The sequence below is a fragment of the Pseudoalteromonas sp. S554 genome (assembly GCF_005930865.1).
GTDB lineage: Bacteria > Pseudomonadota > Gammaproteobacteria > Enterobacterales > Alteromonadaceae > Pseudoalteromonas > Pseudoalteromonas marina.
The window spans coordinates 1-57,671 of the sequence record NZ_PNDV01000063.1; the positions used below are offsets into that span (position 1 = coordinate 1).

Below are 57,671 nucleotides of genomic sequence, written 5' to 3' on the forward strand. Positions count from 1 at the left end.
TTATTTTGAAATAACCGGCGTAAAACAAAGTCTTTCTAGGTTGGGTATATCTAGGCATGTTAGCCTCCTCAAAGTGATGAGGAGGTGTCCACTAAAACGGGTGAGGAGCAAGAGCCGCCTTGCCAGCTTGTTACTTTGGGGGCTTCTTCACTTAAAGGAAAGTCTAACTTTGCAATAATACGGTAGCCACGTTTTCTTATTGTTTCTATGTATTGGGGTGCACTTGCTTTATCGCCAAGAGCTTTACGTAACTGTGTGATTGTTTTATGTAACGGATTATCACCTACTTCAATATTTTTCCAACAGTGGTTAAGTAGTTCGTCACTGCTAACAAGCTCCCCTTTTTTTGAGCATAAATAGATCAAAACATCCATGGCTTTTGGTTCTAGCTGCTTGTTTTTACCAGCATGTTGAATGCTGTTTGATAGGGGGCTTACCTGCCAATCGCCTAAATAAAATGGGCTGAGGTTCATAGTGACTCATTGTTGTTTTTGCTGATCTAAATATGTATCGGCTTGTTAAGCTGTAACTTGATAGTACAGAAAAAATGGCAAACCAGTATGGCTTTTAGTCAGTGGTGTTGAGTTATTTTAACGCCAGCCCTTGGCTAGACCAGCGTTGTATTTACAGTTATAGGTCGTTTTTATTTATGGTAACAACACGTTGCGGGAAAGGAATTTCGATATTGGCGTCGTTAATGGCTTTGTACACTCCACCGTTTATAGCTAACTTTGTTTCTATAATTTTCGTGGTGGGTACCCAGTATCGGTAGCTAAGGGTAACACCGCTATCGGCAAAGCGCTCAATGCCTATTTGCGAGTGCGGGTTTTGAGCAACTAACTCGTGTGCGTTGAGTACCTCTTCAATAAGATTAATTGCGGTATCAGCACATGCGCTATAGGCAATATCTATTTCACCCTTAACTAACGAGTAACTAAATGAGTTATGAATTATTTCGCCCATTATATGTTTGTTAGGAATGGTGATTTCTACTTTTTCTTCATCTATTAAAATGGTGTAGCCAAGCTCTATTGTTTTAACTTGACCGCTTACATTTTTAACTTCAATGGTATCGCCAACTACAAAAGGGCGTGTAGCGATAATGGCAAGGCCAGCACCATAATTAGACAGCATGCCCTGTAGTGCTAGACCTGCACCCAAAGAAGCTGCACCTATTGCCGCCACAAAGGGAGTAACACTTATCCCTATCTTGCCAAGCGCTATAATAATAACCATAACAATAAGCAGTACTTTTACAACACTACTAACAAAGTTTGTAAGCGTAATATCCACATTATGGCGAGTCATTAAATTGGCGACTATTTTAGATAGTTTTTGTGCTATCCAAAGGCCAATCAACAATATAAAAACAGCCCCTACAATTTGCATGCTGTAGGTAACTAAATACTCAGTGAGCATATTGTAATACTTTTCAAACTGTTCGATTTCAGAACTGATCATTATGGGCTCTTAACTCGTGTAATTAAATTTTTGTAAACTATAGCAAACTGTTTACTAAAAAAGGATAGAGGAGTGGGACTATTATGGCCGTTAGCAATGCGCTGAGCGCCATAGCTACTGATGAAAATGCACCTATTTTAGGGTGTTCAGCAAGAGCCGCTGCTGTCCCAATAGCGTGGCAGGCCGTCCCCATAGCAACCCCTTGGGATTCATGACTGCCTATTTTTACTAATTTAAACAGCATGAAACCAAATAATGCCCCTAATAAGCCAATAAAAATAACTATAGCGGCGGCCAAAGAGCTGATCCCCCCCAACGAATCTGTAACAATTAACGAAATAGGCGTAGTGACGCTAAGTGCCGCCACAGAGGCACTTAACTTAGAAGGAACCTTAAAAAATACACTTAATAAAAAAGCCACAAAAGTTGCATTTACAATACCTAAACTGCAAGTACCTAGTATGAGTAATAGATTTTTACGTACGTGAATAAACTGCTGATACAAAGGTAGCGCTAATGCGACAATGGCGGGCTCTAAAAGCCAGCTTAGTAGCTGGCTATGATAAGCAAACTTGGAGTAAGGCAGGTTTAAGTTAATCAATAACAAAGCAATAACGGCAATACTTAAAAAAACAGGGTTTGTAATTGACTTTAAAGCACTGCTTTTCATGCGTACGTTAAACGCCCTAAGCAGTAAAAACAAAGCAATAATTATAGGTACACACAACCACCAAATGTCAGGCTTTAATTCAGTCATTGTTTTTTCTGCTTTTGAAAAAAACCATCACTGAGCTAACTAGTAATAATGTACTTGCTGGCACAATAAAAATAACAGACATTAAAAAAGGCCAATTAGATTTTATAAGGTTTAGGTGTTCAATAAAGCCAACGCCAGCGGGAATAAAAAAAATAGGCATAACATTTAAAATTGGAGAGGCACAAGGCTTTAGGTGTTGCTCTTTTACTATGCCTGCTAGCAGCAACACCAATAAAATAACCATAGCGAGTAAAGGTGCAGGAAAGCTGCCTCCTGTATAATACATAATAAGTTTAGCGCAGGCTAAACAAAGCAAAATGATTGCGCTACTTAATAGGTATTTCATCATTATTACTCAATTTAATAGGGTGCATTTAGTTTAACAATCAAAAACAGTGTGTACATTGTGCCTTAGTATTACCGATATTAATGCATTACCACCGTTTGGCGTTGTTGTATTTTATATCGGATTTACCTTTTGCTTTTGCAATGGCTTTTTTTGTATTTGGGTTTGTTAGTAAACGAATTTGACTCCAGGTTTCTTTTGCGAGTATTTTTCGTTGCCGTGACTTGTAGCTTAATTGAGTAATACGTTTAATGGCAGCTAGGGTATCGGGTGAGCGTTCAAGCAATGTACTCAGCAGTGTTTGGGTTGCAAGTTCGGTGTTGTTTGTTAGTTGTGTGACCAGTCCAAGCTCGTTTGCTTGCTCTGCAGTTATAGGGTTTGCATGGCTTGCAAGTAAAAGTGCTTGGTCGCGTTTAACAAGTCCGCCCATCATTACATTTGCCCCCATGTCAGGGCAAAGCCCCCAGCGAGCTTCCATTATGGCTAGCTTGGCGTCATTGTGTACAATTCTGTAATCTGCTCCTAACGCTATTTGTAACCCTCCTCCTAAGCAGTTGCCATTAATCTGTGCAATAACAGGTACGCTTAACGACTGCCAGCCCAGTACTACTTTTTGCGCTAAGTTTTGGTTGCCGGGTAACCACTTAAACAGTAATTTTATGATATTTAAAGGTGAGGCCATAACTGCGGCAATATCAAGCCCTGAACAAAAATGATCGCCATCCCCCTTTATAACTACCGCACGAATAGTACGATCCTTTTTTATATTTTTAATCGTGTTATTTAACGACATAAACATGGCAAAGTTTAATGCGTTTTGTTTATCAGCTCGACTCAAGGTAACCGTTGCAATACCGTCTTGCTTTTCTAGTTTTATCATTATTAACTCCTCTGACCTGTTGCTTGAGCTTATGCGGTTAGAAAGGTGAAGTAAAGTGATGTAGTTTTTAAAATAGATTGAATTTATTTGTAAATGAGCAGTCTGAATTACTTGGTTTTATTTTGATAATTAACAAAGTGTGGTTTGAGGTTAAAAAAGTCAGGTTTTTAAACGCTTTTTTATCAAATAGCTAATCAGATTTGATAACATACCGCCAATTATTAAGGTTAAGGTTACGCAACTATGTCGGGTCCACGTTTATTTACAATCGAAGAAGCAACACATCAAGCTTATGATATTTTTTTAGAGTTAGCACCGAGTAACTTAAGTGATGATGACGTTGAAAACTTTAATGAGTACCGAGAAGATCTTGGCTTTATTGAAGAAGATGAACCGGACGACCAGTGGCAAGATTTTGTTGCGCTTGAAATTGAGCCAGAACACTTTATTCAAGTGCTAGTGGGTTTAGAGTTTGATAATGAAGATGTGCTATTTGCAAAAATTTTAATTAGCCGTGATAAAGACGCCCCGTTTTGCCATATTTTATGGAAAGAAAGTGAATAAGCCCTGCTGTTTGTTTATTTTTGATTAAGTGGCGAGATAGAATTTTGCGTAAGTATTTATTTTTAATTTTTATTTTAATTAGTGGCTCTTGCTGGGCTGTTGATCCATTTGAAGATTTTCATGAGTATGGGCAGCTTTCTGACGAAGAAATTCATGATTTACACAAAGGCGAAATGCTTTACGGCGATACTGAGTTTGGGTTTATTTTGTCTCGGGGAAATATCAATTCAACCAGCTTTAAGCTCAAAGGTAACCTTTACCAAGATTTTGAAAAGTGGCGAAACCAATTCAAAATTGACTCCCTTTATAAGCGCGACGAAAATGACGACACTGGAGACAGCGATGTAACTGCAAACCGTGTGTTTGTATCTGCACAAGGTAACTACAAAGTAGGCGTTAAAAATTCATCGTTTTTTATTTATGGCGATTACGAGGAAGATCAGTTTAGTGGCCTTAAATTTAAAAGCACCATTGCAACAGGGTATGGTGCGCGTGTTTATCAGGGCACTAAGAACAAAGTAGATATTGATATCGGGCCTGGTTTGTACCGTTCGGTAGCTGATGAAGACTCAACGGTGAGTGAAAGCGAAGAAAGTAAAACCGGTTACTTACTTCGTGTTGCTATGCAATGGGAGCGACTGGTTTCAAAACGCACACGTTTTAATCAAGATGTGAGTATAGAGCAGTCATTGTCAGGGTTAAATTCACGATTAAAGTCTGAAACTGCGCTGATTAGTCAGGTTATAGGGGCGGTGTCTCTTAAGTTTGCTTATATGTATCGTTATAATTCAAAACCAGAAGATGATAAACTTAAGTTTGATTCTGAGCTCAGTGCTACTTTAGTGTATAGCTTTTAAGTATTTATTTAATTAGAGAATTTTATGTATCAGCATAAACAGTATGCGGTGTTTATCTTTTTTGTTTTGACCTGGATTGGTGGCTTTGTTGCTTTAGCATGGAATTTAATTGGGGCAGATTGGCCGTTAATTATTTTTGCAGGTGTATTGGTACTGGTGGGCTTTTTGTTTCATGGCTTAACAGTTAAAGTAAACGATAAAACAATTAGCTGGGGATTTGGCCCTGGTGTGGCAGGCCAGCAAATTACGCTTAGCGATATTTCTGAGGCGAAAGCAGTTCAAAACTCTTACAGGCATGGTATTGGTATTCGTATAACGCACGATGGGTGGGTTTATACTGTGTCTGGATTTAGTGCTGTTCAGCTAACGCTTAACGATGGCACCTTGTATAGAGTGGGTACAAACGACCAACAAGGGTTACTAGACGCACTAAAAAAACAAAACGTACCAGTGGCACAGCCTAAAAAGCAACAAAGTGACTCCAAGGTGGTTAAACGTAATAATATGATATAAAAAAGCGCCTTAGGCGCTTTTTTATAAAAGGTTTTATTAGTGGTCGTGACCACAACCACCTTCGCCATGTACATGGCCATGGGTAAGCTCATCAGCTGTTGCATCTCGTACTTCAAGTATTTCAACATCGAAGTTTAGTGTAATACCTGCAAGCGGGTTATTGCCATCAACAATGACCTCTTCATCTTGAATATCAATAATCATTACTGATTGGTCGCCATCATCTGTTGATGCGCGAAATTGCATACCCACTTCAATTTCCATACCATCGAACATCGACTTTGGTACAGCTTGCATTAGGTTGTCATGGCGTTCACCGTAACCATCTTCAGGTTCTACTTTTACGCTTAGCGTGTCACCAGGTTGCTTACCTAGTAGTGCGTTTTCAAGGCCTGAAATTAGATAACCAGTACCCACAATAAAATGTAGCGGCTCACCACCGAACGAGTTATCAATGCTGTTACCATCATTATCCATCACTGAATAATGCATTTTTACCACTTTGTTTGCCGCAACGATCATAGTCATTCCTATTTATTCATCATCTAAAGAGTAGGGCAGAGGCAGAATGTTTAGCTCTACCTGAGGCGCGTGTTTTGCACGAAGTACTTGCGTTGTTTCAGTATCGTTTGGCAACACAACAAGGCCAGTTAAGATCTTTGTTTTTTCATCAAAGCTTTGCGCAATAAGCTTACCAGCACGACGCCAGTTTTCACCCAGTTGTACTTCAAGTTCGGGTTCGTCCAGCATGCTTTCGCTTTGGCCTGATACGATATACATGGCTCGCTTATTTTTACCAAGGTACTTCATGCGGGCTACAGTTTCTTGCCCTGTATAGCAGCCTTTTTTAAAGCTGATTCCACCAATGGCTTGTAAATTAACCATTTGCGGCACATATTCACCAATTGCATCACTGCTCAGCTGTGGCTCGCCAGCTAAAATTGCTGCTTGCTGCCATGGTGCATCGTTATCAAGCGTTAAAACGCTATCCGGGATTGCAAACTGACTGTCAACCATAAGCAACACTCGGTTATCAGCCAGCTTCAATGCTTTACCGTTATCAAAGTCACACGCTATTATATTGTCGTCAAAAGCAATACCCAGCTCTGTTAAAATCGTAGATAAGTCATCACCAATAAGGCCAATTAACCGGTTTGAAGACGCACTTATGTCTACTTTTGCAAATACTGCGTATTTCTTTAGCTCAACTAACGATTGCTCTACCTCAGCACTACTGCCAGATAAGTAGTAACTGTCTTGGTGAGAAAATAGCTTAAATACGCCCCAAAGTTTTCCTTTGGCGCTACAGTGGCCGGTCCATAAAAAATTGCTGTTGGTTAGTTTATTTAGATCTTGAGTAATTTGCCCGTGCAGATAAGATAATTTATCAGCACCTGTAAGGCTAATAAGTTGGTGAGATAACGGACATGCGTAAACGCTAGACATAAAAACCTTCTTTGCAATACAAATGAAGTGACATAATAACGCAGTTGCTACGTATGGTACAGACAAGCACCCGCAGGGGTGTATTTATTTTATAGTTGATTAATAGCTGCTAAACCGGCTTGTGTTTGTTAAACTCGAGTCAATTCAGTATGAGGTTTAAAATGGTTGAAATTCATAGTAAAGCACGTATTCGTTGGGCTTGTCGTCGTGGTATGTTAGAGCTAGATGTTTTGTTTATGCCGTTTGTAGAAGAAGCATACGATTCTTTAAATGCAGAGCAACAAGCTATTTTTCAGCGCTTGTTAACACAAGAAGATCCTGATCTATTTGCATGGTTTATGGGCCATGAAAAATGCAAAGACGAGCAGCTAAATAGTATGGTACAACTCATATTAAACAGAGTTCGTGTATAGGTTCACTGTAAAAAATAATAAAGCAGACCACAAACCCATTGTGGTCTTTTTTTGTGTGCTTATTTTAATAATGTGTTTATTTTTAAGCTCTTTTTTGGCAATCCTAATATGTATTTTTGCCAACCTGATAACCGGGGTTTTAGTCTGGCGTAAAGTAAAAGCCTGCCAACCGCAAATGGGCGTGATTATTTTAGAGCCTAGTTTGTTTAGATTCGAAAATGACGTACATAAAATAGAAGGGCAAATAGGTCCAAAAAGCAAAGTGTTTATGGGCAGTGTTTGGCTATTTATAAAAGGATTTAATAACAACCATTGGCTTATTATTTCAGCCAATGGTGTTGATAAGCAAAGCTATGCCCGATTAAAACGAGCTGTTTTGAGTGCGGTTAATGGCGCTCAGGGGTCAAAATAGTGGGGGTTGGGTTTTCGTTTTGCTCAGGGTAATCAATTGTGTAATGAAGCCCTCTACTTTCTTTTCTTTGCATTGCACTTCTAATAATTAACTCTGCTACTTGCACTAAATTACGTAGCTCAAGTAAGTTGTTACTTACTCTAAAGTTAGCATAATAGTCGTGTATTTCTTGTTGCAGCAACTCAACCCGATGTAGTGCGCGCTCTAAACGCTTAGTTGAACGAACAATACCGACATAATCCCACATAAATAGGCGTAGCTCATGCCAATTATGCGTAATGACTATTTCTTCGTCCGAGTTAGTTACACGGCTTTCATCCCATTGCGGCAAGGTCATGGGTTCTGGTGCATGTTCAATTTTACTTAAAATATCTTTCGCTGCAGCATGGGCAAACACAATGCACTCTAATAATGAGTTACTTGCCATTCTGTTTGCACCGTGCAGGCCGGTGTAAGCTACTTCACCAACTGCATACAGATTATCTAAATCTGTTTTACCATTAAAGTCAGTCATTACACCACCGCAAGTGTAGTGTGCGGCAGGGACAACCGGAATCGCTTCTTTTGTAATATCTAACCCAACACTCAAGCATTTTGCATAAATGGTAGGGAAGTGCTCAATAATAAATTCTTTATCTTTATGGCTAATATCTAAGTAAACGCAATTAGCACCTAAGCGCTTCATTTCAAAATCGATTGCGCGAGCGACTATATCACGAGGGGCTAGCTCTTCACGTTCATCAAAATCTTTCATAAAGCGAGTGCCATCGGGGCGTTTTAAATACGCGCCCTCACCGCGCATTGCCTCGGTAATTAGAAAGTTTTGTAATTCAGGGTGGTATAAGCTGGTGGGATGGAATTGATTAAATTCCATATTAGCCACTTTACAGCCAGCTCGCCAAGCCATAGCAATACCGTCACCGCTTGATACATCAGGATTAGATGTATATAAGTACACCTTGCTTGCTCCACCGGTCGCAAGTGCTACAAATTTAGCCGATATAGTTTCGACTTTTTTAGCTTTTTTGTTCCACACATACATACCCTCAACGTGTGTTCCTGCTTTGCCAGTATTTTTATCAGTAATTAAATCAATTGCATTGTATTGCTCAAGTAGAGTGATGTTTTTATGTAATTTCACTTGGCTTATTAATGTTGTTTGAACGGCTTTACCAGTCGCATCGGCGGCATGCAAAATTCGACGATGGCTATGACCGCCTTCTCGCGTTAAGTGAAAACGCTCTTTGCCTTTGCTATCAAATTCCATGTCAAAAGGCACACCTTGGTCAATTAGCCATTGAAGGCAATCGTGTGCATTACTTGCTGTATAGTGAACAGCTTCACGGTCACATAGGCCGCCGCCAGCATCTAAAGTATCTTCAACATGCGATTCAATACTGTCATTTTTTTTATCAAATACTGCGGCTATACCACCTTGTGCATAAAGTGTAGAGCCTTCGGTAAGCGCGCCTTTACTAATAACGGTAACGTTACAATAGTTAGCTAGTGATAAGGCAAGAGATAAGCCAGCCGCGCCGCTTCCGATAATTGCGATATCTGCGATGTGATGTTTATTTTGGTTCATGTCAGGGGTACTTTGCGGTTACAATGCTTAAATAAAGCAGTATTTGTTTTTAATATGTGTAGTTGTATCATATTTGTCATACCACTATGTAGTGATTTTAATGGCTTAGCGCCGTTATTTATGAACTATTTTATATAAAAATAATATTAAGCAGAACTTTTTATTCATGTCGCGGTCAGAGTATTTGTGAACAATGGCGATAATATGAATAACAAGCAAAAACCAGACATAGGAGTACCGGCTCGAATGAGCGAGCAGGAATTGGATTTAGTGCTAGTAAGAAGAGTGCAGCAGGGCGATAAAAATGCCTTCAATCTATTAGTAAAGAAGTATCAAAACAAAATTGCAGGTTTGATCTCTCGTTATGTATCAAATCAAGGCGATATTGCTGATGTAGCGCAAGAAGCTTTTATAAAAGCTTACCGTGCACTTCCCAACTTTAGAGGCGACAGTGCTTTCTATACTTGGTTATACCGTATTGCCGTTAATTGTGCTAAAAATTATTTAGTTGCTCAGGGGCGTAAGCCGCCAGCTAATGATATTGACGCTGAAGAAGCTGAATTTTATGATTGTGGTGACTCGATGCGTTCAAACGCATCACCTGAAAACCTTTTATTAAGTGAAGAGGTTCGCGCTGTAATTTTTAATACAATTGATAGTTTGCCTGAAGACCTTAAAACCGCAATAACTCTCAGAGAAATTGAGGGTATGAGCTATGAAGAAATAGCTGTGGTAATGGATTGCCCTGTAGGCACAGTACGTTCGCGTATATTTCGTGCCCGTGAAGCAATTGATAACAAATTAAACCCATTAATAGGCGAGTCTTAGTATGACAAAAGCACACCTTAACAAGTTAGATAACGAATCGTTATCTGCATTACTTGATGGCGAGCAGCACCTAGCTGATGCAAAAATTGCAGAGCAAGATGTTTCTACGTTTGGTCGTTATGCGTTAATTGGTGATGCAATGCGTGCTCAAAAAAATAACCACGACATCCATATTAATATTAGCGAACGCGTTGCTCTAGCACTTGAAAGCGAGCCTGTATATGCTGACTTTACCCAGTCGAAAGCGCAGTCTAAAGTGGACGATAAGCCAGAACAGAATAACGTAGTGGCATTTAATTGGCGTAAGCCTGTTGCTCAGCTTGCAATTGCCGCAAGTGTGGCAATGTTTGCGATTGTGGGAGTAAGCACGTTACCGCAAAGTGATCCACAGCAAAATGAAATCCCATTACTGCAAACAACACCGTTAACAGGTATGGCGTCACCAGTAAGCTACTCATCTGCGCCCGCTCTTGAAAACGCAGAGCAAGGTTTACGTGAGTTGCAACAACAGCGTATTGGCGCGTTAGTATTAGAGCATCAACGTCAAGCACGTGTTGCTAACTCTCTTCAAACAGCGCAAAATGAAACAAAAGCGCAAGAGGAAAAAAACTAATTAAATGAAAGTAATCACTTTTGTTCTGTCGTTGGTATTGAGCTTTACTGCAGTTGCCAACGACACAAATCCTGCCAAAACGTTATTATTAGAAATGGCTAATGCTGTTCATAATCGTAACTTTGATGCCTCGTTTGTGGTTGTTAAAGGTAAATCAATGGAACCCTATCGATGGGTGCACGCCAAACAAGGTGAAACTGAACTCGAACACTTAAGTTTGCTCAATGGCGCAGGCCTTGAAATGATTAGAGTCAACGACCAGGTAACTTACTTTGAACCTCAGTCTGAACCTTATTCACTAAAAACAGACTCTATTGCAGGGCCTATCCCAGAAGTACTTTTTAAAGACATACAACGCTTAAGTGAGCACTACGATTTTGTACTTGGCGGAAAAGGGCGTATTGCTGGGCGTGCTGCACAACTTGTACGTATAGAGTCAAAAGATGAGCACAAATATAACTACTGGATTTGGCTTGATATGGAATCGGCGCTGCTATTAAAAGCTGCTTATGTAAACCATCAAGGAGAAGCTCTTGAGCAGCTTCAGTTAACCCATATTAGTGTGACTGAACAACCAGCTCCTATGCTATTAGAAGTGTTAAATCGAAATTTTCCTACACCCTTACCTGAAAGCGAGTTGGAAGGAGTTGATAATTCGTCAACTAACTGGAAAATAAGCTGGTTACCTGCCGGTTTTGAGCTACTCAAATCGGACAGACACAAGCTAGATTTGAATAATGAGCTTACGGATTACTATCTATATTCAGATGGGTTTGTTGAAGTGTCGGTATTTATTCAGCGACCACTACCTGGTAAACGTTTAAGTGGTGCACTCACCTCTGGCGCTACAACGGTTTATGTGCATAATGGCGGTAATTTTGATGTATCGGTTGTTGGTAATGTGCCAAGCCTAACTGCAAAGGCAATAGCCGAATCTGTTACGCGCGCTTTATAAACGATTCGTAAGGATTGTTATGATTGAACAAACCCTCACTGTTGTGGCCCTTAGTGGTCACACGGCTCATTTAGAAGCCGAGCAAAAGCAAGCTTGCGCTGGCTGCAACGGTCGTTGCGGCTCCCAAGTATTTAGTAAATTATTTGGCACTGCAAAAAAAACACTCCCTTATAAATTTGAGTCCCCTGTCGAAATAGGCCAGAAGATCACTTTATCCCTTGATGATAGCCATATGGTAAAACACGCATTTGCTGTGTATATGCTGCCGCTTTTTTTAAGTCTTGTTTTTGCACTTGCTACGTCTGAGTTATTAATAATGGGCGAAGTGTGGCAAATATTTGCAGCTGTTATGGGCGGTGTTTTGGGGTTTTATATTGCAAGAACACGTGTTAAATCGCTCAGGCACGATATAAAAGTAGTAAAAATTCACCCAATTAGCATCCCTTTAACTCAAATAGATGGTGATTGACGCCAATTAAATGTAAAATTGGCGTTTTATACCCAAGTAACTTGGAAATACAGGAAGCTGTGATTTAAAACAATTTAATAAATGTTAACCAGCATGGTTGCTGTGTGAGCCGTTATTGATTGTTTATATCATTTTTCGTCATTATGTATGTTTTGAATTAATTAAAAAGCATGCTAAAACAAGTATTTGCAAGTCACTTAGGTATCCATATTTAGTCCTTTAAATAAGAAGTATTGAACTCAGTTTATGAAGCATATCCGTAATTTTTCGATAATCGCCCATATTGACCACGGTAAATCGACCCTTTCAGATCGTTTGATTCAAGTTTGTGGCGGTTTAACCGACCGTGAAATGCAAAAACAAGTTTTAGATTCAATGGATATTGAGCGCGAACGTGGTATTACCATCAAAGCGCAAAGTGTAACGTTGAACTACAAAGCAAATGACGGCGAAACATATCAACTTAACTTTATCGATACCCCAGGGCACGTTGACTTCACCTATGAAGTATCGCGTTCTTTAGCTGCATGTGAAGGCGCATTATTAGTTGTTGATGCAGGGCAAGGCGTTGAAGCGCAAACTTTAGCAAACTGTTACACCGCAATTGAAATGGACTTAGAAGTAATTCCTGTATTAAACAAAATCGATTTGCCACAAGCAGATCCATTGCGTGTTGCTGAAGAAATCGAAGAAATTATTGGTATTGATGCTTTAGACGCTGTGCAGTGTAGTGCTAAAACAGGTGTTGGTATTGCCGAAGTACTTGAAATGATCGTCAAAGACATCCCGCCGCCAGTTGGTGAAAAAGATGAGCCTCTACAAGCGCTAATTATTGATTCATGGTTTGACCCATATCAAGGTGTTGTATCGCTTGTGCGCATTAAGCACGGTGAGCTACGCACGGGTGACAAAATTAAAATCATGTCTAACGAGCACATTCATACAGCCGATCAAGTGGGCATATTCACACCTAAGCAAACCAATACAGGTATCTTACGTACCGGTGAAGTAGGCTTTGTTATCGCAGGTATTAAAGAGATTCACGGTGCACCCGTTGGTGATACGATCACACATCAAAGAAACGCAGCACCAGAACGTTTACCTGGCTTTCAGAAAATTAAACCGCAAGTATATGCAGGTATGTTCCCAATTGCGTCTGACGAGTATGAGTCATTCCGTGATGCGCTTAACAAGCTAAGCTTAAACGATGCGTCTTTATTCTTCGAGCCAGAAAACTCAACGGCACTTGGCTTTGGTTTTCGTTGTGGTTTCTTGGGTATGCTCCACATGGAAATTATTCAGGAACGTTTAGAGCGCGAATACGATATTGATTTGATTACAACCGCACCAACGGTAATTTACGAAATCGTAACGAAGGACGATCGCACTTTCCAAATCGATAATCCGTCTGACTTACCCGCAGTAAATGACATTGTAGAAATTCGTGAGCCGATTGTTGAGGCAAATATATTAGTACCGCAAGAGTACTTAGGTAATGTAATTACCCTATGTATTGAAAAGCGCGGTAGCCAAACCAAAATGACTTATCACGGTAAGCAAGTTGCAGTAACGTATGAGTTACCAATGGCTGAAGTGGTAATGGATTTCTTCGATAAGCTTAAATCTACAAGCCGTGGTTTTGCATCGCTAGATTATAATTTTAAGCACTTTCAAACCTCAGACATGGTGCGCGTTGATATTTTAATTAATGGTGAACGTGTTGATGCGCTTGCAATTATTGCTCACAGAGACAGTGCGCAATCGCGTGGTCGTCAGCTTGCTGATGCGCTTAAAGAGCTTATTCCGCGCCAAATGTTTGATATTGCAATTCAAGCAGCGATTGGCCAGCATGTTATTGCGCGTACAACTGTAAAACAGCTACGTAAAAACGTAATTGCCAAATGTTACGGTGGTGATGTGAGTCGTAAGAAAAAGCTACTCAAAAAACAGAAAGATGGTAAAAAACGCATGAAACAAGTAGGTAATGTAGAAGTACCTCAAGAGGCGTTTTTAGCTATTTTGAAAGTTGGCAAATAACAACAAAGGATTATAAATGGCTGGTTACTTTTCAATTTTATTGGTGCTGTTAACCTTAGGCTCAGGCTTAATATGGTTAATAGACCACTTAATGTATGCACCAAAAAGGCAAGAGCGTTTAGCGTTAGCACAAACCTCTGCTGGCGCAAAGTTAGATGATGAAACAGCAGCATTAATTGCACCAGAGCCAGTATTAACTGAAACTGCAAAATCGATTTTTCCGATGATTGCTGCTATTACTATTTTCAGATCGTTTATCTTTGAACCTTTTCAAATTCCGTCAGGTTCAATGATGCCAACACTACTCGTGGGCGATTTTATTTTAGTACAAAAGTATTCATACGGTATAAAAGACCCTGTTTGGCGCACTCAATTAGTTGAGATGGACGAGCCAGAACGTGGTGATATTGTTGTTTTTAAGTTTCCTGGTAATGAAACAATTGACTACATCAAAAGAACAATAGGACTACCTGGCGATAAGGTTGTATACCGCGATAAGCACCTATACATTCAGCCAAAGTGTGCTGAAGGTGAAGTAAGCCGCAGTAACTTACAATGTGGTGAGTACAACAAAATTGACATGGAAGTGAAAGATAGAGGCGAGTTTATGCTAAAAGGCATGGAATCGGTTCGAATAAATGAATCGCTAACAGAAGATGGTCACGATATTTTAATTTACCCTGAGGTTCCAGAGAAAAAAGGTCGCTACTTTAGACAAGCTGGTACTCGCACCGATGAGTGGGTTGTACCCGCAGATCACTATTTTATGATGGGTGACAACCGCGATAATAGTGAAGATGGTCGATTTTGGGGATTTGTACCAAAAGAAAACTTGGTGGGGAAAGCTGTCTTTATATGGATGAGTTTTGAATTTGAGAATGGCCCTGATGATGTTTTACCAGGATGGGTTCCAACTGGTGTTCGCTTTGAACGCCTAGGTAATATTCAGTAACAATGAAAAAAAATGTAACAGAGTTATACAACAAAATCGGCTACGAGTTTTCTGATCAAGGTTTACTTGAACAGGCAATGACGCACCGCAGTCACAAAGGTCAGCATAACGAGCGCTTGGAGTTTTTAGGCGACTCAATTTTGAGCTTTGTTATTGCTAATGCACTTTATGCCAAATTCCCAAAAGCACGTGAAGGCGACTTAAGCCGCATGCGTTCAACACTGGTACGTGGTCAAACACTTGCTGAGTTTGGCGTTGAATTTGGTTTAGGTGATTACTTACGTTTAGGCCCAGGTGAGCTTAAAAGTGGTGGATTCCGCCGCGAATCAACACTTGCCGATGCAGTAGAAGCCATTATTGGTGCCGCGTTTTTAGATTCAGGTATCGAGCGTTGCAGCGAGCTTATTTTATCGTGGTACGAATCACGGTTAGATGCTATTTCACCAGGGCTTAACCAAAAAGATCCGAAGACCCTGCTGCAAGAGCATCTACAAGGTCGCAAACTTCCTTTACCAGGCTACACTGTGGTTGATACAAAGGGCCAAGCGCACAATCAAACATTCACGGTTGAATGTATTGTTGATGGAATGGATAGCATAATTTCTGTTGGTAGCTCACGCCGTAAGGCCGAACAAAAAGCTGCTGAAAAAGCATTGAAGATAATTAAAAATGAATCTTGATACCCTAATACAACCTCATGAAGGTGATGTTGATACATTTTGTGGCATGATTGCCATTGTAGGACGTCCTAACGTAGGTAAATCGACTTTACTCAATGAGATTATTGAGCAAAAAGTCAGTATTACTTCACGTAAGCCGCAAACAACGCGCCACCGTATTATGGGTATTCATACAGAAGGTAAGCATCAAGCCGTTTATGTTGATACGCCGGGACTTCACATAGAAGAAAAGCGCGCAATTAACCGCTTAATGAACCGCGCTGCGTCTAGTTCGATTGGTGACGTAGAGCTGATTATTTTTGTGGTTGAAGGAACACACTGGACTGCTGATGATGAAATGGTACTAAATAAAGTATCGCAAAGCGGTAAGCCAGTGATGTTGGTTATTAATAAAATTGACCAAGTGAAAGACCGTGATTTAGTGCTTCCGCACATGAAGTTATTAGGCGATAAGTTTGACTTTGTGAGCATTATGCCCGTTTCGGCTAAGCAAGGTAAAAATGTTGACCTTATAAAAGACGAAGTAACCAAACGTCTTCCGCCATGTGAGTTTTACTTTCCTGATGACTACGTAACCGATCGTTCGATGCGCTTTATGGCTGCAGAGGTTATCCGTGAAAAGCTAATGCGCTTTATGGGTGAAGAGTTACCTTACTCGGTTACTGTTGAAATAGAGCAGTTTAAGTGGCAAGAAAACGGTGTTTGGCATATCAATGGCTTAATTTTAGTTGAACGTGAAACACAAAAACGCATGGTTATTGGTAACAAAGGCGAAAAGCTAAAAGTAATTGGCCGTGAAGCCCGTAAAGACCTTGAAGAGATGCTTGATAACAAAGTATTTTTAGAGCTTTGGGTAAAAGTTAAGTCTGGTTGGGCTGATGACGAACGCGCACTTAGAAGCCTAGGCTATGGTGAAGACTAAAATAGTAAGTAACCTACTTTATGGATAGTGACTTCTATACCGCATATTTATTACACCGACGTCCTTATAGTGACTCACAAGTAATGCTCGATATGCTAGTAGAAGGCGTTGGCCAGCTTAGAATGATCGCACGAATTAGTGGCCGCCAGGCCACTAAACACAAAGCGCAATTGCAACCCTTTCAACCTCTACTTGTTCACTATAGTGGTAAGTACGATTTAAAATACATTAATAAATTTGAGCTGCACGGCGCACCGCTTTTTCTATCTGGTGACGAGCTTTATTGTGGGTTTTATTTAAACGAGTTAACAAACAGAATAGTGCCTGTTAATGAGCCTATTGAACAAGCTTATGAGCTTTATAAATCTCATTTAGAAAACTTAAACCGTGGCGTCAATTTGCAATCTGTTTTGCGTTCGTACGAATTTCAATTACTAGAATTATTAGGTTACGGTGTTGATTTCAGTTTTGATACCAACGGTGAGCCAATAGATGAAGCGCTTACGTATAGTTATTTCTCTGAACTTGGGTTTGTTATCCAAGAAGATACTCGCTCAGGTTTTAGCGGTGAACAGCTTCAAGCAATAGCAAATCATGACTTTAGCCGAAAAGATGTGTTATATATGGCAAAACAGTTAAGTCGCTATTTACTAAAACCTTTGTTAGGTAATAAGCCATTAAAAAGCCGTGAGTTATTTACGGCCTCTCAATAAACGTAATTTTACAGGTAAAACAATGAAAGATATTCTTTTGGGTGTAAATGTTGATCACATTGCAACGCTTCGCCAAGCACGAGGAACAACTTATCCTGACCCAGCGCATGCAGCAAGCGTTGCAGAGCACGCTGGTGCAGACGGCATTACCATTCATTTACGTGAAGACCGCCGCCACATTCAAGACCGTGACGTGTACGTAATGGCAAAAACAATTCAAACTCGTATGAACCTCGAAACAGCAGTAACCGATGAAATGATTGCTATTGCTTTAGAAGTGAAGCCTGAATATGTTTGTTTAGTGCCGGAAAAACGAGAGGAATTGACCACTGAGGGCGGTTTAGATGTTGCAGCTAATATAGAAAAAATAAAAGCGGCAACTAAAACCCTTACTGATGCAGGGATTAAAGTCTCATTATTTATTGACGCGGATACTGCACAATTAGATGCTGCAAAAGCCTGCGGCGCACCTTATGTAGAAATACACACCGGTGCATACGCAGATGCTACAAACGATAGCGACTTAAGCAAAGAACTTGAACACATTCGTCAAGGTGTACAATACGCAGCAAGTTTAGGCTTAATTGTAAATGCAGGGCATGGTTTAAATTACCATAATGTAAAGCCAATAGCGGCTATGCCAGAAATTTATGAGTTAAATATAGGCCACGCTATTATTGCGCGTGCCGCCATTGATGGCCTAGATAAAGCGGTGCGTGATATGAAGCGCCTAATGATTGAAGCGCGGATTTAACTTCAATTATAAATAGCTGTTTTAACTTAACAATCACATATGAGTGTTAAGGCATAATTGAAAGACGCGCTTAAAGCACGTCTTTTTTGTTTTTACTGTCCATTTTTGCGTCAACCAATAGGTTTTCAAGCTCATCTTGTAGCTCAAAAAGTTCAGGTTCTATATTTTCGAGCACGCACTCATTTTTAAGTGAAGTCTCAATAGTTTCAGCTAACGATTTTAATTTCGGTACACCGGTGTAGCAACACGCACCATGAAATTTATGCACAATACTGAGTACTTGTTCGCAAGCTTCATTATCAATAGCTTTAGTTAGTAAATTAAGCGTTTCTGGTACGCTTAAAAGCAGCATATTAAGCATTTCAAGCGCCAATTCGTTTTTTCCACCAGCCCGTTGTAATGCAAGGGGCCAATCTATTCGGCTACTCTCAAAAGGCGCTGGACTTTGTGGTATTTCATTTTTGTTTTTTTCACGGTTTATTGGCGTTTGTGGGCTGTGGTCGCTAATAATTTGTTTAAGTGTATCTTCATCAATAGGCTTGGTTAAATACCCTTTAAAGCCATCTTTCAGTAGTTGTTCTTTTTCACTATGCAAGGCATGCGCAGTTACTGCAATTATAGGTGTATCTTCATTAAGGGATGACTCTTGGATAAGTTTACATGCGGTTATGCCATCCATTATCGGCATTTGAATGTCCATAAAAATAACATCATACTTATGACTTTTACTTAAACTATAAGCTTGTGAACCATTATGAGCGGTATCAATTACTTCAACCTGTTCATCGAGCAATGTACATATAAGTTTTAAGTTAGCATCGTTATCATCAACAACCAGCACTTTAAGCGGTAATAATTTTTGCTCGCTCTGCTCTATATTATGAACAGGGTGGTCGAGTCTATATGGTGCGGCAAGCACTTCACATAACTTACGATGATTAAGCGGCTTACTTAAGCAAGCATCTGCACCGCTGCCAATAAACGCCTCACGCATATTATGTGAAACGGTATTAAGCATTAAATATAAATAGTCGGTCGAGTCTCTTACCGTTTTTACATAGCCTTTTAATAGTTGCATGTGATCAACCGATGCCATGTGACCAATTAAACAAATATCAAATTTAGTTTGGGTATTTTCTACGGCCGATAAAAAGCTGGCTTCGTTAAAGCATGGCGTTACATTTGCTTGCCACTCAGTCAATAAGGACAGTACAGCATGATGCGTATGCTCGTGCGGCTCAAGGTATAAAATACGCTTACCAATGAGTGACTTACTTGGTAGATCGTTTGTAAATACGTGATTAGGCAGTCTAAAAACACTATTAAATGTAAAACACGTTCCGTTACCAGGTGCTGAGTTTAACGATATTCGACCATTCATCGCTTCAACAATATGTTTGGTGATAATCAGACCGAGGCCTGTACCCCCAAATTTGCGCGTTATGCTTGAATCTGCTTGGCCAAAAGGAGTAAACAATGAATCTTGCTTATCCATTGGTATACCCACACCGGTATCTGTTACTGACACTAAAACAGAGGCACTTTCTTCATCAAGTAAGCGGTAGCTAATATCTACTTTTATAGAACCTTGCTCGGTAAATTTAATTGCGTTACTTAATAAATTAATAAGTACTTGTTTAAAGCGAGTAGGATCGCCAGTCAAGTCGTCAGGGACCTGCGGGTTTATATAAATAGAGAGCTCAAGCTGTTTTTCATGGGCGCTTGGGGCAAGCAATGTCATTACTTCATTTACTGCATCGCGCAATTGAAATTGAATCGATTCAAGTTCCATCGCTCCAGCTTCTAGTTTAGAAAAATCTAAAATATCGCTGATAATAGTCATTAAACTATTAGCCGATAACATGATTGTATCTAGGTAATCTTTTTGATGCTTGTTCAGTGGTGTTTTATAAAGCTGGCGGGTAAATCCCATTACACCATTAAGTGGTGTACGCAACTCGTGACTCATTTTTGCTAAAAAGTCTGACTTAACACGATTGGCATCTTGTGCTTCTTTTTTTGCCATTGTGAGCTGAATATTTTGCGTTTCATATTGTTCAAGCGTTTCACGATAATCACTGGTTGCTTGGTCAATATTTTTTTGCATTTCGTCTTTTTGCATTACCATAGTATCGGCTATGGTATTTAACCCTTCACGAAGAATATCAAATTCACCCAACATGGTATCGGTAAGGCCAGTACTTCTTTTTCCCTCAACGAGTTTGTCGGTTGCAAGTACTAACTTATTTAAAGGGGTCATGAACATGCGGCTAAGTTTAAATGCCATAATTGCCGCTAATACCAAAGATAAAATAATAACAATGCCACTAATAAGTAAGGCGCGTTGTTGGCCTATAACGGCTTTATCTTTGTTTAGCTGTAAAATGACCGTACCTAACGATGTTTGAAAGGCTGAAGCGTCCCATTGAGTATTAGGTGAAGAATGACCAACAATTGGCGTATAGAAAGTAATTATATCTTTTGAGGATTCTATTTTTGTGGCTTTAAGCGATTTAAGAGACGCTTGATTGATTAATTCATCGAATGAGCGGTGGTAATTACTCGTCATCAACAGCTCGTTGTTAGTGTCAAATATAGCAATTGATTTAATAGACGGGGAGTGCCGATTATGTGTAAAACTGATTAAACGATTTAGTAATACTTTATTTTTATCAAGAAGTGGTTGTTCTAAGGCAATAGCTAGAGGCTCTGAAATAGTTGCACCTTGCTGATATAAAATTTCATCAAGCTCAATGTAACGATTTACTGTAAAATAACCACCAAGCAGCAATCCAATGATCACCGTGGGGATCAGGGTCAAAGTTAAAACAGAATCACGTAAGCCTAATTTGGTCATAGTGGGAGCATTATTATCATTATTAGTATGTTTTGAGTATATACGTTTCGATGCCTATTCTCAAAGCTTCACCTACACGTGATTAGTTACGAGTTTTAACCTAAATAAATGTAAGGTAATGCCACATGGCGCAAATTTTTAAAGCGAAAAAAAAACCTCTTCAACAAAAGTCAGTGGTGCTCGATATAACAAATATGGATCACCAAGGCCGTGGCGTAGCAAAATATAACAATAAAGTATGCTTTGTCGCAGGCGCATTACCGGGCGAGAAAGTAAAAGCGACCCTTGTTGATGATAAGGCGCGCTACAGTAGTGCAATTACACACAAAGTGATTAAAGCAAGTGAAGCCAGAGTAGCGCCTTTTTGTGAGCATTATAACCATTGTGGAGGCTGTCAATTACAGCATTTAGATGTAAACCAGCAAGTAGTTGAAAAGCAAGCAGCAGTTGAACAGCTTTTCGAAAAATTTGCCAAGCAAACAAATTTAAACTGGCAAGCTCCATTATTAAGTAGTGCAACGCATTATAGGCGAAGTGCACGGATAGCGGTTATGTTTGATAAGGCCGCTAAAAAAATGCGTATAGGGTACAGAGCGAGTGGTTCAAAAAATATTGTAAGTATTAATAAGTGTGCGGTTTTGACTGACGCCTATGAAACTGTTTTTACACTCTTTGATGAATTAATTAATCACAATAAGCCATTACACAGTATAAGCCACCTACAATTATGCCAAAGTGAAACGCATAACTTTGTTGTCATTCGTCACACTAAAGCAATTAGTGATGAAGTAAAAGCTGTGGTAATAAAAGCCTGTACGCCTTACAAATACTCAGTTATTTGGCAAAGCGAAAGTGATGTAATTGACCATACTAATATTACTATGCCTTACTATTACCTAGATGAATTTAAACTAAAATTTGAGTTTGGTTTGGATAATTTTATTCAAGTTAATGCTCAAGTTAATCAAGCTATGTTAAAACAATCGGTAGATTGGCTTGGTTTAAGTGGTAATGAAAATATATTAGATTTATTTTGTGGTATTGGTAACTTTTCACTTGTGCTGGCAAAACAAGCAAAAACGGTGATTGGTATAGAAGGTGTTGCTTCTGCGGTTGCAATGGCCGCGCAAAATGCGCAAACTAACTCTATCAGTAACGCGCAGTTTCATTGTTTTGATTTAACGCAAAAAATACAAAATGCGCAGTGGTTTAATAAAAACCTAGATGTGTTGGTATTAGACCCTTCACGTACTGGTGCAATGGCTATATTAGAGCAATTACCTTTAAAGCAATTTAAAACAATTTTATACGTCTCTTGCGACCCTGTTACCCTAGCCCGTGACAGCGCTATTATTTCGCAAGCAGGCTTTGAGCTCAACAAAATTGGGCTAATGAATATGTTTCCTCATACTGGGCATATTGAAACTATGGCGTTATTTCAACGGAGGTAAAGCGCATTATGGTAGCGACACGTCAATCACATCAACAAGATGAAACGGGTGATCTTTTTACACGGTTAAAAGCACTCGACCTATCTACAGAAAAGACTCAGTTGCTTAATAAGGCGCAAGCGCTTTGTGTTAAAAGTGATAACCAAGACTGGCAAAATACAGCCATAGAAATGGTGGAAATTTTAGTCGAGTTAAACCTCGATGCTGAGTCGTTAGCTACAGCGTATCTAACACCCTATTTTTTAAATGATGTGGTCTCCCTTGAAACCGTTCAAGAGCAGCTTGGAAGCAATATATCTTTGTTGTTAACAGGGGTTTCTCAAATGGCGACTATTAGTACTTTGTCGCACCAAGGTAAAGGCACTGTTCAAGTCGATAATATTCGTAAAATGTTATTAACCATGGTTGAGGATGTGCGCGCTGTGGTGATTAAACTTGCTGAGCAGGTATGTCATTTACGTAACGTTAAAAATGCAGGTGAAGAAGAGCGTGTTATTGCCGCCAAAGAAACAGCTGACATTTTTGCTCCTTTAGCAAACCGACTTGGTATTGGCCAGTTAAAGTGGGAACTTGAAGATTTATCGTTCAGGTATTTACGCCCAGATACGTATAAAAAAATAGCAAAACAGCTTGATGATAAACGTCTTGCCCGTGAAGCCTATATGGAAGACATGGTAGAACAGGTTAAAAGCCGTTTAAGTGAAGCAGGTATAGAGGCTGAGGTATATGGTCGGCCTAAGCATATCTACAGTATTTACAAAAAAATGGCGCAAAAAAACTACGAGTTTGATCAACTTTTTGACATACGTGCTATGCGTATTGTGGTTGACCGCTTGCAAGATTGCTACGGTGCGCTCGGTATAGTGCATACCAACTGGCGCCATTTGAACAAAGAGTTTGATGACTATGTTGCAACGCCTAAGCAAAATGGCTATCAGTCAATCCATACCGTTGTTTTTGGCCCTGAGGGCAAAACCGTAGAAATACAAATACGCACGCAAGATATGCATCAAGATGCAGAACTAGGTGTAGCCGCTCATTGGATGTACAAAGAAGGGGCTTTACCTGGGCGAGGCTCGGGTTACGAGCAAAAAATTAGCTGGTTACGTAAATTACTGCAATGGCAAGAAGAAGTGGTGGATGGCGGCGATTTAGCTGAAGAACTAAAAAACCAAGTTGTTGAAGACCGTGTATATGTATTTACCCCGCGCGGCGATATTTTTGATCTACCATTAGGGGCCACGCCGCTCGATTTTGCTTACTACATTCATTCTAATGTGGGACACCGTTGTATTGGCGCAAAAGTATTTGGCAAAATAGTGCCGTTTACGCATCAATTAACGACGGGCGATCAGGTCGAAATTCTCACACAAAAACAGCCAAATCCCAGCAGAGATTGGTTAAATCCGTCACTGGGTTATATTAAATCATCTCGTGCACGTGCCAAAATACACCATTGGTTTAAGCAACTTGACCGCGACAAAAACCTAAGTGCGGGTAAAGAAATTCTTGATAACGAGCTGCAAAAGCTTGATTTAACATACAAAGATTTAGCCCCAGCAATCAAGCGATTTAACTTTAAAGAGCTTGATGACTTAATGGTCGCAATTGGAGCAGGCGATGTGCGTCTTAACCAAATGCTTAATTTTGTTACTGACCGTACAGAAGACGAACCTGTTATTCGTTTTAAAGCACCAAGCAAAGTAACGGGCGATAAAAACGGCATAGTGGTTGATGGTGTGGGTAGTTTAATGAGCCACGTTGCTAAATGTTGCCGCCCCGTTCCAGGTGATCAGATCATCGGTTATATCACGCAAGGCCGCGGTATTGGTGTACATCGTGATGATTGTGATTCATTTAATAATTTGAAAACGCAGCACCCAGAGCGTGTTGTTGAAGTTAGTTGGTCTGAAGATATAAATGGATCATACGCGCTCAGTATAAAAATTGAAGCAAGCGACAGATCTGGACTAATTCGTGATATCAGTTCTGTACTGGCTAACGAAAAAGTAAACGTACTTAACATGAATGTAAATACCGTGGGCGCTGACCAGTTAGCAGTATTTACCATGCAAATAGAAGTACATGATTTATCGGGCACTAATCGAGTACTGTCTAAATTGCACCAAATTGAAGGTGTTCACCATGCTAAGCGAGGGCAGTAGCTTTGGCTAACCATTCAGCATTAACAGAATTACTGAATATCATGCAAAGACTAAGAGATCCCAATGGTGGTTGCCCTTGGGATCTCAAACAAGACTTTAAATCAATTGTGCCGCATACACTTGAAGAAGCCTACGAAGTTGCCGACTGTATAGAATCGGGTAATTTAAGTGAGCTTAAAAATGAGCTTGGAGACTTACTGTTTCAAATTGTTTTTTATGCCCAATTAGCTCAAGAGCAAAGCTTGTTTGACTTTAACGACGTAATAGAACAACTAAATGCAAAATTAACACGTCGCCACCCTCATGTTTTTGGCGATAAAAAAGCCCTCAATGATGAGCAGTTGTCAGCTCAGTGGCAAGCTATTAAAGCCCAAGAGCGAAGCGAAAAAGCAATGTCTGAAGAATCACTGTTATGGCAAGATATTCCTGCAAATATGCCAAGCCTTAGCAAGGCTAAAAAAATTCAACAGCGAGTGGCTTCAATGGGATTTGACTGGCCCACCTATCATGGCGCACTTGATAAAGTAAGCGAAGAAGTACTTGAGGTTAAAGAAGCAATAACACAAAACCCCTTATCGGATCACACGGCAGAAGAGCTTGGCGATTTACTGTTTGCCACTGTTAATGTAGCGCGTCACGTTAAACGCGACCCAGAGCAGCTCCTCAGAAATGCAAATGACAAGTTTTCTGCCCGATTTGAAAAGGTACAGGCGTACTTGCAAGCACAAGGTAAAAGCTTAGACACGGCAAGCCTTGAAGAAATGGATAATGCATGGGAAGCAATCAAAAAACATAAATAAAATAGCGCACGTTTTTTAATCGCCCATTCGCTAATTTTAGCTGGATTGCTAAAGCGTGTTTTGGTACAATTTCGCCCCGTCTTGATGATATGCCCATAGCCATTTTTTTGGGTGTTATATTCCTTTTAATTCCTGATATTCTAGGGTTCGCATGAGTACAAAATTTATCTTCGTTACTGGCGGGGTTGTTTCTTCGTTGGGTAAAGGTATTGCAGCAGCATCGTTGGCGGCTATTTTAGAAGCCCGTGGCTTAAATGTTACTATTTTAAAGCTGGATCCTTACATCAACGTTGACCCAGGCACAATGAGCCCAATTCAACACGGTGAAGTATACGTTACAGAAGACGGCGCAGAGACTGATCTTGATTTAGGTCACTACGAACGTTTTATTCGCACCAAAATGACTAGCCGAAATAACTTCACACAAGGCCGCGTATATGAAGACGTATTACGTCGCGAGCGTCGTGGTGAATACTTAGGCGCAACTATTCAGGTTATCCCTCATATCACTAACGATATTAAACAGCGTGTTTACGAAGGCGCTGAAGGCCATGATATAGCAATTGTTGAAATTGGTGGCACAGTAGGTGATATAGAATCACAACCGTTTATCGAAGCAATTCGTCAAATGGGCACAGAGATAGGTCGCGAACGCGCACTCTTTATTCACTTAACGTTAGTGCCTTTCTTAGGCCCTGCAGGCGAAGTGAAAACAAAACCAACACAGCACTCAGTTAAAGAACTTCGCTCTGTTGGTATTCAGCCAGATATTCTAATTTGTCGTTCAGACCGTAAGTTACCTAACAATGAGCGTGCAAAAATTGCATTGTTTACCAATGTAGAAGAAAAAGCGGTAATTTCACTACCTGATGTAGACAGTATTTATAAAATTCCAGCACTGTTAAAATCACAAGAACTAGATAACTTTGTATGTCGTCGTTTTCACTTAGACGCACCTGAAGCTGATTTAGTTGAGTGGGAACAAGTATTGTACCAAGAGTCTAACCCTACGGGTGAAGTAACCATTGGCATGGTTGGTAAATACATTGAACTACCCGATGCATACAAGTCGGTTAACGAAGCTTTAAAACATGCGGGCCTTAAAAACCGTTTAACTATCAACATTGAATATGTTGATTCACAAGATCTAGAAAGCAAAGGTGTAGAGCTGCTTTCTCACCTTGATGCTATTTTAGTTCCAGGCGGTTTTGGTGGTCGTGGTGTTGAAGGTAAAATTTTAGCGGCCAAATACGCACGTGAAAATAAAGTGCCTTACTTAGGTATTTGTTTAGGTATGCAAGTGGCGCTTATTGAGTATGCACGTAATGTTGCAGGCTTAACCGATGCAAACTCTACAGAATTTAATGCTAAATCAGCAGCGCCTGTTGTAGGTTTAATCACTGAGTGGTTAGACGCCGAAGGTAAAGTGGAAGTTCGTGACGAGAAATCAGATCTTGGTGGCACAATGCGCTTAGGCGCTCAAAAATGTCACTTAGCACCAGGCTCTAAGGTACACGAAGTTTACGGTAGCGACGAAATTGTAGAACGTCATCGTCACCGTTATGAAGTTAATAACAACTTTGTAGACCAACTTGAAAAAGCAGGTTTAACATTCTCTGGTTTATCTGAAGATAAAAAACTAGTAGAAATTATTGAAAACAAAGATCACCCTTGGTTTATTGCCGCGCAGTTCCACCCGGAATTCACGTCAACACCACGTGATGGTCACCCGCTATTTGAAGGATTTGTAGCAGCAGCGCATATCCACCAAAAAGCGTCGTCGTAATTTATAAAAAGCCGTGCATATATTGCACGGCTTTTTTGTTTTAAGACTGACTAAACTATGCAAAACATAGTAAAGTAAACAAAACTCACCATTTTGGGAATATAGAGGAAACAAGATGTCAAATATCGTAAAAGTAATTGGTCGCGAAATCATGGACTCGCGTGGTAACCCAACTGTTGAAGCTGATGTACATTTAGCTGATGGCTCATGGGGTCGTGCGGCAGCACCTTCTGGCGCATCTACTGGTACTCGCGAAGCATTAGAGTTACGTGATGGTGACAAAGCGCGTTACTTAGGTAAAGGCGTATTAAACGCGGTTGGTTACATCAATAAAGAAATTGCTGATGCGCTAGCTGGCCAAGACGCACTTAACCAAAGTGCAGTTGATAAAGTAATGCTAGATTTAGACGGCACTGAAAACAAAGAAAAATTAGGTGCAAATGCAATCTTAGCAGTATCACTAGCAACAGCTAAAGCCGCAGCTCAATCTAAAAAAGTAGAGCTATACGAGCACATTGCTGATTTAAACGGCACACCGGGTGTTTATTCAATGCCACTTCCAATGATGAACATCATCAATGGTGGTGAACACGCAGATAACTCTGTAGATATTCAAGAATTTATGATCCAACCTGTTGGCGCTTCAAACTTCCGTGAAGGCTTACGTATGGGCGCAGAAGTTTTCCACAGCCTAGCAAAAGTACTTAAAGCAGATGGTCACTCAACAGCTGTAGGTGATGAAGGTGGCTTTGCGCCAAACCTTGAGTCTAACGAAGCAGCACTTGCAGCAATTAAAGTTGCGGTAGCAAACGCAGGTTACGAGTTAGGTAAAGATATTACGCTTGCAATGGATTGTGCTGCCTCTGAGTTTTACGACAAAGAAGCAAACATCTACGATCTTAAAGGTGAAGGCAAAAAATTCACGTCTGAAGAATTTAACTTCTTTTTGCAAGAGCTTACTCAGCAATACCCAATCGTTTCTATTGAAGATGGCTTAGATGAGTCTGATTGGGATGGATTTGCTCACCAAACTAAATTAATGGGCGATAAAATCCAGTTAGTAGGTGATGATTTATTCGTAACTAACACTAAGATTTTAAAACGTGGTATCGACAACGGTATTGCTAACTCAATCTTAATTAAGTTTAATCAAATCGGCTCACTAACTGAAACGTTAGCAGCTATTAAAATGGCGAAAGACGCTGGCTTTACTGTTGTTATCTCTCACCGTTCTGGTGAAACAGAAGATGCAACAATTGCTGATTTAGCAGTAGGTACTGCGGCAGGTCAAATCAAAACAGGTTCATTAAGTCGTTCTGACCGCGTAGCTAAGTACAACCAATTACTTCGTATTGAAGAGCAATTAGGCGCTAAAGCACCGTACAACGGTTTAAAAGAAGTTAAAGGTCAGTAATTCTTTTTTAGAAACTGATTTTAAATTTTAAGCTATAAAATCCTCGCCAATGCGGGGATTTTTTGTTTAAGCTTTTTGAGTAATTACAACACTAATTAACAAGAATTCTCAATTAATTTGAGGTACTAATTTGGCGGTAATGGTGTTAAAACTTCATAAAAAGTTTTATAGAAAATTTAAGCCTTGTTGTCGACGAGGGTTAATCAAAGCAGAAATTGCTGTTTTAAAATTTCACCTGTAAAACTGGTTTTTAAGTAAAAGCCACGGGGCAGGGTTTTTATTATTTGCCCGTTTGGGCCAATGGCATCTGTCACAATTTTGCTATTAGCGGCTTTTGGACGAATTTGCATTGCATCGCCTAAATGGCCTGATATTTCATCAACCCTACCAAGCGCAATAAGCTCCATTTGCTCTTCCCAGTCGCGCTGTAATAAAGCGTCCTGCTCAGGCGTTGGCTGCCATAAAAAGCCACTGCCAATGGTTCTATTAAACGGTGCTATATCACGCTCGCTTAAAACCGGAAGCCATAAAACGTGGTTAAGCTTTTTACGAACCGCACTAGTGTGCCATGTCATGCCTGTTACGTTTATTAGTGGCGTTACCGATACAAAGGTGGTTTCAAGAGGTTTGCCCTTATAGGAAATAGGCAGCGTTTTGAGTTCAATACCTAAATCCTCAAAGTCTGGAAGGGGTTTAGAACCCGCGGTTGCACCTAAAACGTACTCAATTAATTGACCCGTCCAGCCTTTTTCTCTTAATAAATCATCAGGGGTTTTAAAGTTATATTGCTCGGCAAGTTGCCCAAGCGTAAGGCCTGCAATACTGTTAACTCGTTGGATAAGGTCATTAATTGAATGTGGTTTAGTTGGACGCATAGCACTAATTTGAGTTGAATAAATACCATGCTCATGATAGCAAATCAGCTAAGCCGTGGATATCTTTAGGGTTGTGTGTTTTTTGTTCGGTGGTTGGGTGTGTTAATTTTATACATTGTGAAAGTTGCACCTTATTTGTTAAGTTGCTGACTAGCTTGGTTTTTTTTTGTTAGCGAGTATTACTTGTATCAGTCGTAATAAAAGTTACAGGGATAAATACAACTATATAAACATGTTTATCCACAGAATCTGTGGAGAACATGGCATTTTCGATCTTGTATTGTGGATTTGTTTGCAAAATGAACGTGTTTTTTAAAAGTTATGCACAAACTGTGAGTAACTAGAGCAAAATAATAACTGCAATAGCTTTCATACATTTTTTTAAATCTTTTTACTCGTATCTCAGTATTTTCATCTCTGAGCTGAGTGTAAATTACACTTACCCAGTGGCTCGCTTATAATAGTGTTTGCCGTATTGCGGCTAATGTGGAACAATCATTAAAAATCGACTTACAAATGAGGCACTAAGGTGATTGATGCCGAAGGTTTTCGTGCCAATGTCGGAATTGTAATTTGCAATAATCAGGGACAAGTATTTTGGGCCAGGCGCTACGGTCAGCACTCTTGGCAATTTCCCCAAGGCGGTGTTGATGATGGTGAAACACCAGAACAAACTATGTACCGTGAATTACACGAAGAGGTCGGACTGCGACCAGAAGATGTAGAAATTGTCGCAAGTTCAAAACATTGGTTACGCTATAAATTACCCAAACGATTAATTCGTCGCGACTCAAGTCCGGTGTGTATTGGGCAAAAACAAAAATGGTTTTTACTGAAACTTCGTTGTAAAGACGAAGATGTAAACTTACTTAAAACTCATCACCCAGAATTTGATGACTGGCGTTGGGTGAGCTATTGGTATCCTGTAAGGCAGGTTGTGTCGTTTAAACGGGACGTTTACCGACGTGTAATGAAGGAGTTTGCTCCTTTCGCTATGCCTTTTAATAAAAGAGAACAACATAAAGACCACTGGCGAAGTAAAAGGTAATAACATTATAGTAAAATAAAGGAGCAGGACATGCTGGCAACATTGAGGTCTATTGCTGAGTCTGTATCGCAACAAGCGAATTTAGACACTGCATTAGTGTGCTTTGTGCAAATGGTTAAAGACGCCATGAAAACCCAGTGCTGCTCTATTTATTTTGCTGATTATAGCCAAGACAACTTTGTGCTTATGGCTACCGAAGGGTTAAATCCTGATGCGGTTGGTAAGTTTAGAATTGGCTTTACAGAAGGCTTAGTAGGATTAGTTGCTCAACGCGAAGAGCCCATAAATATTGCCTTTGCTAAATCACACCCGCGCTTTAAGCTCTCTCCTGAGGTAAACGAAGAAGGCTATAATGCTTTTTTGTCGGTGCCTGTGGTACATCAAAAAAAAGTGTTAGGCGTTATTGTTGTTCAACAAAAAATGGCCCGTGTTTTCAGCCAAGATGAAGAATCATTTTTAATAACGCTTTCTGCTCAGCTTGCTTCACAATTGGCACATGCCGAAATTAAAGAAGTACTTCGCCAAGACGAGTCATCTCATCAAACATCCGTTTTAAAAGGTGTATCCAGTGCACCGGGTATAGGTATAGGTACTGCTTTTGTTCTTTTACCAAAGCTTGACTTTAAATCAATTGAGCTTCAAAAAAATAGTGATGTAACTGAGCAGCGGCGGCTATTTACTCAAGCGGTGGCCGCCACACGTAAAGAATTTAACACGCTTTCGATGACGTTAAGTGACTCTATTCCTCAAGAGGCGTTAGCCGTATTTGATGTTTACCAACAGTTATTGGATGCTAAAAGTTTAGGTCACAATGTAGAGGTTCAGTTACTCGAGGGATGGTGTGCAAAAAGCGCGCTTAAAATTGTGATTGAGCGTTTAATTTCGCAATTTAATGCGATGCAAGACCCATACATAAAAGAGCGTGCTGTTGATGTTAAAGACATAGGCTTACGCGTATTGCATCACTTAGTTAATACTGAACACGCAATAAAAGATTACCCCCCAAATACTATTTTGATTGCTAATACATTAACCCCCGCCATGCTTGCTGAAGTACCAAAGGGGCATTTAGCAGGGGTTGTTAGTGTTAATGGCTCTGCCAATAGTCATGCTTCTATTTTGACTCGCGCAATGGGGATCCCTGCTATTTGGGGGATAGAAGACTTACCATTACTTCAATTTGATGGTAAACCAATGATTTTAGATGCATTTGCAGGGCGCTTGTATATCTCACCCTCGCAGATGTTATTAGATGAGTACGCAGACTTACAACATCAAGATAACCTGTTAAATAATCGCTTTTTAGCAGAGCAAGAGTATGAGTCTATTACTTTAGATGGCGAACACGTCAGTTTATTATTAAATGCCGGACTAGAGTTAAAAACAGATCAAAACAACGCTCATGTGTGCGACGGCGTAGGTTTATACCGCACTGAAGCGTGGTTTATGCAAAAAGGCCAGTTTCCTTCTCAGTTAGAGCAAGAAAATTGGTATCGAGAAGTGCTCACTAGTTATTACCCAAATCCCGTTGTAATGCGTACTCTCGATATTGGCGGCGATAAAGTGCTCGACTATTTTAATATAACCGAAGAAAACCCATTTTTAGGTTGGCGCGGTATACGTATTAGTCTTGATCACCCCGAGTTATTTTTGGATCAGCTCAAAGCAATGCTTAAGGCTAATATAGGTTTAGGCAATTTAAAAATAATGCTGCCGATGATCAGCGGCACTGAAGAAGTAGATGAAGCATTAGGGTTATTTGAACAAGCTTATTTTGAACTCAACGAACATTTTCCTGAGCAGCAAATAGATCGCCCCGATATTGGTATTATGCTTGAGGTGCCTTCCAGTGTGTTTATGTTGCCTGAATGGTCTAAAAAAGTAGATTTTTGTTCAGTAGGCAGTAACGATTTAACACAATATTTATTGGCAGTAGATAGAGCCAACGCGCGTGTTGCTGAGCTTTTTAATCCTTATCATCCCGGGGTGCTCAGAGTTTTAAGTAAAATAGCCAGTGAGTGTGAAAATTACGAATTACCCTTTAGTTTATGTGGTGAACTTGGTGGTGACCCAGAAGGGGCCATATTGCTAATAGCAATGGGCTACAGACGATTGAGTATGAACTTATCGTCTTTAAATAAGGTAAAATGGGTGCTTAGGCGTTTGAGCGTTGCCGACATGGAGCAGTTGTTGAGCGAGTGTTTAGCACAATCAACAGCTAAACAGGTCCTGCGTTTAACGCGCAATTTTATGTTAGAACATAATTTAGGTGACCTATTTTATACCCCAAAGTAAAAAGTACTGACTTAATTAATTTTAATACGCAGATGCTATTCGTTTTATAATCCTTTAACATATAAGCCTTCAAAAGGCATTTGAGATAACTATGTATGACTTAGGTTTGTTGGTCGCATGTTGCGCACTACTAGGCTGTATTGTTGGTTTTTTAGCAGGATTATTAGGTATTGGCGGCGGATTAATAATTGTGCCTGCACTGAGCACATTGCTGATTTTATTTAATGTTACATCTGCAGAACATGTTGTAGTTATTTCGATTGCGACCTCTTTGGCCTCTATTTTATTTACTTCTACGTCTTCAGCATTGGCTCATCATAAAAATGATAATGTGCCTTGGCATGTTGCACCTTGGGTTATGGCTGGTGTAGCAGTAGGGGCTTTAATTAGTGGCTTTGCCGCAAGCTTAATACCGGAGCAGTTACTTCGTAGTGTATTTGCAGTAAGTGTTGTATTTATTGCAGCTAGAATGGCGCTATCATCACGTAATAAACCCTCATCAACTAAGCCGCTCCCACCGGGTCCTATTTTAGGGTGTATTTCCGCTATTATGGGTGGTTTATCGGGCTTGATTGGTATTGGTGGTGGAGCGTTAATTGTGCCTATGCTCAATTACTTTTCTATTGATATAAGAAAAGCCATTGGCTGCGCTGCCGTTTCGGGCATTGTAATTGCCTTATTTGGCTCTATTGGCTACATTAGCGCGGGTTGGAAGGTGACCGACTTAGCACATGGTTTTGCAGGGTTTGTATATTTACCTGCGTTATTTGGTATTGTTATTACGTCGTGGTTTGTGGCGCCTTACGGGGCTAAAGCAACTCATTATTTACCTGTTAATACAATAAAGAAAGTTTTCGCGGTACTGCTTGTTGTTATCGCAATTAAAATGGTTTTTAGCTAAAGGTTTATTTTTATGGCACTTGAGTTTCCTCAAATCGATCCAATTATTTTTTCGATTGGACCACTGAGCGTACGTTGGTACGGATTGATGTATTTAATTGGTTTTGCATTTGCGATGTGGTTTGCAAATCGTCAAGCAGCAAAGCCTAATTCTGGCTGGACCAAAGAGCAGGTAAGTGATCTATTATTTTATGGCATGTTAGGGGTCATACTTGGTGGTCGTATTGGCTATGTATTGTTTTACCAATTTAGTTATTTTTTAGAAAACCCACTTTACTTGTTTCGCATCGATCAGGGCGGTATGTCGTTTCATGGTGGTACGCTGGGCGTAATTACAGCCGTTGCTATTTTTTCGTGGACACGCAAAAAATCACTGCTACAAGTTGGCGACTTTGTAGCGCCACTAGTGCCAGTGGGGTTATTAGCAGGGCGTATAGGTAACTTTATAAATGGTGAGTTATGGGGGCGTGTATCAGACGTACCTTGGGCTATGGTATTTCCAACCGGCGGGCCGCTTGCTCGCCACCCTTCGCAGTTATACGAAGCCTTTTTTGAAGGGCTCGTTTTATTTTTAATTATGCTATGGTTTATTAAAAAACCACGCCCTGCGGGCAGTGTTGGCGGTGTATTTTTATTAGGTTACGGTGTGTTTAGGTTTGGTATTGAATACTTCCGCCAACCAGACGCACAACTAGGCTTATTTGCCGACTTTATTTCTATGGGACAAATACTGTCACTGCCTATGATTATAGGTGGTTTAGGTTTATTAATTTGGGCTTATAAAAACCCGCAGCAAGTAACAGCAGCAAAGGCATAATAAAAGCATGAAACAATATTTAAAATTATGTCAGCGTATCGTTGACGAAGGTCAATGGGTAGAAAACAAACGCACAGGCACACGTTGCTTAACCGTTATAAACGCCGATTTAGAATATGATGTAGCAAACAATCAGTTCCCGATGATCACAACGCGTAAAAGTTACTATAAAGCGGCCATTGCAGAGTTACTTGGCTATTTACGTGGCTACGATAGCGCAGAACAATTTCGTGAAATTGGCTGTAAAACATGGGATGCCAATGCCAACGATAACCAAGCTTGGCTTAATAACCCAAATCGTAAAGGTGAAGACGATATGGGGCGGGTTTACGGCGTCCAAGGTCGCGGCTGGCAACGCCCTGATGGCTCAACACTCGATCAGTTAGCTAAAGTAATTAACAATTTAAAAAATGGCATTGATGATCGTGGTGAAATAATCACGTTTTATAACCCAGGTGAATTTGAACAAGGTTGTTTAAGACCTTGCATGCACACGCATACGTTTTCACTACTAGGTGACACGCTTTACTTAACATCTTATCAGCGCAGCTGCGATGTGCCGTTGGGGCTAAATTTCAATCAAATTCAATGTTTTGTATTGCTTGCACTAGTCGCTCAAATTACTGGCCATAAGCCGGGCAAGGCGTACCATAAAATAGCTAACGCTCATATTTACGAAAATCAGCTCAAATTAATGCGCGACGTTCAGCTCAAGCGCGAACCATTTGAATCGCCTACACTTACAATTAATCCAAATATAAAGTCACTTGAAGACATAGAAACGTGGGTTACCCGAGATGATTTTGAAGTAACAGGCTATCAATGCCATGACGCAATTCAATATCCATTTTCAGTATAATAACCGATTAAGGAAAACAACATGAAAGCAGTTATCCCAGTAGCGGGACTTGGTACGCGCATGCTACCAGCCACAAAAGCAATCCCTAAAGAAATGCTTCCTGTCGTAGACCGACCTTTAATACAATACGTAGTAAACGAAGCGGTTGCCGCAGGCATAAAAGAGATAGTACTTGTCACGCACTCAAGTAAAAACTCTATCGAAAACCATTTTGATACCAGCTTTGAGTTAGAAGCAACGCTTGAAAAGCGTGTTAAGCGGCAATTGCTTGCCGAAGTGCAAGCTATATGTCCTAAAGACGTAACAATAATTCACGTTCGCCAAGGCGAAGCAAAAGGGCTAGGCCACGCTATTAATTGCGCCGCGCCAATTATTGGTAACGAACCGTTTGTCGTTATTTTACCCGATGTGATTATAGACGACGTTGAAAGCGATCTTAAAAAAGACAACCTTGCAGAGATGATCGCCCACTTTGAACAAACTAAACACAGCCAAATTATGGTAGAGCCTGTACCAATGCAGGAAGTAGATAAGTTTGGTGTGGTGGACTTAGGTGGCACCGAAATAGCACAGGGTGAAAGCTCACCAATTGTTAGCATGGTAGAAAAACCACCGGTTGACGAGGCACCTTCAAACCTAGCAGTAGTTGGGCGTTACGTGTTAAGTGAAAATATTTGGCCGCTACTTGCAAAAACGCCGCAAGGTGCTGGCGATGAAATTCAGCTGACCGATGCTATTGCCATGCTTATGCAAAGCGAAAAAGTGGATGCTTACGCAATGAAAGGCCGAAGCCACGATTGTGGTAGTAAAATTGGTTATTTAAAAGCAACCATTGAGTTTGCACTTCGTCGTGACGAATTTGCCGATGAGTTAAAAACGTTTATTAAAACACTTGTATAACCGTTTACATTTAATCAGCAAAAAGCGCCTAATTAGGCGCTTTTTTTATTGGTTTTTGCATAACTTGTTTTTTTAATGTAAAAATTAGAATAGTTTTGATTACTTTACAGACATAATGTAATTTATGTTGTAATGTTTAGTTTAAGTGGCATTAAAATTGTATTGAAAAGTGTTCTCATGGAGGAGTCAAAAATACATAAGCTTATTGAATTAAATACGCTTATTTATGTAAAGGGCTAGGGTGTGGCTCGAAAATTAAAGTAAGGTTAAACGCTTTGTAAAGAGGATGTTTAACTGAAATGTAAGTGTGATTACACTGCTTTCAGGACAGCGATTAAATGTTAACTAATAACAAAAAAATAACAGGATTACTTTTAAGCCTGCTGATACTGCTATTTGGTACAGCATGCTCTATTACGCCTGAAGCTAAATTAGTGCAAGCACCAGAAACACAAACTAATTCGCCTGAGTATGTACCTATTACTGCATTAGAGCTGGCTCAGTTAAAAGATGCAGCATTGCAATGGCAGCAAGCCAGAGCGGGTATAGAGCGTATTTTAAAGCTAGAAAAAGAAATTACCTACCTTGTTAATCACATAGATATTATTAACAGTAAGGCAATAGCCCAATCTAATCAGCCTACAAATAGCTCGTACAGCACGCGCACAATTCACAATCAGCAAGCTGCTCGTTCGCGTAGCCAAAGCGTTAATCAATACAGAAATAAAAAGCAGACAGTTAAACTTAATACACCTAGACATATTTTTGCTCTGCAAGTGGCATCGGTTGACTCAGAAAAAGACATCGCAAAAGCGTGGAAAGAGCTAAACACCAAAGCTGCCCCCTTATTCAGAAAAAAAATACTGACCAATGTTGAAACCGCAAAAATTAACAAAAAAACGTTTTACAGGCTTAAGTTAGGTTCGTACCAAAATCTAAAAAATGCCAAAGCAGACTGCGAAGTATTTAAAGTGTATAAGCTTGACTGCATAGTGAGTAACTACACAGATAAGCCTGTAAAGCTGTAGTTAAAATAGAAACTTGCTAAAAATTTTTTTATCCATAAAATACCTGACCATAATCAAAAGGGTGGTAGGTAAAAAGTATGGTTATTAAAAAGGAATTTATAAACACTTTATTTTGTATTGGGGTTTTGCTCGTTATAACAGGGTGTACTTCATATAAAAAAGCGCCACCGAGTTCAACAACACCAAACACTGTCCTTATTTCAAGCGAGGATTTAAAAGCGCTCAAACAGTCTGCAAATGAGTGGAAAACAGTTGAGCCTAAAGTTAACGATCTGCTTGAGCTAGAAGGGCAGCTATCAAAGCTGACTACTCGTTTAAAAGCCATTGACGAAACCAATACGGCTGGAACAAACAACGCTCAAACAACCACTCCAAAAGAAAGTATTTTAAAAAGCGACCAGGCATTTTTCGCTATTCAAGTAGCAGCATTTAACAGTAAAACTAAATTAAACACGGCACTGGCTAATTTAAAACGTAAAGTACCGACGTTTTTTGATACTAATTTAGCTGTTAATGTTGAAACTAAAGTAATAAAAACCAATACGTTTTATCGTTTAAAGTTAGGCGCATATAAAACAAATAAACAAGCAACAACCGCTTGCGAAGCATTAAAACAGCAAAAAATTAATTGTTTTGTTACCTATTATACGCAGGAAAAACCACAACCAACCCTCTAGGCATAATAATTGCTTAGTCTCTTGTATGATCACAAGAGGATGGCAACTATGCGCCTTTTACTACCCTTATTATTAATTAACTTGGCCGCGTGCAGTTTAATTCCTGAACCCGAGCCAAGTATAAGCACATATGCCCCAAAAGCAGCGATGGCACCTTATACAGTAAGTGACTATGTACACAACTTAACTGTGCAATTAAGTCATTTAAAAGGTCCATTAAGCAATAATACTCGCATAGGTGTGAGTAGTTTTTACTTTGCAGATGCGCTCGACACTAAGCTAATGACGCAGCAAGCGTCGGGCTTAAGCCAACAAATACAAGAAAGTATATTAACCAAAATGACGCAAATGGGTTATCACACGGTCGAATATCGCTTAGCAAATAACCTACACTTATCTCATAATGCCGACAGCGCGCTGACCCGTAATTTAGAACAGTTACGAGAGCGCCAAAATATTGACCTTATAATCACCGGCACCGTGACACGTCAACAGCATGCATACATTGTAAATGCGCGCATGGTAAACATTAGCAATAAGCAAGTTTTATCTGCTGGCAGTACCGAGATCCCAATCAATGTAATGTGGGGAAATGAAAAAATTCAGCAGCGCGATGGCTCACTCTATCGCAGTGAATATTAACGAGGAGTACACAATGAGAAACTTATTAATCACGCTATGTTTGCCACTAGGTTTTGGTTGTTCACAAATTATGAACACCCCTAGTGCCGACCCAGCTGTTGAGCAAAGTAACCAAGGAGCGCAACTGGCAACAAGCCAACGCAAAGTGAGTGCTCCAGTTAATCACGATAACATGTTTCAGTCGGGGTTAGCTCAGCAAACTAACTACACAAAATCGACGCCGCCAATGCATAAAAACATAAACCACTATGTGCGCGGAATAATGCAAGACATGGTCGAAAACTTACAATACGTAAATGATAAAACACCACTAGCGGTATCAAGTTTTGTATTTTTAGACGACGATTACAGTAATGGTAGCTTATTAGGAAATCAAATTGCTGAAAGCTTTATGCATGAGCTCCACAATTTTGGTGTACCGGTCATTGATTTTAAAACCACCGATTATGTGCGTGTAACACAAACCGGCGACTTTGTTTTTAGCCGAGACTATCTTGAATTAGACCCAGAGCAAAACTTTCAATACGTACTGGCAGGCACGCTAGTAAGTCACCAAGGCGGAGTTTTAGTCAATGCACGAATTGTTGGCTTAACAAGTAAAGCGGTCGTTGGTTCGGCGCAAGGGTTTTTACCGCAATCAGTTATTGATGCGTTAAATGGTAATTACCGTACCGATGGTATTATGCTAAAACAAGCGAGTGAGTGAGGTGAGTATGCGCTTTACACTAAACACCAATTTACGGACATTATCACTAGCTGGGTTAGTCGTTGCTCTATCTGGTTGCTCGCTAATGCATCACCATGAGCATGATTCAAATTCGCACACAACAACGCAAGCAAGTACCAGCTATGTATTAAATGGCAGTTACGATACTCAAACACACAACCAAACTGTGCAACCAAACAATGATTACGATGCGTCAAAACCCTTTAAGCCAGTAAAGCATCATAAAACCCTCGTTAACTACGTAGAACAAATGGCTTTAGACTTAGTTGACACGCTAGAGTACGACACAGAAGCCGATACACAGGTTAATATTGCTGTTAGTACATTGGTAAACTTTGACTCGTCACTCAATAAAAGTAACCAGTTAGGTAACCAAATATCTGAAACACTAATCCATCAATTACAAAAGTTTGGTTACAGTGTGGTTGATTTTAAAACCACCAGTACAATAGACGTAAACAGACGCGGTGATTTTGTGTTTTCACGAAATATCAAAAAGCTGAGTGAAGATCACATGGCAAGTCATATACTCGCGGGCACTTTAATCTACAGGCAAAACGGTATTGTTATTAATACACGCATTATAAATGTCAACACCAAGCAAATAGTGGCCAGCAGCCGAGAGTTTATACCGCAATACGTACTAAGCAAAGAAGATATATATTTATCAAGTAATTAACTCAAATTCCACTTGATTTAAAACTTGATATAAAAAACCAGATGCCGTTATAATTTAACCCTAGCACACCGCTGTGGCCTCTTAGTTAAATGGATATAACGGCCCCCTCCTAAGGGGCAGTTGCAGGTTCGATTCCTGCAGGGGCTACCAATTAAATCAATGGGTTACGCTTTTCTTCTTCTTCTCTTTAATTTTTGTGTAGCACATATGTAGCAGAGTAAATTGAAATATAAATAATTAGCGCTGTCCTTTTATTAAAATAGCCAAATTACATTCAGTCTGCTTTGTGCTGTGAGCGGTCATTGGTAACGCGCTATTCAGCCGAGCCGTTGTTTGGCGTTGGCTGCATTTGCTTGTTAGCTTGAATATACTCTAGTCCCAATTCTTTTTTGCATATATCTCCGCTCTCAAACTTTTCATCAGAATAAAATAGTGCACCAATTATCTTATTATTTGTTGGGTTAAGAGACACACTTAACGAATCAACTCCCTTCGTTTCATTGCGATTAATTTTTAAAGTCAAAGAGGTTTGGTTTTCTGCGCGTTGCATTTTAACGTGTGTAACAGAAGAAACTTGGTAAAAAGCAGGATACAGAATTAAAGAAGAACTGAACGCGTTAATTAAAGCTTGTTTATCATTCCACTCTGGAGTTGATTTCTTATACCTTTCCATTGCAGTTAAGTAATCATGATATTCATCTATTCGATCAGCAGAGTGATAACTTTTTGATAGGTTCTTAACGTCATAAATATAATTATTGATTTGAATAAGCTCATCACTTGAGCATACGTTAGCGAAACTCCCTGCTGTGAAAGTCGAACTTAGTAGCAATACTAAATGACTAAGTTTCATATTTGAAAACATACGCCTCCCTTCAAGCTAACACCCACATAAAGGGCGGTAACACATGGGCTAAAATTAGGAGCGAAGTGACGCAGCCCATGTGTTAGCGTCCCAGCGAAGCGACTTAATGTGTTTGTTATATTTGTGGCTTATTCAAACTGCTGTTTGTCCCACGGTTGATTTTTGTCTTCTCTGAATGCGTCCCAGCCTTTAGGTAGATCTGCAAGCTCAATCATTTCTGGAAATTTGCTAATAAAACACCCCATACAAATTACCATGCCGTCATCGGGGTCATCCGTAGTGTTGCACATAAATTGCCACCCATCATCTATGTAATGATTAACTTGGATTATTGGCTCCAATCTTTCATAGACAAATTTGGTAGTTACTGCAGCAGAGTCTATTGGGCAACTGAAAGGCCATTCATCTTCTTTAAAGGTGTGCTTATGCATAATTTCCCAGACAAATATAACAATTTAATAGTGCGCTCATCGCGCATATTTCTGCCGACTTAACGCTCACTTATCTACTTTTAACAAATAACCTAGGGTATTACTATCACTAAGTTTTCTAAAACTTTTCAGTAAAGTTAAATGGAACAATATGGGCGCGTCGCTCATTTACATGAATATATGTGCAAAGGGCAGTTTGACCAATCAAGTAACTACGATATTTAGTCAACCTCAACGTCTGCTAATCGCCGCCCTTAAAAACCTAAGATATTAATAACTATTGAGTTGAAGCGTTAGCAAAACAGTTTTTTATAGCTAAAAATTTATAACTACACATAAAAAAGCGAGTAAATGAAAATTTACTCGCTTTTTTATTTTGATATTTAATCGTTAGTAATTAACCATCATTAGTGATTTTATCGATCAGCTCAGTGAGTACTGTGTCGGCTTGGCTGGTCTCTACTTGGCAGGTTCCTGCATTTAAGTGGCCGCCGCCGCCGTATTTAAGGCATAACTCACCTACGTTTGTGTTTGAACTGCGGTTAGTAATTGACTTACCAATTGCATACACTACGTTTTGCTTTTTAAGCCCCCACATTTTATGAATTGAAATATTGCAGTCGGGGTACATGGCGTAAATTACAAAGCGGTTGGTGGCGTAAATGGTTTCTTCTTGAGTTAGATCTAGTACCACTAGGTTTTTATGCACTGTTGCACACTGTGTTATTTGTGCTTTTGCTTTTTCGTTGTGCTCATTATAAAGCGCAACTCGCTCTGCAACATCTTCCATTTGCAAAATGTCGTCGATGCTTTGATCTTTACATGCATCAATGAGCTTCATCATTAACTGGTAGTTTGAAATTTTGAATTCGCGAAAGCGGCCTAGGCCTGTGCGGGCATCCATTATAAAGTTCATTAACACCCAGTCGGTTGGATTGAGTATTTCATCTTTAGAAAACTGAGCTGCGTCGCCTTTATCTACAGCGTCCATCATATCTACTGAAATATTAGGAAATTTTTCGGCGCCGCCGTAGTAGTCGTAAACGACTCGCGCAGCTGAAGGCGCTTTAGGGTCAATTATATGATTTTTAATGTCGCTTGCGTTTCGAACGGTTTCACTTAAGTGGTGGTCAAATGCTATGTGACAACCCGCTACGTAGGGAAGGTTAGTGGTAATATCGTTAGCGGTGATGTCTATTTTTCCATCTTGCATGTCTTTTGGGTGTACAAACAAAATGTCATCAATTAGATCTAAATCTTTTAGTAGTACAGCACATACAAGGCCATCAAAATCGCTACGAGTGACTAGTCTAAATTTATTATTGGGCATAGCTATTCCATCTTTTTAATTAAATTACGTATTCAGTGTAACAGCTAAACTATTTTTTGAGATACCAGTGCTTAAAAATTATATAAATAAAAAAGCCAAAACAGACGTTTTGGCTTTTTGATAGCAAGTGTTTATTTTTTGTAAGTTATGCGCCTGGGCCACATTCCATACAGTGGTTAATGATATCTGGGCCAAACTTAAGCTTGGCGTTTAAATCGCGCAGTGCGGTGCGTAAGCCTTCTTCAATAACCGGGTGGTAATACGGCATATTAAGCATTTGTGGTACGGTCATTTTATTTTGTACTGCCCATGCAAGCAGATGCGCTATGTGCTCGGCTTGTGGGCCAATAAATTCGGCGCCTAAAAATAAGCCGGTGCCTTGCTCTGCGTATACGCGCATATGGCCCTTATTTTTAAGCATTACGCGGCTTCTGCCTTGGTTTTCAAAGCTGACTTCGCCCACTTCAAAACAGCCACATGAGCCTAAACGGTCTGTTATTTGGGTAAAGCTTTCACCTACCATGGCAATTTGTGGGTCGCTGAATACAGCGGCAATTTTGGCCCTGCGTAGGCCAATGCGTACATCTGGGAAGCGCCCTGCATTTTGCCCTGCGATGGTTCCCTGATCAGACGCTTCATGAAGTAGCGGGATCATGTTGCTTGCATCGCCGGCTATAAATATGTTTGATTCGCCACATTGCATTGTGTGCGGATCGGCATGCGGTACGCCGCGTTCGTCAAGTTCTATACCTGTGTTTTCGAGGCCTAGCTTGTCTACATTAGGAACTCGGCCTGTTGCGGCTAGTACATAGTCAAACTGTTCGGTGTGTTTTTCACCTTGTTTGTCGGTGTAAGTAAGCTGCGCTTTGTCGCCTATTTGCATCATGTCTGATACGTTTGAGTCGGTATCAACAAAAAACTCTTTTGCAAAAACTGTATTTGCATAGTCTTTTACTACGGGGTCGGTGAGTGGACCAATTGCACCACCTACACCAAATAATTTTACATTAACACCTAAACGGCTAAGTGCTTGACCTATTTCAAGGCCAATTACGCCCGGGCCAAATACGGCAACAGATTCTGGTAGGTCGTCCCACTCAAATACGTCGTCGTTAATGATTAATTTGTCACCAAAATTATTAAATACGCCAGGGTAAGAAGGGCGAGAGCCTGTAGCTATGACAAACCGCTTGGCTGTAATAATGGTGTGGTCATCTATTTGTACACGGTTTGCATCTAAAAATTTAGCGTAACCTTTAATTTTGTCTTCGTCTGGTAGTTCATCAACGGCTTCTACTACAAAACCAGCAAAACGATCGCGTTCACTTTTAACGCGTGCCATAACTGCTTTGCCGTCTATTACCGGCATTGAGCTATGCACACCAAATGCAGGTGCCATTTCTATAGCGTGCGCAGCTTCTGCAGCAGCTATTAATAATTTGCTTGGCATACACCCTACGCGTGCGCAGGTTGTACCATAAGGACCTGATTCGATCATAAGTACGTTAGGGGTAAACTGTTTAGCGTTTCGGTATGCACTTAAGCCTGCTGTACCTGCGCCTATAACTACTACGTCGGTTTGCAATTGTTTCATTGTATTTTCCTTTAATAAATAGGGGCACTTGGCCCCCATTTAAATTTACTTATTTGGCAAAGTATTTTTCTAGGTCGTCTGAACCACCAATGTGATTACCACCAATAAATACTTGTGGAACGGTGTCGCGGCCAGAGATTGCTTTTAGGCTTGTTAATGATGCACCTGCACCCATAACAATTTCCTCATAGGCAAAACCTTTTTCTGTAAGTAGTTCTTTTGCTTTTTTACAGAATGGACAACCGGGCTTAGTGAAAACGCTTACTGGCTCAGGTTTAGCTTGTTTAGGGTTGATGTAATCAAGCATGGTGTCGGCATCAGACACTTCAAACGGGTCGCCTGGTAGGTCTGGTTCGATGAACATTTTTTCAATTACGCCATCTTTTACAAGCATAGAGTACCTCCAGCTGCGCTTACCAAAGCCTAAATCGTTTTTGTCTACTAACATGCCCATGCCGTCTGTAAACTCGCCATTGCCGTCTGGTAGTAAAGTAATGTTTTGCGCTTCTTGGTGTTCAGCCCATGCATTCATTACAAATGTATCGTTAACTGACAAACATACAATTTCATCTACGCCATTTTGCTTAAACACACCAGCTAGCTCGTTGTAGCGAGGAAGGTGAGTAGATGAACATGTTGGGGTGAATGCACCCGGTAGTGAAAACACAGCAACGGTTCTGCCTTTAAAAATCTCGTCTGTTGTTACCGATTTCCATTCGTCGTTTTGACGTGTTGCAAATGTAACGTTTGGGATTGTTTGACCTTCAATATTTTTTAACATGGTTTAGTTCCTCTTGATTTGTTAAAGCCATTATGGCGAAAATTTAAATATAGTTCTAATCGTTTGTTTGTATTAAACTGATAGTCAAAAGCTATCAGGGTGGAGCTGAACATGAACTTAAAAGACTTTGAATACGTTAAAGCCATAGCACAACATAAACATTTTCGTAAAGCAGCCGATGCGTGCTTTGTTAGCCAACCTACACTGAGTGGGCAGGTTAAAAAACTTGAACAAACATTAGGTGTTACTTTATTTGACCGCTCAACCAAACAAGTAACCCTAACTGCTAAAGGTGTACGTTTATTAGCGCAAATAGAGGTTATTTTAGAGCAAACTCAAATACTCAAAGAGCTGGCTTCTACCTCTAATGAACCATTACAAGGTAAGATAACAATTGGTATTATTCCAACTATTGCGCCGTATTTATTGCCAACTTTGTTAACCTCAATGAAAGAAGCATTTGTAGATAGCCAATTTGCGTTTATTGAAATGCAAACAGCCACCATATTAGATGCGCTTAACAATGGTGAGCTTGATTTTGCAATTTTGGCCGATGTAGCTGAGCTTAGCCATTACCACACTATTCCACTTTATAAAGAAGACTTTTTAGTCGCTGTTTCAAAAGATAACGCGCTGGCTAAGCATAAAAAAGTCGCGCTTAGCGATCTTCAGGGTTGCAGTCTATTAATGTTAAGTGATGGCCATTGCTTTAAAGATCAAGCCCAAAAGTTTTGTTTTTCAGCAGGGGTTGATGTGTCTAATCAATATAAAGGCAATAGTTTAGAAACGTTACTTGCGCTGGTGGCAATGGATGATGGCGTTACTTTTGTGCCAAAGTTAGCTTGCACACAGCGCACGGGTATTGATTATATGCCTATATTCCCCAATCAGCAGCGTAATGTGGTGTTTGCATGCAGAAAGCATTATCCGCATTTGGCAGGGGTTGAGCAGTTGGGTGAGTGGTTGTCGGCTCACCCTAATTTAAAAACACAGCTTGCTAAAGCGCTTTAAAGATCTTGGCTTATTACTTCAACTACATCGTTGATTTGTACGCCGGGTAAGGGCTGGTCGTCAATGCTTACTGCAACTGCAGTTTGTTGATATAACTGCTCTACACGTATTTTGTTGAGTGTTGTAGTGGTGTGAGGCATTACATTACCAGCTGCATCAGTTAGGTAGTTATGGTGTGCAATACTCAGCATTTGCCCTTTCTTTAGGCCATGTGCTTTACCTAAATTAATTACTATTTTGCTGTTTTCCATATGCATTATTTTACCTTGCGTTGGAAAGCAGGCTAATACAGCTTGTAAGTCATAACTTAAGGTTTGATTTATATCTTGTATACTTTGACCGTAGGGTGATTGCCAAAATCTATCACTGTTTACATCAATGATGGCGGTTTTTTCGAATGGCCAAGTGCCTTGGCCCTGATAACTATTGCTCCAAAGCTGCTCATAGGTTGTGCCATTAAAAAGGCTAAACTCTATTTTGTAGTTGCGTTGGTAGCTATCGTCTTGCCAAAAAGCATAATCACTATTGAGTTTATCACTTGTTGATAGGTCTGTAATTTGGCTCAGTAATACGTACTGAGCGTTGGTGCGAGATGATATTTCTTCTAACTGAACTTTTGAGTAGTCGTACTGCTGCGAAAAGTAACTATCTACATTTAAAGGTATATTGTAATAAGCAACGGGTAGCGCGCTCATTTTTGATTTTTGTAAGGTAGTGAATATTCGTTTACTGATTGCTTTGTTTACGTCAAATATTTGACCCATTCTAGCTTGCTCTCGATGAGCTAGCTGACTTTGTGTTACGGCAACAAACTTGTTAAAGCTGCTTTGCGGGCATTGCTCTGTTTGCGCAAATATATCTAAACGCAGGGTAATCGCAAATTTATCGTCGTATTTATTTTCACTTACAAGTTCAATTTTTTGAATTTCGCCGTGGCTACTAATTTTTAACTGATCTTGCATTAATACGCCGTCTACCAAGGTTTGTACTGAGCTGACACGCGCCCCAGAAAAAACCAACGCTTGAGTTATGGCATCTTTTATAGCTGCAGATTTGGCCGCGCTTATGTCGTCGTTTTGAATAAGTGCGTGCCCTGTAGATTCATACCACTGCGCATTTGAAAAAGTCGAAAACGTAAATAACGCAGTTGCGCTTAATCCTGCAAATGCCTTTAATAAAAACGATTTCATACTTTTTGCTCCAAATAAACGTTAGCTTTATCTTGAGGCAGCAAGGACTGTACCAATGTTATTAATCAATAAAAATAACGTTATAAATGGCATTAAACATGCATATACCACCGTAATTAATTTACTAGGGCACAAAATTATGCGAGCAATTTCATTAGTTATTACACTTGGGTGTTTAACCTTGAGTGGGTGCAGCAGCGTGTTTGATAAGCATGTTGAGTACAAATATGTTGAGCCTAATAATTACCCGGTATTAAAAGCGGTAGGTTATGCACCTATTAGTTTACAAAAAGGGGCAAGCGCATCACAAAAGCAGCTTATGGCTATTAAAGCCTCTAAACTTGAAGCATACAGAGAGCTTACAGAGCAAGTATATGGGCAAAAGGTAACTGCGGGTATGAGCGTTGAAAACGCAGTCGCTAAGGATGATTATCTAGAAAGCAAAGTGCAGGGCGTTATTAAAGGTGCACAAATTATAAAAACGTATGCAGTAGACGACACATACGTCACTGAGCTTGAACTCAATATGAAGCGCGTGCATGATTTATATATTGGCGAAATAAAACCACGTGAAGTAAAAAAAGTAACGTATTACTGATAAATTGACGTTCGAAATAAATTTTACAGCTGTACGTTTAGTATTTAGGCAAGTTAGAATTTTAAGTATACAGCAGTTTAAATATTACAATGCGCCAACTAAACAGTCTCACCAGAGTAAAAAAACCTCAGTCAAAAAGGTTGACGCAGCTTGGCTCAATTTTTGGGTTTTCAAGTTTGAGATACCGGTAACTAGCAGGTTTAAATATTATTAAAGTAGATAATTTGGCTGAAGCGTTTTGAGTTTATGCTTTTAAATTTCTGACAAGCTGACCGTTGGTGTTAACTTCACCGCCAGACTGATTATATGTGGTGGACGATGGGGCACCAATTAAAATGTTTTTTAGTTGTTTTACACTAAGCTGCGCCTGATGTGCTGCATGCGCGTTTACTTCGTTTTGTTTTTGGCATTTCTCTAACTTACTGCGAACTTGGGCTATGAGCTCGGGAAGCTCTTCAGACTGTTCGTCATTTTTAGCAAGTAACTTGTTCAGCTCTTGATCTAGGCTATTTAGCTTGGTTAAAAAAGTCATTTTTTGTTGGGTAATTTCTTTTAAACCTTCACCTCTTCTTGAGGCAATAGCTGTTAGCTCGTCGTTTAATAAAACAGAGAGAGAATCTAAACACTTATCTTGCTCGTTTAGCTTAACAATAATTAAGCTATTATGATCAGCCATAGACATCAAACTCGAAGTCAGCTAAATTTTTGGCAAGCTTTTCACTGTCTATTTGGTACTTGCCTTCAGTGATTGCTTTTTTTAGCTCAGCAACTTTATTACTGTCAAAACCAGAAGATTGCTGTGCTTTTTCTTGCAGTGTTTTTAATTGCTGTGCTTGTGGTGTTAAGCTTACAGAATCGCTAGCAGCTTTAGGCGTAGCCGATTGAGCTGCTTGTGTATTTGCATTATCTCTTTGCAAATCAACCTTTTGTTGTTTAGCATTAGCTAAAGCGCTTGGTTGTTGATTACCTGAATTGACTTGATTAACCATAATAAAAATCCATAATTTACCCAACTAATACCAGTATATCGGCATATCTTTAGTAAACTTTAATATTATTTTTAATTAAATATTTACTTGTACAGACTCTACACCATCTACACGCGCATTTAAAACTTTACCTGTTTTTTTGTTCTCTACAAGTATTTGTTCGCCCAGAGTGCCATCTTCAAGCGCAACACCGGTCGTTTTTATCTGTAAGCCTTTTGTGCTTGCATAAATATTAATAGCATCACCTTTGCATACCATACATATTTGATTGAGCAATATTGGCATACCTTCGCGAATGTTGCGTTTACTTCGACTGCCAATAAGTGCTTTAGGATCGTCTTGATATTGCACTCTTACAAAGTGTGTCGGTTTCATTTCAACGGTTAGGTGAGCGCTGGTTATTACTTCACCGCGCGCAATATTATCAGTTGTTACAACAACAGGTGCCATTTTTAGCACCTTTATATGTACGTATTGTGCCCAGCTTTGTGCATCGTCGCATTTTACTTGTATTGTAATTTGTCTGTTAAACGGTGGTTCACTTGATGAAATAATATCAGGTGTCGTTGAACAAGCACGATCAGGTATACGGCTGTCTAATGGCAATGCACTGAGGTGTATTTGCTCACTATCGTGTTCGCCAATTTGTTCAGCAATGTATTTTACAGCCATTTCTTGTAGTGATGCTTTACTAAATACTTGTGCAGATACAGGGAATGCCATTCCTAGGCTAGTAACAAAATAAAAAACACTGTATCTTTTGATTTTTTTTAACAAACTCATAATGTTTCGACTATGCTTATGGTTTCAAACAGGGTATAAATATTTTGCGTCAAAATTAAGACGCTCCCACGATGTTGTGTAGCTTTGTATATGTAGGAAGCAATTATCGTTCCGTATTATTTGTTTTCTAAAGGAGATTTTAATGGCAGGCATTTTAGACTCAGTAAACCAGCGTACTCAGTTGGTTGGCCAGAACCGCCTAGAATTACTATTATTTAAACTCAGAGGGCGCCAGCGTTTTGGGATCAATGTATTTAAGGTAAGAGAAGTCCTTCAATGTCCTCCGCTTACTAGTATGCCAAAATCGAATTCTTATATTCGTGGTGTAGCTCATATTCGTGGACAAACTATTTCTGTCATAGATTTATCTATGGCGGTAGGTGGACGTCCAATCGATAACATCAAAGACAGCTTTATCATAATTGCTGAATATAATCGCTCAGTGCAAGGTTTTTTGGTCGGTGGTGTTGAACGTATAGTTAATATGAACTGGGAAAAAATAATGCCACCACCATCGGGTGCCGGACGTTATTCATATTTAACAGCCGTTACTGAAATAGAAAATGAGCTGGTAGAAATTTTAGATGTTGAAAAAATATTAAATGAAATTTGCCCTGTTAACACAGAAGTAAGTTCTGAAGTTGCTGAAAGTGGTGACATTCAAAAAGATTTAGGTGAACGAATTGTATTTATAGCTGATGACAGTGCGGTTGCGCGAAATCAGGTAAAACGAGCACTTGAGCCGCTGGGTGTACAAACTGAGTTGGCTAAAAATGGCAAAGAAGCACTCGTAAGATTAAAAGAAATTGCCAAGCTTGATTGTCAAACAGATATTACAGAACGTGTTGCTTTGCTTATATCTGATGTTGAAATGCCTGAAATGGATGGCTATACACTAACTGCAGAAATAAAAGCAGATCCTAAACTTGCCCCTTTGCATGTCATTTTGCATACATCACTGAGTGGTGTATTTAACCAAGCAATGATTGAAAAGGTTGGGGCTGACGATTTTATTGCCAAATTTAACCCTGATGAATTAGCCACGGCGGTTAAAAAGTGGGTTCATTGTGAATAATCAAAACAGGTGCTACTAATTTGAATAATAAAGACTTGCAGCAAAATGAATACGATCAGTTCCGTTCGTTTTTAGAACAGCAATGCGGTATTGTTCTTGGTGAAAACAAGCAATACTTGGTAAAAAGTAGACTTGCGCCCCTTATGGCTCGTTTTGATGTAGGGTCGTTATCTGAACTTGTTAGCAAAACACTCGGGCCGCATGAGAGGCAATTGCGCGCGGCTGTTGTTGATGCGATGACTACAAACGAGACCTTGTGGTTCAGAGACCAATACCCCTTTGAGCTACTTCAGAACAGATTGTTTCCTGAGTTTAAAGATTTGAGGCGGCCTGTAAAAATTTGGTCTGCAGCTAGTTCGTCTGGTCAAGAGCCTTATTCTATTGCTATGTCGGTTGCTGAGTTTCAATCTAAGCAGCCTAACGTTTTAAAAATGGGTGCTCAGATCATTGGTACTGATATTTCTAACACTATGCTAGACATGTGTAAAAATGGCGAGTATGACGCGTTAGCTTTGGCGCGCGGGTTGTCTGCAGAACGTCGAAAAAAGTTTTTTACAGACAGCGGCAATGGTATGGCAAAAGTTAACGACACTTTGAAAAGACAAGTGAGCTTTAGGCATTTAAATTTACTAGATTCGTATGCATTAATGGGTAAATTCGATATTATTTTTTGCCGCAATGTACTTATTTACTTCTCTCCAGAGGTAAAAGCAAAAATTATTAAACAATTTGCACAAGCGCTTAATCCTAAAGGTTATTTATTTTTAGGGGCTTCGGAGTCAATGGCCGGGTTGAGTGACGAATTTGATATGGTTAGATGCAACCCTGGCATTATTTACCAAAAGAAATAAACCTTTTTTCTTTCCTTCAAAACGACACATCATGTGTCGTTTTTCATTTTAAATCATTCGATTACAAAAAATATAATTACTCAATTATAAATGGCTTATTTATTGCTTTATTCAAGTTAAGTCAATTTTTTGGAGATGGTTATGGCTATCAGTTTTGATAAAGCTTTAGGTGTGCATCAGCATACTATGTTGATCCGTTCACAACGAGCAGAAGTGCTAGCAAGTAATATTGCTAATGCTGATACGCCGGGCTACAAAGCAAAAGATATTAACTTTGCCTCAGCATTAAAAGCGGCAAAATCACACCAGCAAAGCGGCAATACAATGGTAACTACTAATGAAAAACACATTGGTGGTGGTACCCGTAGTGTGGGTGGTGATGAATTATTTCGTACGCCAAATCAAACAGATACAGGTGATGGTAACTCAGTGGATGTACAGGTGGAACGGAACTTGTATACACAGAATGCTATGGAGTATCAGGCTAGCTTACAATTTTTAAGCGGCACATTTAAAGGCCTGAATAAAGCTCTCGGTAGTCAAGGATAATAATTATGAGTTTATATAACGTTTTTGATATTGCTGGTTCTGGTATGAGCGCACAGAATGTTCGTTTAAATACCACTGCGAGTAATATTTCGAATGCTAATACAATTAGCTCTTCTCAAGACAAAACGTACCGAGCGCGACAACCTGTATTTGCTGCAGAGCTTACCAAAGCTTCTGAGTCGGTAAGTAATAATCAGGGCTCTTCTGTTGGTGTTAAAGTGCTGGGCATTGTTGAAAGCAGTGCACCACTGCAGATTGAATACAACCCTAATCACCCGAGTGCGGATGAAAATGGTTATATCTACAAACCCAACGTTAATGTTGTAGAGGAGATGGCGAACATGATTTCTGCCTCTCGCTCTTATGAAACAAACGTGCAAGTTGCTGATGCAGCTAAGCAAATGTTAAGTAAAACTCTGCTGCTAGGTCAGCGTTAACCGAGGGTAGGTTATGAGTAACGATATTAGTACATCTTCATCCTATTTAGATTCTTTGCGTTGGCAGGATACAACACCAACGACAACCGAAGAGCAAAGCGATGCGTTAACTCAAGAAGATTTCTTCTCGTTGTTAACTCAGCAATTATCGTTTCAGGATCCGAGTAAACCTGCTGATAACGATCAAATGATTGCACAAATGACCAATTTTACGATGGCTGAAGGTATCTCAAATCTTAATAGTAATTTTGAGTCGCTAGCAGCTTCGATGACATCTAACTCTGCTTTGCAGGCATCAACATTGGTTGGTAAGCAAGCATTACTTGAGTCGGATTCCTTAGATTTAAATGCAACGGGTGAAGCGAAAGGTTCCGTCGTTGCAGAAAGCCCAGTAGATAGCTTAACGCTTCGTATTACTGATGAGTCAGGTCAATTAGTTCGCAGTATTGATTTAGGTTCACAGTCTGCTGGTGCAATACGCTTTGCTTGGGATGGTAAAAACGAAGCCGGTGAGCGGTTGCCTGAGGGTGAATACAATATTGTAGCTGAAGGCAGTACAAATGGTGAGTTTTCAAGCTTACCCATTGCTACGTTCAAGAATATTGAAAGTGTAAATATAAACGGTGCTAACGGCATCATTATTAACACTAAAGAAGGTGCGGTTAGGCTGACTGATGTCGCAGAGATCGCGTAATAGAGTTTGATAATATTTCGCCTGTTTGCAGGCTGTATTTAATAGGTTAGAGGTCAATTATGAGCTTCAATATTGCATTAACAGGCATAGCTGCCGCACAAAAAGATTTAGACGTTACCGCAAATAATATTGCGAACGTTAATACAACCGGCTTTAAAGAGTCTCGCGCTGAGTTTGCAGATGTATATGCTTCTTCAGTGTTTAGTTCAGGTAGAACTAAAAATGGTGACGGTGTTCAAACCACTATGGTTGCTCAGCAATTTCACCAAGGTTCGCTGCAATTTACTAATAACTCACTTGATTTAGCGATTACAGGCGAGGGTTATTTTGCAATGAGCCAAGACTTGGGCGCGCAAGACTTTACTTATACGCGAGCAGGCGCTTTTAAATTAGATAAAGATAACTTTGTAGTTGATGCAAAGGGTAATTACTTACAAGGTTTCCCTGTTGATGAAGCAACAGGTGATACAACGTCTGTAAGTTTGAGCACATCGTCTGCATTGCAGATCCCAGATTCATCGGGTTCACCACGTGCAACGACTAATGTTTACAGCTCATTTAACTTAGACTCTCGTGCAGATGCGCCTTCGATTGCTTTTGACCCAGAAACGAGTGCTTCATATAACAGCTCTACATCAACAACGGTTTATGACTCTCTGGGTGAACCCCATGTATTACAGTTTTTCTTTGTTAAAACTGATTCTGCAGTAACGGGTAATGATAACGAATGGGAAACTTACGCTACATTAGATGGCAAGTCATTCAGCCCTGCAGGTCTAGAAGAAACGGCAGCACCATTTACACCACTATCAACCTTTCAATTTGACTCAAGTGGCTTACCAAGTAGCACTGATGGTGTTGCTAATACAGGTACAACCTTTAACCCGCTTACTGTACCTGGTGGTGCGGGTGCGGCGGCTGGTTTATCTGATGTTTTAACTAATGGCGCAAGCTTTCCAGATGATATTGATATTAACTGGCGTGATGAAGCGGGCACTACAAATAAAGTGCCTACTCAATACGCAAGCCGATTTGAAGTTAAAGCGTTAGACCAAGATGGTGCTACGGTAGGTCGTTTGGCTGGCATAGATATTGGTACAGACGGCAAGGTTGTTGCATCATACAGTAATGGCGACTCAACATTTCTTGGTCAAGTTGCTATGGTGCGTTTTTCAAACTCGCAAGGCCTTCAACAAGTTGGTGATACTGCTTGGAAAAAAAGCTTAACGTCAGGTGAGCCAATTGCGGGTGAACCTGGTTCAGGTACTTTAGGTTCAATAAATTCATCAGCACTAGAGCAATCAAATGTGAATTTAACTAATGAGCTGGTTGACCTAATAAGTGCTCAGCGTAACTTCCAGGCTAACTCTCGTGCGCTTGAGGTTAACTCAACACTACAACAGGCAATCTTACAGATTCGTTAATTTAATACTTAACATAATTTTAAGGGCTGCTTTTTAAAGTGGCCCTTTTTATTTTCACTTCATTTAGTTTGTTTTATAACCATTTCACATCATTTCCTATTGTGGCATCTATTTTGCATTTCTTGTGTATAGAGATTTTTAATATGAGTCGATGCTATGGACAAAATGGTCTACATTGCGGCCTCAGGCGCTAAACAAAGCTTACAGGGGCTAGCCCTTAAAGCCAATAATTTGGCTAATGCGAATACTACTGGATTTAAGTCAGACTTTGCACAAGCTCGCTCTATGCAGGCTTTTGGTGAAGGGTTGCCATCACGTGTGTTTTCTATGCAAGAGCGCCCAGGTTCTAATATGACTTCTGGCGGCATAGTTGAAACAGGTAGAGACCTCGACATTGCAATGAGTGATAACGCATGGTTAAGCGTCCAAGATGCCTCAGGCAATGAAGCTTACACTAAGGTGGGTACATTAAATATTACCGCTGAAGGTATGTTAATGACCAGCCATGGTCGTCAAGTAATTGGCGAAGGCGGGCCAGTCATTTTACCAGTACCGATTGAAAAAATTGAATTTAGTGAAGACGGCGCAATTCAAGTTCGCCCGCAGGGGGCGCCTGCTACGTTTTTAGAAGAAGTTGACCGCTTAAAGGTGGTTGAAGCTAATAGTTTTCAACTAGAAAAAGGGAACGATGGTTTATTTAGGCCTAAAGCAGGAGAGGTTGTTGATACTTCTGCCAATGTCAAAGTTTTAAGCGGAACCTTAGAAATGTCTAATGTGAACCCAGTTCACGAAATGGTCGATATGATCAGCCATCAACGTCAATTTGAGTTACAAGTAAAACTGATGAAAACAGCTGAAGATCTGGATAGATCACAAGATCAGCTGATGCGCATAGTTTAACTTTAAATGAGGACACGATTATGAATCCAGCATTGTGGATCAGTAAAACGGGGCTAGACGCTCAGCAAACCGATATTTCGGTTATATCAAACAATTTAGCGAATGCCAGTACGGTAGGTTATAAAAAAAGCCGCGCTATTTTTGAAGATTTACTTTATCAAAATATTAACCAGCCAGGAGGGCGATCGTCGCAAGACACTGAAATGCCGTCTGGTTTAATGTTAGGTGCTGGTGCAAAAGTAGTGGCTAACCAAAAAAACTTTTCTCAGGGTAATATGCTAACCACTGAGAATTCATTGGATTGGATGATCTCAGGGCCTGGCTTTTTTGAAGTATTACAACCCGATGGCAATATTGCTTATTCGCGTAATGGGCAGTTTACTACCGATGGCGATGGTCGAATTGTCACGTCTGGTTCTGGTTATGTGGTGCAACCAGAAATGAATGTTCCCGATGATGCGCAATCAATTACTATTTCACAAGATGGTGAGGTATCTGTTCGTATTTCAGGTCAAGCTGATAATGTTGTGATTGGCCAGCTTACAATTAGCGATTTTATTAATCCATCGGGCCTTGAGCCTGTAGGGCAAAATCTTTATACCGAAACGGCAGTAAGTGGCGCGCCTGTGCAAGGTAACCCGGGTGTAGAAGGCTTAGGCACAATTATTCAGGGCTCACTTGAAACATCAAACGTAAATGTAACTGAAGAGCTGGTTAACCTAATTGAAACGCAGCGTATTTACGAAATGAACTCTAAAGTCATCTCGGCTGTTGACGAAATGATGAGTTACATCAATCAGCAATTATAAGGTGTAGGGGGAATTATGCGTCATTATATGTTATTTGCGGTAGGTACATTATTTTTAAGTGGCTGTGTTTCAACACAAAATAGTGATATTGTTCAAGATGACCCCTATTATGCGCCAATGTATCCTGAACCAAGTATGGAACCCGTAGTTGCAACAGGTTCGTTATTTAATACTAATGTGTCAAACGACTTATACGCAGATAGAAAAGCACTGCGTACTGGCGACATTATTACTGTAAATTTACAAGAGTCTACTCAAGCTACTAAAGCAGCTAAAACCGAAACCGATAAGCAATCTGATGCAAGCCTAGACCCTGTCATAGGGCTCGGAGGCCTTCCGGTCAATATAGGCGGCGATAGTATCCAGTTTGGCATTGGTAGTGACGCCTCTTTTACGGGGGATTCTAGATCAAATCAATCAAACAGCTTATTTGGCAATATTTCGGTTAATGTTATGCGTGTTTTACCTAATGGTAACTTAGTTATTCGTGGCGAAAAATGGTTAACGTTAAACACTGGTGAAGAATTTATTCGTTTGGAAGGTTTAGTACGCCCGCAAGATGTGAGTTCTGATAACACAGTTGAGTCAAACCGAATAGCCAATGCGCGTATTCAGTACTCTGGCAAAGGGCAAACACAAGAAGCGCAAAGTGCAGGTTGGTTAACACGCTTTTTCAGCAGCTCGATTTTTCCTTTTTAGAGGGCATTCATTATGAATGTATTAAAATTAATTTGTTTAATCACGCTAATAGGTTGTCAATTTTCGGCACATGCTGAGCGTATTAAAGATATTTCTATGGTTGAAGGGGTTAGATCGAACCAGTTGGTAGGTTATGGCTTAGTAGTGGGTTTACCAGGCACGGGTGAGCAGAGCCGTTTTACTCAGCAAAGTTTTAAAGGCATGTTAAGCAATTTTGGTATTTCGCTACCTGCAAATTTAAGCCCTAAGATTAAAAACGTTGCTGCAGTTGCTGTACATGCTGAATTACCCGCATTTAGAAAGCCCGGACAAACAATTGATATAACCGTTTCATCTATCGGTAGCGCGGGTAGCTTGCGCGGTGGTACGTTATTACAAACGTTTTTAAAAGGGGCTGATGGCAATGTATATGCCGTAGCTCAGGGTAGTTTAATAGTGGGGGGCTTAGGTGCCCAAGGCGCTGACGGCAGCCGTGTTGTTATTAATACCCCAACAGTTGGCCGTATTCCAAATGGCGCAACAGTAGAGCGTGAAGTTAAAAGTCCGTTTATGCAAGGCGATTTTATTACGTTTAACTTAAACCG

61 protein-coding genes, 1 tRNA gene and 1 pseudogene (1 of these 63 running past the window's edge) are annotated in these 57,671 nt (G+C 40.0%); 44 read left to right on the forward strand and 19 right to left on the reverse strand.

Annotated elements, in window-relative coordinates; all coding sequences use genetic code 11:
* Positions 1-110: 110 nt before the first annotated feature.
* The 5 genes and pseudogenes from CWB65_RS13450 to CWB65_RS13470 all read right to left on the reverse strand — a co-directional run.
* Positions 111-473: pseudogene (locus tag CWB65_RS13450) on the reverse strand (winged helix-turn-helix domain-containing protein); the annotation flags it as partial.
* A 157-nt stretch (positions 474-630) separates the two neighbouring features.
* Entirely contained in the window at positions 631-1,461 is an 831-nt protein-coding gene (locus CWB65_RS13455) for a mechanosensitive ion channel family protein (RefSeq protein WP_008132787.1), read from the reverse strand.
* Positions 1,462-1,498: 37 nt separating this feature from the next.
* Complete coding sequence (locus CWB65_RS13460) at positions 1,499-2,218, reverse strand: LrgB family protein (protein WP_008132785.1); 720 nt, start codon at positions 2,216-2,218, stop codon at positions 1,499-1,501.
* Positions 2,211-2,564, reverse strand: a complete 354-nt coding sequence (locus CWB65_RS13465; RefSeq protein ID WP_010555858.1) for a CidA/LrgA family protein — start codon at positions 2,562-2,564, stop codon at positions 2,211-2,213. Before CWB65_RS13465 ends, CWB65_RS13460 begins: the two co-directional genes overlap by 8 nt.
* An 88-nt stretch (positions 2,565-2,652) precedes the next feature.
* Entirely contained in the window at positions 2,653-3,444 is a 792-nt protein-coding gene (locus CWB65_RS13470) for a crotonase/enoyl-CoA hydratase family protein (protein WP_008132782.1), read from the reverse strand.
* A gap of 243 nt (positions 3,445-3,687) precedes the next feature.
* Here CWB65_RS13470 and CWB65_RS13475 point away from each other — a divergent pair, with 243 nt between their 5' ends.
* The 3 genes from CWB65_RS13475 to CWB65_RS13485 are packed head-to-tail and all read left to right on the forward strand — an operon-like array spanning position 3,688 to position 5,378.
* Positions 3,688-4,008, forward strand: coding sequence for an HI1450 family dsDNA-mimic protein (locus CWB65_RS13475; protein WP_006794135.1), 321 nt, complete (start codon positions 3,688-3,690; stop codon positions 4,006-4,008).
* Positions 4,009-4,052: 44 nt separating this feature from the next.
* On the forward strand, positions 4,053-4,865 hold the full coding sequence (locus tag CWB65_RS13480; protein ID WP_008132777.1) for a DUF481 domain-containing protein: 813 nt from the start codon (positions 4,053-4,055) through the stop codon (positions 4,863-4,865).
* 24 nt (positions 4,866-4,889) lie between these two features.
* Positions 4,890-5,378, forward strand: a complete 489-nt coding sequence (locus CWB65_RS13485) for a hypothetical protein (RefSeq protein WP_008132775.1) — start codon at positions 4,890-4,892, stop codon at positions 5,376-5,378.
* A gap of 36 nt (positions 5,379-5,414) precedes the next feature.
* Here the strand turns inward: CWB65_RS13485 and CWB65_RS13490 are convergent, their stop codons facing one another.
* Entirely contained in the window at positions 5,415-5,900 is a 486-nt protein-coding gene (locus CWB65_RS13490; protein ID WP_008132774.1) for an FKBP-type peptidyl-prolyl cis-trans isomerase, read from the reverse strand.
* A gap of 12 nt (positions 5,901-5,912) precedes the next feature.
* Positions 5,913-6,824: a tRNA-modifying protein YgfZ gene (gene ygfZ, locus CWB65_RS13495; RefSeq protein ID WP_008132772.1), complete on the reverse strand. Its 912-nt coding sequence runs from the start codon at positions 6,822-6,824 to the stop codon at positions 5,913-5,915.
* A gap of 161 nt (positions 6,825-6,985) precedes the next feature.
* Between ygfZ and CWB65_RS13500 the strand changes: the two genes are divergently transcribed.
* Positions 6,986-7,237, forward strand: coding sequence for an FAD assembly factor SdhE (locus CWB65_RS13500; protein ID WP_006794140.1), 252 nt, complete (start codon positions 6,986-6,988; stop codon positions 7,235-7,237).
* Positions 7,238-7,307: 70 nt separating this feature from the next.
* Entirely contained in the window at positions 7,308-7,649 is a 342-nt protein-coding gene (locus tag CWB65_RS13505; RefSeq protein WP_370587999.1) for a hypothetical protein, read from the forward strand.
* Here the strand turns inward: CWB65_RS13505 and nadB are convergent.
* The gene (nadB, locus tag CWB65_RS13510; protein WP_008132766.1) at positions 7,624-9,234 is read right to left on the reverse strand and encodes an L-aspartate oxidase; all 1,611 of its coding nucleotides are present in this window, start codon (positions 9,232-9,234) and stop codon (positions 7,624-7,626) included. The two genes, CWB65_RS13505 and nadB, sit on opposite strands and share 26 nt — an antisense overlap.
* 246 nt (positions 9,235-9,480) lie before the next feature.
* Between nadB and rpoE the strand changes: the two genes are divergently transcribed.
* From rpoE to pdxJ, 10 genes are all read left to right on the forward strand, one after another.
* Complete coding sequence (gene rpoE / locus CWB65_RS13515) at positions 9,481-10,062, forward strand: RNA polymerase sigma factor RpoE (protein WP_006794143.1); 582 nt, start codon at positions 9,481-9,483, stop codon at positions 10,060-10,062.
* Between the two features lies 1 nt (position 10,063).
* Entirely contained in the window at positions 10,064-10,675 is a 612-nt protein-coding gene (locus CWB65_RS13520; protein WP_008132762.1) for a sigma-E factor negative regulatory protein, read from the forward strand.
* 4 nt (positions 10,676-10,679) lie between these two features.
* A complete protein-coding gene (locus CWB65_RS13525) occupies positions 10,680-11,630 on the forward strand; it encodes a MucB/RseB C-terminal domain-containing protein (RefSeq protein ID WP_008132755.1) in 951 nt (316 codons plus the stop codon).
* 19 nt (positions 11,631-11,649) lie between these two features.
* Positions 11,650-12,099 carry a SoxR reducing system RseC family protein gene (locus CWB65_RS13530; RefSeq protein WP_008132754.1) on the forward strand — a complete coding sequence of 150 codons (450 nt, stop codon included), beginning with the start codon at positions 11,650-11,652 and terminating at the stop codon, positions 12,097-12,099.
* 246 nt (positions 12,100-12,345) lie between these two features.
* Positions 12,346-14,136, forward strand: a complete 1,791-nt coding sequence (gene lepA, locus CWB65_RS13535; RefSeq protein WP_008132753.1) for a translation elongation factor 4 — start codon at positions 12,346-12,348, stop codon at positions 14,134-14,136.
* Between the two features lie 16 nt (positions 14,137-14,152).
* Complete coding sequence (gene lepB / locus CWB65_RS13540) at positions 14,153-15,088, forward strand: signal peptidase I (RefSeq protein WP_008132752.1); 936 nt, start codon at positions 14,153-14,155, stop codon at positions 15,086-15,088.
* 2 nt (positions 15,089-15,090) lie between these two features.
* Positions 15,091-15,768: a ribonuclease III gene (gene rnc / locus CWB65_RS13545; RefSeq protein ID WP_006794149.1), complete on the forward strand. Its 678-nt coding sequence runs from the start codon at positions 15,091-15,093 to the stop codon at positions 15,766-15,768.
* Positions 15,758-16,690, forward strand: a complete 933-nt coding sequence (gene era / locus CWB65_RS13550; RefSeq protein WP_008132750.1) for a GTPase Era — start codon at positions 15,758-15,760, stop codon at positions 16,688-16,690. The genes rnc and era overlap by 11 nt, the downstream gene beginning before the upstream one ends.
* 20 nt (positions 16,691-16,710) lie before the next feature.
* Positions 16,711-17,403 carry a DNA repair protein RecO gene (recO, locus tag CWB65_RS13555; protein WP_006794151.1) on the forward strand — a complete coding sequence of 231 codons (693 nt, stop codon included), beginning with the start codon at positions 16,711-16,713 and terminating at the stop codon, positions 17,401-17,403.
* Between the two features lie 22 nt (positions 17,404-17,425).
* Positions 17,426-18,157, forward strand: a complete 732-nt coding sequence (gene pdxJ, locus CWB65_RS13560; RefSeq protein WP_008132749.1) for a pyridoxine 5'-phosphate synthase — start codon at positions 17,426-17,428, stop codon at positions 18,155-18,157.
* 70 nt (positions 18,158-18,227) lie between these two features.
* On the opposite strand, the gene barA is transcribed toward pdxJ, so the two are convergent.
* Positions 18,228-21,014, reverse strand: a complete 2,787-nt coding sequence (gene barA, locus CWB65_RS13565) for a two-component sensor histidine kinase BarA (RefSeq protein WP_138740776.1) — start codon at positions 21,012-21,014, stop codon at positions 18,228-18,230.
* Between the two features lie 125 nt (positions 21,015-21,139).
* On the opposite strand from barA, the gene rlmD reads away from it, so the two are divergent.
* From rlmD to eno, 5 genes are all read left to right on the forward strand, one after another.
* The gene (gene rlmD / locus CWB65_RS13570; RefSeq protein ID WP_138740777.1) at positions 21,140-22,465 is read left to right on the forward strand and encodes a 23S rRNA (uracil(1939)-C(5))-methyltransferase RlmD; all 1,326 of its coding nucleotides are present in this window, start codon (positions 21,140-21,142) and stop codon (positions 22,463-22,465) included.
* Between the two features lie 8 nt (positions 22,466-22,473).
* The gene (relA, locus tag CWB65_RS13575; RefSeq protein ID WP_006794155.1) at positions 22,474-24,630 is read left to right on the forward strand and encodes a GTP diphosphokinase; all 2,157 of its coding nucleotides are present in this window, start codon (positions 22,474-22,476) and stop codon (positions 24,628-24,630) included.
* Positions 24,631-24,632: 2 nt separating this feature from the next.
* Positions 24,633-25,430 carry a nucleoside triphosphate pyrophosphohydrolase gene (gene mazG, locus CWB65_RS13580; RefSeq protein WP_008132740.1) on the forward strand — a complete coding sequence of 266 codons (798 nt, stop codon included), beginning with the start codon at positions 24,633-24,635 and terminating at the stop codon, positions 25,428-25,430.
* A 151-nt stretch (positions 25,431-25,581) separates the two neighbouring features.
* Complete coding sequence (gene pyrG, locus CWB65_RS13585) at positions 25,582-27,216, forward strand: CTP synthase (RefSeq protein ID WP_006794157.1); 1,635 nt, start codon at positions 25,582-25,584, stop codon at positions 27,214-27,216.
* A gap of 115 nt (positions 27,217-27,331) precedes the next feature.
* A complete protein-coding gene (eno, locus tag CWB65_RS13590) occupies positions 27,332-28,630 on the forward strand; it encodes a phosphopyruvate hydratase (protein WP_006794158.1) in 1,299 nt (432 codons plus the stop codon).
* 203 nt (positions 28,631-28,833) lie between these two features.
* Here the strand turns inward: eno and mutH are convergent, their stop codons facing one another.
* On the reverse strand, positions 28,834-29,505 hold the full coding sequence (mutH, locus tag CWB65_RS13595) for a DNA mismatch repair endonuclease MutH (protein ID WP_138740778.1): 672 nt from the start codon (positions 29,503-29,505) through the stop codon (positions 28,834-28,836).
* A 529-nt stretch (positions 29,506-30,034) separates the two neighbouring features.
* Here mutH and rppH point away from each other — a divergent pair.
* The 12 genes from rppH (at position 30,035) to CWB65_RS13655 (ending at position 40,227) form a co-directional block, all read left to right on the forward strand.
* The gene (gene rppH / locus CWB65_RS13600) at positions 30,035-30,553 is read left to right on the forward strand and encodes an RNA pyrophosphohydrolase (RefSeq protein WP_006792674.1); all 519 of its coding nucleotides are present in this window, start codon (positions 30,035-30,037) and stop codon (positions 30,551-30,553) included.
* A gap of 30 nt (positions 30,554-30,583) precedes the next feature.
* Positions 30,584-32,848: a phosphoenolpyruvate--protein phosphotransferase gene (ptsP, locus tag CWB65_RS13605; protein ID WP_058428516.1), complete on the forward strand. Its 2,265-nt coding sequence runs from the start codon at positions 30,584-30,586 to the stop codon at positions 32,846-32,848.
* 91 nt (positions 32,849-32,939) lie between these two features.
* Entirely contained in the window at positions 32,940-33,749 is an 810-nt protein-coding gene (locus CWB65_RS13610) for a sulfite exporter TauE/SafE family protein (RefSeq protein ID WP_006792676.1), read from the forward strand.
* 12 nt (positions 33,750-33,761) lie between these two features.
* Positions 33,762-34,565 carry a prolipoprotein diacylglyceryl transferase gene (gene lgt / locus CWB65_RS13615; RefSeq protein WP_008132732.1) on the forward strand — a complete coding sequence of 268 codons (804 nt, stop codon included), beginning with the start codon at positions 33,762-33,764 and terminating at the stop codon, positions 34,563-34,565.
* A 7-nt stretch (positions 34,566-34,572) separates the two neighbouring features.
* A complete protein-coding gene (locus tag CWB65_RS13620; protein ID WP_138740779.1) occupies positions 34,573-35,424 on the forward strand; it encodes a thymidylate synthase in 852 nt (283 codons plus the stop codon).
* 21 nt (positions 35,425-35,445) lie between these two features.
* Positions 35,446-36,324, forward strand: a complete 879-nt coding sequence (galU, locus tag CWB65_RS13625; RefSeq protein ID WP_006792679.1) for a UTP--glucose-1-phosphate uridylyltransferase GalU — start codon at positions 35,446-35,448, stop codon at positions 36,322-36,324.
* 338 nt (positions 36,325-36,662) lie between these two features.
* Complete coding sequence (locus CWB65_RS13630) at positions 36,663-37,352, forward strand: SPOR domain-containing protein (protein WP_008132700.1); 690 nt, start codon at positions 36,663-36,665, stop codon at positions 37,350-37,352.
* A 77-nt stretch (positions 37,353-37,429) separates the two neighbouring features.
* Positions 37,430-38,029: an SPOR domain-containing protein gene (locus CWB65_RS13635; RefSeq protein ID WP_008132699.1), complete on the forward strand. Its 600-nt coding sequence runs from the start codon at positions 37,430-37,432 to the stop codon at positions 38,027-38,029.
* 48 nt (positions 38,030-38,077) lie between these two features.
* Positions 38,078-38,671, forward strand: coding sequence for a FlgO family outer membrane protein (locus tag CWB65_RS13640; RefSeq protein ID WP_010555877.1), 594 nt, complete (start codon positions 38,078-38,080; stop codon positions 38,669-38,671).
* A gap of 13 nt (positions 38,672-38,684) precedes the next feature.
* Positions 38,685-39,377, forward strand: a complete 693-nt coding sequence (locus tag CWB65_RS13645; RefSeq protein WP_006792683.1) for a FlgO family outer membrane protein — start codon at positions 38,685-38,687, stop codon at positions 39,375-39,377.
* A gap of 7 nt (positions 39,378-39,384) precedes the next feature.
* Positions 39,385-40,077: a FlgO family outer membrane protein gene (locus CWB65_RS13650; protein ID WP_008132697.1), complete on the forward strand. Its 693-nt coding sequence runs from the start codon at positions 39,385-39,387 to the stop codon at positions 40,075-40,077.
* 75 nt (positions 40,078-40,152) lie between these two features.
* Positions 40,153-40,227, forward strand: a tRNA-Arg gene (locus CWB65_RS13655).
* 163 nt (positions 40,228-40,390) lie between these two features.
* Here the strand turns inward: CWB65_RS13655 and CWB65_RS13660 are convergent.
* The 5 genes from CWB65_RS13660 to CWB65_RS13680 form a co-directional block, all read right to left on the reverse strand.
* Complete coding sequence (locus CWB65_RS13660) at positions 40,391-40,942, reverse strand: hypothetical protein (RefSeq protein ID WP_008132696.1); 552 nt, start codon at positions 40,940-40,942, stop codon at positions 40,391-40,393.
* A 128-nt stretch (positions 40,943-41,070) separates the two neighbouring features.
* On the reverse strand, positions 41,071-41,373 hold the full coding sequence (locus tag CWB65_RS13665) for a hypothetical protein (protein ID WP_006793678.1): 303 nt from the start codon (positions 41,371-41,373) through the stop codon (positions 41,071-41,073).
* A 397-nt stretch (positions 41,374-41,770) separates the two neighbouring features.
* Complete coding sequence (locus tag CWB65_RS13670) at positions 41,771-42,703, reverse strand: DHH family phosphoesterase (protein WP_010555880.1); 933 nt, start codon at positions 42,701-42,703, stop codon at positions 41,771-41,773.
* 145 nt (positions 42,704-42,848) lie between these two features.
* Positions 42,849-44,297, reverse strand: a complete 1,449-nt coding sequence (locus CWB65_RS13675; protein WP_008132692.1) for a dihydrolipoyl dehydrogenase — start codon at positions 44,295-44,297, stop codon at positions 42,849-42,851.
* A 49-nt stretch (positions 44,298-44,346) separates the two neighbouring features.
* Positions 44,347-45,078, reverse strand: a complete 732-nt coding sequence (locus CWB65_RS13680; protein WP_138740780.1) for a glutathione peroxidase — start codon at positions 45,076-45,078, stop codon at positions 44,347-44,349.
* 111 nt (positions 45,079-45,189) lie between these two features.
* On the opposite strand from CWB65_RS13680, the gene CWB65_RS13685 reads away from it, so the two are divergent.
* On the forward strand, positions 45,190-46,089 hold the full coding sequence (locus CWB65_RS13685) for a LysR substrate-binding domain-containing protein (RefSeq protein WP_008132690.1): 900 nt from the start codon (positions 45,190-45,192) through the stop codon (positions 46,087-46,089).
* Here CWB65_RS13685 and CWB65_RS13690 read toward each other — a convergent pair.
* Positions 46,086-47,279: a flagellar assembly protein FlgT gene (locus CWB65_RS13690; protein ID WP_008132688.1), complete on the reverse strand. Its 1,194-nt coding sequence runs from the start codon at positions 47,277-47,279 to the stop codon at positions 46,086-46,088. The genes CWB65_RS13685 and CWB65_RS13690 overlap by 4 nt on opposite strands.
* 139 nt (positions 47,280-47,418) lie before the next feature.
* Here CWB65_RS13690 and CWB65_RS13695 point away from each other — a divergent pair, with 139 nt between their 5' ends.
* Positions 47,419-47,877 carry an LPP20 family lipoprotein gene (locus tag CWB65_RS13695; protein ID WP_033019180.1) on the forward strand — a complete coding sequence of 153 codons (459 nt, stop codon included), beginning with the start codon at positions 47,419-47,421 and terminating at the stop codon, positions 47,875-47,877.
* 244 nt (positions 47,878-48,121) lie between these two features.
* On the opposite strand, the gene flgN is transcribed toward CWB65_RS13695, so the two are convergent.
* The 3 genes from flgN to flgA all read right to left on the reverse strand — a co-directional run bounded on the left by flgN (position 48,122) and on the right by flgA (position 49,649).
* Positions 48,122-48,553 carry a flagellar protein FlgN gene (gene flgN / locus CWB65_RS13700; protein WP_010555884.1) on the reverse strand — a complete coding sequence of 144 codons (432 nt, stop codon included), beginning with the start codon at positions 48,551-48,553 and terminating at the stop codon, positions 48,122-48,124.
* A complete protein-coding gene (gene flgM / locus CWB65_RS13705) occupies positions 48,546-48,866 on the reverse strand; it encodes a flagellar biosynthesis anti-sigma factor FlgM (RefSeq protein WP_006792694.1) in 321 nt (106 codons plus the stop codon). Before flgM ends, flgN begins: the two co-directional genes overlap by 8 nt.
* A gap of 75 nt (positions 48,867-48,941) precedes the next feature.
* Positions 48,942-49,649 (reverse strand): flagellar basal body P-ring formation chaperone FlgA, encoded by a 708-nt coding sequence (gene flgA, locus CWB65_RS13710; RefSeq protein ID WP_138740781.1) that lies wholly within the window; start codon positions 49,647-49,649, stop codon positions 48,942-48,944.
* A 142-nt stretch (positions 49,650-49,791) separates the two neighbouring features.
* Between flgA and CWB65_RS13715 the strand changes: the two genes are divergently transcribed.
* The 10 genes from CWB65_RS13715 to CWB65_RS13760 all read left to right on the forward strand — a co-directional run.
* The gene (locus tag CWB65_RS13715) at positions 49,792-50,724 is read left to right on the forward strand and encodes a chemotaxis protein CheV (protein WP_006792696.1); all 933 of its coding nucleotides are present in this window, start codon (positions 49,792-49,794) and stop codon (positions 50,722-50,724) included.
* Positions 50,725-50,744: 20 nt separating this feature from the next.
* Entirely contained in the window at positions 50,745-51,575 is an 831-nt protein-coding gene (locus tag CWB65_RS13720; protein ID WP_006792697.1) for a CheR family methyltransferase, read from the forward strand.
* Between the two features lie 141 nt (positions 51,576-51,716).
* Entirely contained in the window at positions 51,717-52,124 is a 408-nt protein-coding gene (gene flgB / locus CWB65_RS13725; protein WP_008132681.1) for a flagellar basal body rod protein FlgB, read from the forward strand.
* A 5-nt stretch (positions 52,125-52,129) separates the two neighbouring features.
* The gene (gene flgC, locus CWB65_RS13730) at positions 52,130-52,561 is read left to right on the forward strand and encodes a flagellar basal body rod protein FlgC (protein ID WP_006792699.1); all 432 of its coding nucleotides are present in this window, start codon (positions 52,130-52,132) and stop codon (positions 52,559-52,561) included.
* Between the two features lie 13 nt (positions 52,562-52,574).
* Positions 52,575-53,255, forward strand: a complete 681-nt coding sequence (locus CWB65_RS13735; RefSeq protein WP_006792700.1) for a flagellar hook assembly protein FlgD — start codon at positions 52,575-52,577, stop codon at positions 53,253-53,255.
* 59 nt (positions 53,256-53,314) lie between these two features.
* Complete coding sequence (flgE, locus tag CWB65_RS13740; protein WP_006792701.1) at positions 53,315-54,679, forward strand: flagellar hook protein FlgE; 1,365 nt, start codon at positions 53,315-53,317, stop codon at positions 54,677-54,679.
* 156 nt (positions 54,680-54,835) lie between these two features.
* A complete protein-coding gene (locus tag CWB65_RS13745) occupies positions 54,836-55,579 on the forward strand; it encodes a flagellar basal body rod protein FlgF (protein WP_006792702.1) in 744 nt (247 codons plus the stop codon).
* Between the two features lie 20 nt (positions 55,580-55,599).
* Positions 55,600-56,388, forward strand: a complete 789-nt coding sequence (gene flgG / locus CWB65_RS13750) for a flagellar basal-body rod protein FlgG (protein ID WP_006792703.1) — start codon at positions 55,600-55,602, stop codon at positions 56,386-56,388.
* A 15-nt stretch (positions 56,389-56,403) separates the two neighbouring features.
* On the forward strand, positions 56,404-57,087 hold the full coding sequence (gene flgH / locus CWB65_RS13755) for a flagellar basal body L-ring protein FlgH (protein ID WP_008132667.1): 684 nt from the start codon (positions 56,404-56,406) through the stop codon (positions 57,085-57,087).
* Positions 57,088-57,099: 12 nt separating this feature from the next.
* Positions 57,100-57,671 carry the 5' portion of a flagellar basal body P-ring protein FlgI gene (locus CWB65_RS13760; protein ID WP_138740782.1) on the forward strand. 523 nt of this gene lie beyond the right edge of the window, so 572 of the gene's 1,095 nt are visible here — the first part of the coding sequence; the start codon lies at positions 57,100-57,102; its stop codon lies beyond the right edge, outside the window.

Bases quoted from the DNA above. Each gene is read 5' to 3' on its own strand.
- CWB65_RS13505 (WP_370587999.1), top strand. From the start codon at position 7,308: ATGTGTTTATTTTTAAGCTCTTTTTTGGCAATCCTAATATGTATTTTT.
- CWB65_RS13460 (WP_008132785.1), bottom strand. From the start codon at position 2,218: ATGACTGAATTAAAGCCTGACATTTGGTGGTTGTGTGTACCTATAATT.
- CWB65_RS13735 (WP_006792700.1), top strand. From the start codon at position 52,575: ATGAGTAACGATATTAGTACATCTTCATCCTATTTAGATTCTTTGCGT.
- CWB65_RS13635 (WP_008132699.1), top strand. From the start codon at position 37,430: ATGGTTATTAAAAAGGAATTTATAAACACTTTATTTTGTATTGGGGTT.
- CWB65_RS13520 (WP_008132762.1), top strand. From the start codon at position 10,064: ATGACAAAAGCACACCTTAACAAGTTAGATAACGAATCGTTATCTGCA.
- mutH (WP_138740778.1), bottom strand. From the start codon at position 29,505: ATGCGTCCAACTAAACCACATTCAATTAATGACCTTATCCAACGAGTT.
- eno (WP_006794158.1), top strand. From the start codon at position 27,332: ATGTCAAATATCGTAAAAGTAATTGGTCGCGAAATCATGGACTCGCGT.
- lepA (WP_008132753.1), top strand. From the start codon at position 12,346: ATGAAGCATATCCGTAATTTTTCGATAATCGCCCATATTGACCACGGT.
- CWB65_RS13645 (WP_006792683.1), top strand. From the start codon at position 38,685: ATGAGAAACTTATTAATCACGCTATGTTTGCCACTAGGTTTTGGTTGT.
- CWB65_RS13640 (WP_010555877.1), top strand. From the start codon at position 38,078: ATGCGCCTTTTACTACCCTTATTATTAATTAACTTGGCCGCGTGCAGT.
- CWB65_RS13465 (WP_010555858.1), bottom strand. From the start codon at position 2,564: ATGAAATACCTATTAAGTAGCGCAATCATTTTGCTTTGTTTAGCCTGC.
- flgC (WP_006792699.1), top strand. From the start codon at position 52,130: ATGAGTTTATATAACGTTTTTGATATTGCTGGTTCTGGTATGAGCGCA.
- CWB65_RS13525 (WP_008132755.1), top strand. From the start codon at position 10,680: ATGAAAGTAATCACTTTTGTTCTGTCGTTGGTATTGAGCTTTACTGCA.
- ptsP (WP_058428516.1), top strand. From the start codon at position 30,584: ATGCTGGCAACATTGAGGTCTATTGCTGAGTCTGTATCGCAACAAGCG.
- CWB65_RS13470 (WP_008132782.1), bottom strand. From the start codon at position 3,444: ATGATAAAACTAGAAAAGCAAGACGGTATTGCAACGGTTACCTTGAGT.
- CWB65_RS13485 (WP_008132775.1), top strand. From the start codon at position 4,890: ATGTATCAGCATAAACAGTATGCGGTGTTTATCTTTTTTGTTTTGACC.
- CWB65_RS13685 (WP_008132690.1), top strand. From the start codon at position 45,190: ATGAACTTAAAAGACTTTGAATACGTTAAAGCCATAGCACAACATAAA.
- nadB (WP_008132766.1), bottom strand. From the start codon at position 9,234: ATGAACCAAAATAAACATCACATCGCAGATATCGCAATTATCGGAAGC.
- CWB65_RS13695 (WP_033019180.1), top strand. From the start codon at position 47,419: ATGCGAGCAATTTCATTAGTTATTACACTTGGGTGTTTAACCTTGAGT.
- CWB65_RS13675 (WP_008132692.1), bottom strand. From the start codon at position 44,297: ATGAAACAATTGCAAACCGACGTAGTAGTTATAGGCGCAGGTACAGCA.
- CWB65_RS13715 (WP_006792696.1), top strand. From the start codon at position 49,792: ATGGCAGGCATTTTAGACTCAGTAAACCAGCGTACTCAGTTGGTTGGC.
- flgH (WP_008132667.1), top strand. From the start codon at position 56,404: ATGCGTCATTATATGTTATTTGCGGTAGGTACATTATTTTTAAGTGGC.
- CWB65_RS13475 (WP_006794135.1), top strand. From the start codon at position 3,688: ATGTCGGGTCCACGTTTATTTACAATCGAAGAAGCAACACATCAAGCT.
- flgA (WP_138740781.1), bottom strand. From the start codon at position 49,649: ATGAGTTTGTTAAAAAAAATCAAAAGATACAGTGTTTTTTATTTTGTT.
- CWB65_RS13660 (WP_008132696.1), bottom strand. From the start codon at position 40,942: ATGTTTTCAAATATGAAACTTAGTCATTTAGTATTGCTACTAAGTTCG.
- CWB65_RS13500 (WP_006794140.1), top strand. From the start codon at position 6,986: ATGGTTGAAATTCATAGTAAAGCACGTATTCGTTGGGCTTGTCGTCGT.
- CWB65_RS13690 (WP_008132688.1), bottom strand. From the start codon at position 47,279: ATGAAATCGTTTTTATTAAAGGCATTTGCAGGATTAAGCGCAACTGCG.
- pyrG (WP_006794157.1), top strand. From the start codon at position 25,582: ATGAGTACAAAATTTATCTTCGTTACTGGCGGGGTTGTTTCTTCGTTG.
- ygfZ (WP_008132772.1), bottom strand. From the start codon at position 6,824: ATGTCTAGCGTTTACGCATGTCCGTTATCTCACCAACTTATTAGCCTT.
- CWB65_RS13630 (WP_008132700.1), top strand. From the start codon at position 36,663: ATGTTAACTAATAACAAAAAAATAACAGGATTACTTTTAAGCCTGCTG.
- CWB65_RS13455 (WP_008132787.1), bottom strand. From the start codon at position 1,461: ATGATCAGTTCTGAAATCGAACAGTTTGAAAAGTATTACAATATGCTC.
- CWB65_RS13610 (WP_006792676.1), top strand. From the start codon at position 32,940: ATGTATGACTTAGGTTTGTTGGTCGCATGTTGCGCACTACTAGGCTGT.
- flgN (WP_010555884.1), bottom strand. From the start codon at position 48,553: ATGGCTGATCATAATAGCTTAATTATTGTTAAGCTAAACGAGCAAGAT.
- lgt (WP_008132732.1), top strand. From the start codon at position 33,762: ATGGCACTTGAGTTTCCTCAAATCGATCCAATTATTTTTTCGATTGGA.
- flgE (WP_006792701.1), top strand. From the start codon at position 53,315: ATGAGCTTCAATATTGCATTAACAGGCATAGCTGCCGCACAAAAAGAT.
- CWB65_RS13670 (WP_010555880.1), bottom strand. From the start codon at position 42,703: ATGCCCAATAATAAATTTAGACTAGTCACTCGTAGCGATTTTGATGGC.
- CWB65_RS13665 (WP_006793678.1), bottom strand. From the start codon at position 41,373: ATGCATAAGCACACCTTTAAAGAAGATGAATGGCCTTTCAGTTGCCCA.
- pdxJ (WP_008132749.1), top strand. From the start codon at position 17,426: ATGAAAGATATTCTTTTGGGTGTAAATGTTGATCACATTGCAACGCTT.
- CWB65_RS13620 (WP_138740779.1), top strand. From the start codon at position 34,573: ATGAAACAATATTTAAAATTATGTCAGCGTATCGTTGACGAAGGTCAA.
- flgG (WP_006792703.1), top strand. From the start codon at position 55,600: ATGAATCCAGCATTGTGGATCAGTAAAACGGGGCTAGACGCTCAGCAA.
- barA (WP_138740776.1), bottom strand. From the start codon at position 21,014: ATGACCAAATTAGGCTTACGTGATTCTGTTTTAACTTTGACCCTGATC.
- era (WP_008132750.1), top strand. From the start codon at position 15,758: ATGAATCTTGATACCCTAATACAACCTCATGAAGGTGATGTTGATACA.
- CWB65_RS13650 (WP_008132697.1), top strand. From the start codon at position 39,385: ATGCGCTTTACACTAAACACCAATTTACGGACATTATCACTAGCTGGG.
- CWB65_RS13530 (WP_008132754.1), top strand. From the start codon at position 11,650: ATGATTGAACAAACCCTCACTGTTGTGGCCCTTAGTGGTCACACGGCT.
- flgB (WP_008132681.1), top strand. From the start codon at position 51,717: ATGGCTATCAGTTTTGATAAAGCTTTAGGTGTGCATCAGCATACTATG.
- CWB65_RS13745 (WP_006792702.1), top strand. From the start codon at position 54,836: ATGGACAAAATGGTCTACATTGCGGCCTCAGGCGCTAAACAAAGCTTA.
- lepB (WP_008132752.1), top strand. From the start codon at position 14,153: ATGGCTGGTTACTTTTCAATTTTATTGGTGCTGTTAACCTTAGGCTCA.
- rnc (WP_006794149.1), top strand. From the start codon at position 15,091: ATGAAAAAAAATGTAACAGAGTTATACAACAAAATCGGCTACGAGTTT.
- CWB65_RS13680 (WP_138740780.1), bottom strand. From the start codon at position 45,078: ATGTTAAAAAATATTGAAGGTCAAACAATCCCAAACGTTACATTTGCA.
- relA (WP_006794155.1), top strand. From the start codon at position 22,474: ATGGTAGCGACACGTCAATCACATCAACAAGATGAAACGGGTGATCTT.
- galU (WP_006792679.1), top strand. From the start codon at position 35,446: ATGAAAGCAGTTATCCCAGTAGCGGGACTTGGTACGCGCATGCTACCA.
- flgM (WP_006792694.1), bottom strand. From the start codon at position 48,866: ATGGTTAATCAAGTCAATTCAGGTAATCAACAACCAAGCGCTTTAGCT.
- CWB65_RS13490 (WP_008132774.1), bottom strand. From the start codon at position 5,900: ATGATCGTTGCGGCAAACAAAGTGGTAAAAATGCATTATTCAGTGATG.
- recO (WP_006794151.1), top strand. From the start codon at position 16,711: ATGGATAGTGACTTCTATACCGCATATTTATTACACCGACGTCCTTAT.
- rpoE (WP_006794143.1), top strand. From the start codon at position 9,481: ATGAGCGAGCAGGAATTGGATTTAGTGCTAGTAAGAAGAGTGCAGCAG.
- rlmD (WP_138740777.1), top strand. From the start codon at position 21,140: ATGGCGCAAATTTTTAAAGCGAAAAAAAAACCTCTTCAACAAAAGTCA.